The 55,590-nt window shown below is 60.9% G+C and carries 44 protein-coding genes (1 of these 44 cut by a window edge); 22 read left to right on the top strand and 22 right to left on the bottom strand.

The window, feature by feature from the left end; all coding sequences use genetic code 11:
- A protein-coding gene (locus RCH06_RS06885) for an IS5 family transposase (RefSeq protein WP_327080694.1) occupies nucleotides 1-492 on the bottom strand; the annotation gives its coding sequence in 2 pieces (ribosomal slippage) (nucleotides 1-251 and nucleotides 253-492; 960 coding nt in all); it reaches 469 nt to the left of the window's first position.
- 217 nt (nucleotides 493-709) lie between these two features.
- Here RCH06_RS06885 and icmF point away from each other — a divergent pair.
- Nucleotides 710-4,003: a fused isobutyryl-CoA mutase/GTPase IcmF gene (gene icmF / locus RCH06_RS06890; RefSeq protein ID WP_327080695.1), complete on the top strand. Its 3,294-nt coding sequence runs from the start codon at nucleotides 710-712 to the stop codon at nucleotides 4,001-4,003.
- A 122-nt stretch (nucleotides 4,004-4,125) separates the two neighbouring features.
- Here icmF and RCH06_RS06895 read toward each other — a convergent pair whose 3' ends face one another.
- The 3 genes from RCH06_RS06895 to RCH06_RS06905 all read right to left on the bottom strand — a co-directional run bounded on the left by RCH06_RS06895 (nucleotide 4,126) and on the right by RCH06_RS06905 (nucleotide 6,664).
- Complete coding sequence (locus tag RCH06_RS06895) at nucleotides 4,126-4,287, bottom strand: hypothetical protein (RefSeq protein ID WP_327080696.1); 162 nt, start codon at nucleotides 4,285-4,287, stop codon at nucleotides 4,126-4,128.
- Between the two features lie 127 nt (nucleotides 4,288-4,414).
- Nucleotides 4,415-5,386: a Bug family tripartite tricarboxylate transporter substrate binding protein gene (locus RCH06_RS06900; RefSeq protein WP_327080697.1), complete on the bottom strand. Its 972-nt coding sequence runs from the start codon at nucleotides 5,384-5,386 to the stop codon at nucleotides 4,415-4,417.
- A gap of 207 nt (nucleotides 5,387-5,593) precedes the next feature.
- Entirely contained in the window at nucleotides 5,594-6,664 is a 1,071-nt protein-coding gene (locus RCH06_RS06905) for a DUF6352 family protein (RefSeq protein ID WP_327080698.1), read from the bottom strand.
- Nucleotides 6,665-6,969: 305 nt separating this feature from the next.
- On the opposite strand from RCH06_RS06905, the gene RCH06_RS06910 reads away from it, so the two are divergent.
- From RCH06_RS06910 to RCH06_RS06935, 6 genes are all read left to right on the top strand, one after another.
- A complete protein-coding gene (locus RCH06_RS06910) occupies nucleotides 6,970-9,327 on the top strand; it encodes a DUF6600 domain-containing protein (RefSeq protein WP_327080699.1) in 2,358 nt (785 codons plus the stop codon).
- 328 nt (nucleotides 9,328-9,655) lie between these two features.
- Nucleotides 9,656-10,429, top strand: coding sequence for an ABC transporter ATP-binding protein (locus tag RCH06_RS06915; protein WP_327080700.1), 774 nt, complete (start codon nucleotides 9,656-9,658; stop codon nucleotides 10,427-10,429).
- Nucleotides 10,430-10,431: 2 nt separating this feature from the next.
- A complete protein-coding gene (locus RCH06_RS06920) occupies nucleotides 10,432-11,136 on the top strand; it encodes an ABC transporter ATP-binding protein (RefSeq protein ID WP_327080701.1) in 705 nt (234 codons plus the stop codon).
- Nucleotides 11,137-11,202: 66 nt separating this feature from the next.
- Nucleotides 11,203-12,396 (top strand): ABC transporter substrate-binding protein, encoded by a 1,194-nt coding sequence (locus tag RCH06_RS06925; RefSeq protein ID WP_327080702.1) that lies wholly within the window; start codon nucleotides 11,203-11,205, stop codon nucleotides 12,394-12,396.
- 81 nt (nucleotides 12,397-12,477) lie between these two features.
- Nucleotides 12,478-13,359: a branched-chain amino acid ABC transporter permease gene (locus RCH06_RS06930; protein WP_327080703.1), complete on the top strand. Its 882-nt coding sequence runs from the start codon at nucleotides 12,478-12,480 to the stop codon at nucleotides 13,357-13,359.
- Nucleotides 13,360-13,615: 256 nt separating this feature from the next.
- A complete protein-coding gene (locus RCH06_RS06935; RefSeq protein ID WP_327080704.1) occupies nucleotides 13,616-14,584 on the top strand; it encodes a branched-chain amino acid ABC transporter permease in 969 nt (322 codons plus the stop codon).
- Nucleotides 14,585-15,127: 543 nt separating this feature from the next.
- On the opposite strand, the gene RCH06_RS06940 is transcribed toward RCH06_RS06935, so the two are convergent.
- From RCH06_RS06940 to dbpA, 6 genes are all read right to left on the bottom strand, one after another.
- Complete coding sequence (locus tag RCH06_RS06940) at nucleotides 15,128-17,230, bottom strand: D-(-)-3-hydroxybutyrate oligomer hydrolase (protein ID WP_327080705.1); 2,103 nt, start codon at nucleotides 17,228-17,230, stop codon at nucleotides 15,128-15,130.
- A 403-nt stretch (nucleotides 17,231-17,633) separates the two neighbouring features.
- Nucleotides 17,634-18,371: an anti-sigma factor gene (locus RCH06_RS06945; RefSeq protein WP_327080706.1), complete on the bottom strand. Its 738-nt coding sequence runs from the start codon at nucleotides 18,369-18,371 to the stop codon at nucleotides 17,634-17,636.
- On the bottom strand, nucleotides 18,368-18,940 hold the full coding sequence (locus RCH06_RS06950; protein WP_327080707.1) for a sigma-70 family RNA polymerase sigma factor: 573 nt from the start codon (nucleotides 18,938-18,940) through the stop codon (nucleotides 18,368-18,370). Before RCH06_RS06950 ends, RCH06_RS06945 begins: the two co-directional genes overlap by 4 nt.
- Before the next feature lie 177 nt (nucleotides 18,941-19,117).
- Nucleotides 19,118-19,678, bottom strand: coding sequence for a DUF3455 domain-containing protein (locus RCH06_RS06955; protein WP_327080708.1), 561 nt, complete (start codon nucleotides 19,676-19,678; stop codon nucleotides 19,118-19,120).
- Nucleotides 19,679-19,994: 316 nt separating this feature from the next.
- The gene (locus tag RCH06_RS06960; RefSeq protein WP_327080709.1) at nucleotides 19,995-20,765 is read right to left on the bottom strand and encodes an SDR family NAD(P)-dependent oxidoreductase; all 771 of its coding nucleotides are present in this window, start codon (nucleotides 20,763-20,765) and stop codon (nucleotides 19,995-19,997) included.
- An 81-nt stretch (nucleotides 20,766-20,846) separates the two neighbouring features.
- Complete coding sequence (gene dbpA, locus RCH06_RS06965) at nucleotides 20,847-22,268, bottom strand: ATP-dependent RNA helicase DbpA (RefSeq protein ID WP_327080710.1); 1,422 nt, start codon at nucleotides 22,266-22,268, stop codon at nucleotides 20,847-20,849.
- A 323-nt stretch (nucleotides 22,269-22,591) separates the two neighbouring features.
- On the opposite strand from dbpA, the gene RCH06_RS06970 reads away from it, so the two are divergent.
- The 3 genes from RCH06_RS06970 to RCH06_RS06980 all read left to right on the top strand — a co-directional run bounded on the left by RCH06_RS06970 (nucleotide 22,592) and on the right by RCH06_RS06980 (nucleotide 26,402).
- Nucleotides 22,592-24,052, top strand: a complete 1,461-nt coding sequence (locus RCH06_RS06970; RefSeq protein ID WP_327080711.1) for an extracellular catalytic domain type 2 short-chain-length polyhydroxyalkanoate depolymerase — start codon at nucleotides 22,592-22,594, stop codon at nucleotides 24,050-24,052.
- A 281-nt stretch (nucleotides 24,053-24,333) separates the two neighbouring features.
- On the top strand, nucleotides 24,334-25,473 hold the full coding sequence (locus RCH06_RS06975; RefSeq protein ID WP_327080712.1) for an ABC transporter substrate-binding protein: 1,140 nt from the start codon (nucleotides 24,334-24,336) through the stop codon (nucleotides 25,471-25,473).
- Between the two features lie 104 nt (nucleotides 25,474-25,577).
- The gene (locus RCH06_RS06980) at nucleotides 25,578-26,402 is read left to right on the top strand and encodes a phosphatase PAP2 family protein (RefSeq protein ID WP_327080713.1); all 825 of its coding nucleotides are present in this window, start codon (nucleotides 25,578-25,580) and stop codon (nucleotides 26,400-26,402) included.
- Between the two features lie 196 nt (nucleotides 26,403-26,598).
- Here the strand turns inward: RCH06_RS06980 and RCH06_RS06985 are convergent, their stop codons facing one another.
- From RCH06_RS06985 to RCH06_RS06995, 3 genes are read right to left on the bottom strand one after another with little or no spacing between them, the layout of a single operon-like run.
- Entirely contained in the window at nucleotides 26,599-27,735 is a 1,137-nt protein-coding gene (locus RCH06_RS06985; RefSeq protein WP_327080714.1) for an ankyrin repeat domain-containing protein, read from the bottom strand.
- On the bottom strand, nucleotides 27,732-28,313 hold the full coding sequence (locus RCH06_RS06990) for a sigma-70 family RNA polymerase sigma factor (RefSeq protein WP_327080715.1): 582 nt from the start codon (nucleotides 28,311-28,313) through the stop codon (nucleotides 27,732-27,734). The genes RCH06_RS06985 and RCH06_RS06990 overlap by 4 nt, the downstream gene beginning before the upstream one ends.
- Before the next feature lie 56 nt (nucleotides 28,314-28,369).
- Nucleotides 28,370-29,290 carry a hypothetical protein gene (locus tag RCH06_RS06995; RefSeq protein WP_327080716.1) on the bottom strand — a complete coding sequence of 307 codons (921 nt, stop codon included), beginning with the start codon at nucleotides 29,288-29,290 and terminating at the stop codon, nucleotides 28,370-28,372.
- 223 nt (nucleotides 29,291-29,513) lie between these two features.
- Here RCH06_RS06995 and gorA point away from each other — a divergent pair, with 223 nt between their 5' ends.
- Nucleotides 29,514-30,881, top strand: a complete 1,368-nt coding sequence (gorA, locus tag RCH06_RS07000) for a glutathione-disulfide reductase (RefSeq protein WP_327080717.1) — start codon at nucleotides 29,514-29,516, stop codon at nucleotides 30,879-30,881.
- Between the two features lie 97 nt (nucleotides 30,882-30,978).
- Here the strand turns inward: gorA and RCH06_RS07005 are convergent, their stop codons facing one another.
- Entirely contained in the window at nucleotides 30,979-32,730 is a 1,752-nt protein-coding gene (locus RCH06_RS07005) for an RNA-binding domain-containing protein (RefSeq protein ID WP_327080718.1), read from the bottom strand.
- A 268-nt stretch (nucleotides 32,731-32,998) separates the two neighbouring features.
- Here RCH06_RS07005 and RCH06_RS07010 point away from each other — a divergent pair, with 268 nt between their 5' ends.
- Nucleotides 32,999-34,498: an AMP nucleosidase gene (locus RCH06_RS07010; protein ID WP_327080719.1), complete on the top strand. Its 1,500-nt coding sequence runs from the start codon at nucleotides 32,999-33,001 to the stop codon at nucleotides 34,496-34,498.
- A 225-nt stretch (nucleotides 34,499-34,723) separates the two neighbouring features.
- Here RCH06_RS07010 and RCH06_RS07015 read toward each other — a convergent pair whose 3' ends face one another.
- Together RCH06_RS07015 and RCH06_RS07020 are read right to left on the bottom strand one after the other, a co-directional pair.
- A complete protein-coding gene (locus RCH06_RS07015) occupies nucleotides 34,724-35,269 on the bottom strand; it encodes a hypothetical protein (protein ID WP_327080720.1) in 546 nt (181 codons plus the stop codon).
- Between the two features lie 54 nt (nucleotides 35,270-35,323).
- A complete protein-coding gene (locus RCH06_RS07020; protein ID WP_327080721.1) occupies nucleotides 35,324-37,714 on the bottom strand; it encodes a beta strand repeat-containing protein in 2,391 nt (796 codons plus the stop codon).
- A 583-nt stretch (nucleotides 37,715-38,297) separates the two neighbouring features.
- Between RCH06_RS07020 and RCH06_RS07025 the strand changes: the two genes are divergently transcribed.
- From RCH06_RS07025 to RCH06_RS07045, 5 genes are all read left to right on the top strand, one after another.
- Complete coding sequence (locus RCH06_RS07025; RefSeq protein ID WP_327080722.1) at nucleotides 38,298-38,642, top strand: hypothetical protein; 345 nt, start codon at nucleotides 38,298-38,300, stop codon at nucleotides 38,640-38,642.
- Nucleotides 38,643-38,951: 309 nt separating this feature from the next.
- Nucleotides 38,952-40,700 carry a PHA/PHB synthase family protein gene (locus tag RCH06_RS07030; RefSeq protein WP_327080723.1) on the top strand — a complete coding sequence of 583 codons (1,749 nt, stop codon included), beginning with the start codon at nucleotides 38,952-38,954 and terminating at the stop codon, nucleotides 40,698-40,700.
- Nucleotides 40,701-40,727: 27 nt separating this feature from the next.
- On the top strand, nucleotides 40,728-41,540 hold the full coding sequence (fabI, locus tag RCH06_RS07035; RefSeq protein WP_327080724.1) for an enoyl-ACP reductase FabI: 813 nt from the start codon (nucleotides 40,728-40,730) through the stop codon (nucleotides 41,538-41,540).
- Between the two features lie 11 nt (nucleotides 41,541-41,551).
- Nucleotides 41,552-42,979, top strand: coding sequence for a bifunctional enoyl-CoA hydratase/phosphate acetyltransferase (locus RCH06_RS07040; protein WP_327080725.1), 1,428 nt, complete (start codon nucleotides 41,552-41,554; stop codon nucleotides 42,977-42,979).
- Nucleotides 42,976-44,202 (top strand): acetate/propionate family kinase, encoded by a 1,227-nt coding sequence (locus RCH06_RS07045; protein ID WP_327080726.1) that lies wholly within the window; start codon nucleotides 42,976-42,978, stop codon nucleotides 44,200-44,202. The genes RCH06_RS07040 and RCH06_RS07045 overlap by 4 nt, the downstream gene beginning before the upstream one ends.
- 141 nt (nucleotides 44,203-44,343) lie before the next feature.
- Here RCH06_RS07045 and purT read toward each other — a convergent pair whose 3' ends face one another.
- The 6 genes from purT to RCH06_RS07075 form a co-directional block, all read right to left on the bottom strand.
- The gene (purT, locus tag RCH06_RS07050; protein WP_327080727.1) at nucleotides 44,344-45,558 is read right to left on the bottom strand and encodes a formate-dependent phosphoribosylglycinamide formyltransferase; all 1,215 of its coding nucleotides are present in this window, start codon (nucleotides 45,556-45,558) and stop codon (nucleotides 44,344-44,346) included.
- A 287-nt stretch (nucleotides 45,559-45,845) separates the two neighbouring features.
- Complete coding sequence (locus RCH06_RS07055; RefSeq protein ID WP_327080728.1) at nucleotides 45,846-46,796, bottom strand: VOC family protein; 951 nt, start codon at nucleotides 46,794-46,796, stop codon at nucleotides 45,846-45,848.
- The gene (locus RCH06_RS07060; RefSeq protein WP_327080729.1) at nucleotides 46,793-47,722 is read right to left on the bottom strand and encodes an SMP-30/gluconolactonase/LRE family protein; all 930 of its coding nucleotides are present in this window, start codon (nucleotides 47,720-47,722) and stop codon (nucleotides 46,793-46,795) included. Before RCH06_RS07060 ends, RCH06_RS07055 begins: the two co-directional genes overlap by 4 nt.
- 20 nt (nucleotides 47,723-47,742) lie before the next feature.
- A complete protein-coding gene (locus RCH06_RS07065; RefSeq protein ID WP_327080730.1) occupies nucleotides 47,743-48,192 on the bottom strand; it encodes a cupin domain-containing protein in 450 nt (149 codons plus the stop codon).
- Nucleotides 48,193-48,202: 10 nt separating this feature from the next.
- Complete coding sequence (locus tag RCH06_RS07070; protein WP_327080731.1) at nucleotides 48,203-49,768, bottom strand: GMC family oxidoreductase; 1,566 nt, start codon at nucleotides 49,766-49,768, stop codon at nucleotides 48,203-48,205.
- Nucleotides 49,765-50,244, bottom strand: a complete 480-nt coding sequence (locus RCH06_RS07075) for a DoxX family membrane protein (RefSeq protein ID WP_327080732.1) — start codon at nucleotides 50,242-50,244, stop codon at nucleotides 49,765-49,767. The genes RCH06_RS07070 and RCH06_RS07075 overlap by 4 nt, the downstream gene beginning before the upstream one ends.
- A gap of 120 nt (nucleotides 50,245-50,364) precedes the next feature.
- Here RCH06_RS07075 and RCH06_RS07080 point away from each other — a divergent pair, with 120 nt between their 5' ends.
- The 5 genes from RCH06_RS07080 (at nucleotide 50,365) to RCH06_RS07105 (ending at nucleotide 55,134) form a co-directional block, all read left to right on the top strand.
- A complete protein-coding gene (locus RCH06_RS07080) occupies nucleotides 50,365-50,538 on the top strand; it encodes a DUF1328 domain-containing protein (RefSeq protein ID WP_327080733.1) in 174 nt (57 codons plus the stop codon).
- A gap of 107 nt (nucleotides 50,539-50,645) precedes the next feature.
- A complete protein-coding gene (locus RCH06_RS07085; RefSeq protein WP_327080734.1) occupies nucleotides 50,646-51,473 on the top strand; it encodes a siderophore-interacting protein in 828 nt (275 codons plus the stop codon).
- 820 nt (nucleotides 51,474-52,293) lie between these two features.
- Nucleotides 52,294-52,749 (top strand): c-type cytochrome, encoded by a 456-nt coding sequence (locus RCH06_RS07095; RefSeq protein WP_327080735.1) that lies wholly within the window; start codon nucleotides 52,294-52,296, stop codon nucleotides 52,747-52,749.
- 130 nt (nucleotides 52,750-52,879) lie between these two features.
- The gene (locus tag RCH06_RS07100; RefSeq protein ID WP_327080736.1) at nucleotides 52,880-54,685 is read left to right on the top strand and encodes a sensor histidine kinase; all 1,806 of its coding nucleotides are present in this window, start codon (nucleotides 52,880-52,882) and stop codon (nucleotides 54,683-54,685) included.
- Complete coding sequence (locus RCH06_RS07105; RefSeq protein WP_327080737.1) at nucleotides 54,682-55,134, top strand: response regulator; 453 nt, start codon at nucleotides 54,682-54,684, stop codon at nucleotides 55,132-55,134. Before RCH06_RS07100 ends, RCH06_RS07105 begins: the two co-directional genes overlap by 4 nt.
- The last annotated feature ends 456 nt before the right edge of the window (nucleotides 55,135-55,590 follow it).

Below are 55,590 nucleotides of genomic sequence, written 5' to 3' on the forward strand. Positions count from 1 at the left end.
TTGCTCGAGTGCATCTCCGGGTCGCGTGCCCTGCTTTTGTTCTTGGTAGAAGTCGGTGCTGCAATTAGCGTAGCGTCCACGACCGTGCCCGCTTTGAGCAGCAAGCCGCGCTGGGTCAGTATTTCGTTGACTGTCGCCAGGATTTGGCTAGCGAGCTGGTGCTTTTCCAGCCGGTGGCGAAAGCGCAGGATGGTGCTCTCATCAGGCAGGCGGCCAAACTCCTCGAGCTGGGCGAACTCGCGCAACAAAGGGGGTGTCGAAGAATGCCTCTTCCATCCCCGGGTCCGACAGCGTGAACCACTGCTGAAGGAAGTGAACGCGCAGCATGGTCTGCAGAGAAAAAGGGGGCCTGCCATTCTTGCCCTCTGGATAGTGCGGGGCTATTGAAGCCACCAGCGCGCTCCACGGCACGACGCGCTCCATCTGCTCCAGGAACTCGCGCTTGCGGGTTTTCTTCAGGCTCAGCTTGAGGTCCAGGGCGGCTTGTTTCATGGGCCGTATTTTCTCAAGCCAGACTTACACCAAGCACACAAACGCGGGAGTTATGCAGAGTTTCCTTAACCCTAAGTTCACGCCATCAGCAACAAAGTAGCCTGAATTGAGCGTAAAAAACGGGGCGTTGTAAGTTGACGTTTACGTAAACGTAAACGTAATATCATCATGTCTTGGCACCCTCAGGGTGCTTTTTGCCACCCCAGGAGACAACCCCATGACCGACCTGTCCACCGACTACAAAGCCCTTGCCAGTTACCGCCCGACCAACAAGGTGCGCTTCATCACCGCCGCCAGCCTGTTTGATGGGCACGATGCTGCCATCAACATCATGCGGCGCATCCTGCAGGGCATGGGCGCCGAGGTGGTTCACCTGGGCCACAACCGCAGCGTTGACGAGGTCGTGACCGCCGCACTGCAGGAAGACGCGCAAGGCATTGCCATCAGCTCCTACCAAGGCGGGCATGTGGAGTATTTCAAGTACATGGTCGATCTGCTGAAAAGCCGGGGCGGCGAGCACATCCAGGTGTTCGGCGGCGGCGGCGGCGTGATCGTCGGGCCGGAAATCCGCGAACTGCAGGCTTACGGCGTGGCGCGCATCTTCAGCCCCGAGGACGGCCAGCGCATGGGCCTGGCCGGCATGATTGGCGAGATGGTGATGCGCTGCGATAAAGACATCAGCGGCTATGCACCCAGCCGCGTTGAAGCCATTGAAGGCCACGACGAGATGGCCTGGCGCGCGCTGGCCCAGCTCATCACCGCGCTTGAAGAAAATAAGGCAGATGAAGCCATTGTGCAGGCCGTGCGGGCACAGGCTGCTACTAAAAAGATACCGGTTCTGGGCATTACCGGCACCGGCGGTGCGGGCAAGTCCAGCCTGACCGACGAGCTGATCCGCCGCCTGCGACTCGATCAGGGCGACCAGTTGCGCGTGGCGCTGATCAGCATTGACCCGTCGCGGCGCAAGAGCGGCGGCGCGCTGCTGGGCGACCGCATCCGCATGAACGCCATCAACCCGTGGAGCCAGGGTCAGCGCGTGTTCATGCGCTCGCTGGCCACGCGCGACTTTGGCTCCGAAATCAGCAAGGCGCTGCCTGACGTGATTGCCGCCTGCAAGGCCGCCGGCTTTGATTTGATCATTGTCGAAACCTCCGGCATCGGCCAGGGCGACGCGGCCATCGTGCCGCATGTCGATGTGCCGATGTATGTGATGACGCCCGAGTTTGGCGCGGCCAGCCAGCTGGAAAAAATCGACATGCTCGACTTCGCCGAGTTCGTCGCCATCAACAAGTTTGACCGCAAGGGCGCACTTGACGCCCTGCGCGACGTGTCCAAGCAGGTGCAGCGCAACAAAGAAGCCTGGACCACGCCCGCCGACCAGATGCCGGTGTTCGGCACGATGGCCGCGCGCTTCAACGACGACGGCGTGACCGCGCTCTACCAGGCGCTCAAAACCCGACTGGGCGCGCTGGGCTTGAGCCTGACCGACGGCACGCTGCCGCTTGTCAACGTGCGCCACAGCACCAACCAGACGCCGGTCGTGCCCGCCGCCCGCACCCGCTACCTGGCCGAAATCAGCGACACCGTGCGCAGCTACAAAAAGCGCGGCAAGGAACAAGCCGCGCTGGCCCGGCAAATCCAGCAACTGCGCGCCACCTCCGGCATGCTCAGCGCCAGCAAATCCGACCCGTCGAACGCCGTGGAAGCGGTCATTGGCCTGGCCGTGGAACGCGAACAGATTCAAGACCCCGCCGCCAAAAAGCTGCTGGCCCAATGGCCTGAAATGCAGAAGGCCTACGCCGGCGACGAATACGTCGTCAAAATCCGCGACAAGGAAATCCGCACCCAACTGACCAGCAAATCGTTGAGCGGCACCACCATCCGCAAGGTTTGCCTGCCCACCTACGAAGACCACGGCGAGATTTTGAAATGGCTGATTCTGGACAACGTGCCGGGCAGCTACCCCTACACCGCCGGCACCTTTGCCTTCAAGCGGGAAGGCGAAGACCCAACCCGCATGTTCGCCGGAGAAGGCGATTCATTCCGCACCAACACGCGCTTCAAGCTGTTGAGCGACGGCATGGCCGCCAAGCGCCTGTCCACCGCCTTTGACTCGGTGACGCTGTACGGCAACGACCCGGACCCGCGTCCTGACATCTACGGCAAGGTCGGCAATTCGGGCGTGTCCATCGCCACGCTCGACGACATGAAGGTGCTGTACGGCGGGTTTGATTTGTGCAGTCCGACGACCAGCGTGTCGATGACCATCAACGGCCCGGCGCCCAGCATTTTGGCGATGTTCATGAACACCGCCATCGACCAGAACCTGGAAAAGTTCAAAGCGGACAACGGCCGCGAGCCGACCGACACCGAGACCCTGAAAATCCGCGAATGGGTGCAGGCCAACGTGCGCGGCACGGTGCAGGCCGATATCTTGAAAGAAGACCAGGGCCAGAACACCTGCATTTTCAGCACCGAGTTCAGCCTGAAAGTCATGGGCGACATTGCCGAATACTTCGTGCACCACAACGTGCGCAACTTCTACAGCGTGTCGATCAGCGGCTACCACATCGCCGAAGCCGGTGCGAACCCGATCAGCCAGCTGGCATTCACGCTGTCAAACGGGTTCACCTTTGTCGAAGCCTATCTGGCGCGCGGCATGCACATCGACGACTTCGCGCCCAACCTGAGCTTTTTCTTCAGCAACGGCATGGACCCGGAATACACCGTGATGGGCCGCGTCGCCCGGCGCATCTGGGCCGTGGCGATGAAGGAAAAATACGGCGCGAACGAGCGCAGCCAGAAGCTGAAATACCACATTCAGACCAGCGGCCGCAGCTTGCACGCACAGGAAATCCAGTTCAACGATATCCGCACCACGCTGCAGGCGCTGATTGCGATTTACGACAACTGCAACTCGCTGCACACCAACGCCTTCGACGAAGCCATCACCACGCCGACCGAAGACTCGGTGCGCCGCGCCATGGCAATCCAGCTCATCATCAACCGCGAATGGGGCTTGGCCAAGAACGAGAACCCGTCGCAGGGTGCGTTCATCATTGAAGAGCTGACCGAATTGCTCGAAGAAGCCGTGCTGGCCGAGTTCCAGAACATTGCCGACCGGGGCGGCGTGCTCGGTGCCATGGAAACCGGCTACCAGCGCGGCCGCATCCAGGACGAGTCGATGCACTACGAGATGCTCAAGCACACCGGCGAGTTGCCGATTATTGGCGTCAACACCTTCCGCAACCCGCATGGCGATGCGGTGCATGACAAGCTCGAGCTGGCACGCTCGACCGACGAGGAAAAGCAGAGCCAGCTCAAGCGCCTGGAGGACTTCCACACGCGCCACGCCAACGAAGCGCCGACGCAGCTCAAGCGGCTGCAGCAGGCGGTGATCGAGAACAAGAACGTGTTCGACGTGCTGATGGACGCGGTGCGCGTGTGTTCACTCGGTCAAATCACGAATGCACTGTTTGAAGTCGGTGGGCAGTACCGCCGGAATATGTAATTTCAGCCTGGTCCGGATTTGTGGGCCCAAAAAAGAAACCCGAACTCCCCAGGCGGATTGCGCCTCGGGGGTTCGGGTTTCTTTTTGGACGGAGCCTTGAGGGCTCCAGCCCTGTTGGCGGCTTAACCCTGCTGTGGGCGCTTGCCGGGGTTCTTTTTGCTGCGGGTGTGGGCGCCGCGCTCAAGGCTGCGCTTTTGGCCGTTGCCGGTGGTGATGGTGTAGCCGTTAGGCGGAACAGGCTTGGCGGCGCAGATGTCGGCTTCGACTCTGATTTTTTTGGACATGGAAGACTCCGGTTAGAAAAAGGGCTGAACGGCTGATTTTAAGCCACAGCGTGCCCATCACGGCGCTTCTGTGGCTTATCGGCTGCAAGGAGGCGCACAGGACCGCTTGCACCGGGGGTGCGCCGCCTTATTCGATGGTCGCGCCGGACGCCTGCACGATGCCCTTCCATTTCTGATAATCCGTTTTCAGCAGCGCTGAAAACTGCTCGGGCGTCATGGTGAGCAGCTCAGCGCCTTGCGCATGGATGGCCGCTTTCATGTCGGGCGTGGCCAGCAGCTTGTTGACTTCGGCGTTGACGGTGTTGACGATTTCCTTCGGCGTGCCTGCCGGCATGAACAAGCCGTACCAGGTGCTGACATCAAAGTCCTTGTAGCCCAGTTCGGCCACGGTCGGCGCGTCGGGCAGCGAAGTGCTGCGCTTGGCCGAGGTGACAGCCAGAACCCGCAGTTTGCCGGCCTTGATCTGGCCGATGGCCGAGGGCAGCGACGACACCATCAAATCGACATTGCCGGCCAGCACATCCATCATGGCCGGGTTGGAGCCCTTGTAGGGAATGTGGCGCAGCTTGATTTTGGCCGCCGTATTGAAGATTTCACCGGCCAGGTGAATGGTGGTGCCGTTGCCCGGCGAGCCATAGGTAATCTGGTCGGGCGTTGCCTTGGCGGCCGTCACCACGTCGGCCAGCGTCTTGAAGCGCGAATTGACGCCGGTCACGATAACCACCGGCGTGTACGCCACATGCGCTACGGCAACCAGGTCTTTGATCGGGTCGTAGCTCAGGTTTTTATACAGCCAGGGCGCGACCACCATGTTGTCTTTTTGCCCCATGACCATCTCGTAGCCCGTGGGCGCTGCCCGGGCGGCTTCAGCGATGCCGATGGTGCCGCCGGCGCCGCCCCGGTTGTCAGGAATCACCGTCCATTTGCTGACTTCAGTCAGCTTGTTGGCCACCAGGCGCGACAGGATGTCGGTGCCGCCGCCGGGCGGAAACGGCACGATCATGCGAATCGGCTTGGCCGGATAGGCGGCCTGGGGCTGCGCATGGGCTGCCGTCAGGGCGCAGGCCATCAACAGGAAAGGGAATAGCTTTCTAAACATTCAGTATCTCCTTGGGGGTAAACGGGCATGGCTAGCAGGCCGGAAATGCACGGGCTGGCTACGCCATCTGCGGGCATTCTAGGGGACGCATTGTTGCTTCAGACCGTGGGAAATCCCTTGGTTTGCGGGTCTTGGCAGGCGGCCAGCCGTCTTGTTCGGCGATGGCGGCCAAACCGGCCAGCGCGCAGGCAATCCGCCAGTCAGGCACTACATCAACGCACGCAGCGGCAAATTCACCAGCAGATTCTGGGCTTTTAGCCGCAGCACGCCCTCGGCATTCATCATCAGCCCCAGATAGACCGGTTTGCCCGCCACGTCGGCGCGCATTTCCTGCGCATCGGCAAAGTCCAGCCGGAACAGGCTGACCAGCCGCTGCAGTCGTGCCGCTGCAACGTCACGGCCTTCATACAGGTCATTGAGCAGCGCGGTTGCTTCGACATCCAGCCCCACATGCCAGCGCCAGGCGTCGTCGTCAATTTTTTGCAGTGGCCGGATGGTGACGCTGACGCCCAGAAAATGACGCACCCATTTTTGCAACACACCGGCCAGCGCCTTGAGCCCGGAACGGGCGCGCGTCATGGTGAGCACCAGCCCGTGGCTCAGGTCGTTGCTGACTTCATGCGTCAGGTCGAGCAAAAACCGGTACCGATCGGCCTGCTGCCAATAGTCAGGCACGTTGTCGTCAGTCAGCACCTGCAAATGCACGGTGTGCAGCGGGGCCTTGGCTTCGGCCAGAAAACGCCCGAAGTCGCCCAGGCCGCCGGTTTCGTTGAGCAGGTCAATCACGACCTGGTCGCCACTGAGCACCTGGCCGTCTTGCGTGCTGATGCGCTGGGGGCGAAACAGCATTTCGCCGGCGCGCACTTCATACGCATCAGCCGAATCCGCCAGCAGGTTGTGCGTGATGGCCTGGGTCAGCAAGTCAATAAACAGCGGGGCAATCGTGACGCGCCCCGTGCCGTCGCGCGGAAACAGGCTCAGGTAATACGCTTCAAGCGTGCCGGCGGCCAGCAAGCCGTCGCGAAAGTGCAGGAAAAGCTGGTAGCTTTCACGCGCATCAGCGTCTTGCAGCGCCTGCAAGCCGGCTGGCGTAACAGGCAGGCTGGGCGACTGCACCAGCGCTGCATGCAGGGCCAACTCGGTCGGGCACGACTCGGGCACCGGCGCCAGTTCGGGCCGGGCCAGAAAAAGCCGCAAATAGTCATCGGTCGGCAGCAGCCAGCCGCGTTCGTTGCGCTGTAAAGCAGAAAAACCACTGGTGGGCCAAAAATTTTGCATGGCTGCAATCGTCGCACAGTGAATGGCTGCTGGCTTTTTATCGACAATTCACTATGGTTTTAATAGCTGCTTGCGCACGTGTGCATTGCGCAACAGCCCTGTTTTGCTTGAATTTTCAATCCAGAGCACCTTGCAGCTTGTTGCAACCGATTATCAAAAAGAGCATTCTTTACCCGCGCCTGGCCATCGGCTTCAGGGCTTGGCGCGTTGTGGTTGTCAGACTGTCCACGTTAATGCCAGGTCGCGCGTAACCGCACTGGGCATCAACCCATCAGCTTTCGTCGCGACAGGAAAAGGTACGCACAATGAACTCGGTTTTCATTCTTTCGACCCAGCTTGAGTCCCAAGCACGCCTGCATGACCGCAAGCTGTTTTCATTCGTGTCACTGTTTGTGCTGCTGGCCGCGCTTCAAGCCACCAGCTGGGCGCAACCGTCTTCTGCGCAAAACGCGTTGCCAGACCCACCCGGCCGCGTGGCCCGCCTGAATCTGGCGGAAGGCGCAGTGAGCTTTGCGCCCGCCGAGGCTACCGGCTACAGCGATGGCAATGCATGGACGCCCGCCAAGCAGAACCGGCCCCTGACCCGAGGCGACCGGCTCTGGACCGGGCAGCGAGCGCGCTCGGAACTGCATATCGGCTCAAGCGCACTGCGTATGAATGAGGAAACCAGCCTGGGTTTTCTGGCGCTGGACGACAGCATCACCCAGCTGCGCCTGGCGCAAGGCACGCTGCAGCTGCGGGTGCGCGCCCTGTTTGAAGATCAACGACTGGAGATCGACACACCCAACCTGGCCTTTGTGATTTCCCGGCCCGGCAATTACCGGCTGGACGTCAACCCCGCCAGCGACACGACGCGAATCGTGGCGCAGTCAGGTAGCGGCATGATTTACGGTGACAACGGCGTGTCCCTTCCACTGGGTAACCAGCAGCAGGCCACATTCAGCGGCACGCGACTGGCACCCGCAGCGCCCGGTGCCGCTATCGCCGACAGCTTTGACTTGTGGGCAGCGGACAGGGACAGGCGCGAAGACCAGTCGGTTTCAGCGCGCTATGTTCCGCGCGAAACCATCGGCTACCAGCAACTCGACAGTTATGGCGACTGGCAGCAAGACCCGGCCTACGGGGCGGTATGGCTGCCGCGCGCCGTGCCCGTGAACTGGGCACCCTACCGCGCCGGCCGCTGGGACTGGATTTCACCTTGGGGCTGGACTTGGGTGGACGATGCGCCGTGGGGATTTGCGCCGTTTCATTACGGACGCTGGGCACAGATCGGCCCGCGCTGGGCCTGGGTGCCGGGGCAACTGCCGCCGCGCCCGGTATACGCGCCGGCGTTGGTGGCGTTTGTGGGCGGCAGCCACTGGAATCTGGCGGTTGGCACAGACAGCGCACCGCGGCCAGCCCTGGGCTGGTTCCCGCTGGCACCCGGCGAAGTCTTTCGGCCTGCGTACCGGGTCAGTCCGCGCTATGTCAGCCTCGTGAACAACACCACCAACATCAACATCAGCAACACGGTGAATGTCACCAATATCTACCGCTACCAGCACCAGCCCGCCGCCGTGACGACAGCCAGCCGGGAGGACTTTGCGCACAGCCGCAGGATGCCCGGCAGCGCGCACGCCTTGAGCGCCGCCGACTTGAGCCGTGCCCAAGTGTTGGCAACGCAAAGCGCATTGCCCCAGCGCCAGGAACAGACCGAATTGCGAGAGCGCCCCCATCCATCACCAGCCGCCCTGCCGCCTGCCGGCTTGGCAGCGCAAAGTGTCGTGCGCAGCCAGGGCGAGCGCGGCAATGACAGACAGCCCCTTTTGAGTTCTCCAAATCGTGAAAATGAGCCGCCAAATGGCCCGCGCCCAAGTCGCTTTGAGCGTAGTCCCCCCAGCCCGCCACGCCTGCTTGCCGCACCCATTGCGACGGCTCCGGCGGTACCCCTCGTTCAGCCACCCGCTGTACGCCTTTTGCCGGCTCCCGCACTCGATCACAGCACGTCAGCGGTCGACAAAAGGGTCAAGCGCGAGCAGCTGCACCAGCAATCAGAGACGCCGCGCCAGCCAGATCAGCAGCGTGTGCAAGGCGAAGCCGTCTTGGGGCAGCAACGCGCGCTGCGTGAGCAAGGACAAAGGCCGCAAGAACTGGTGCGCCAACAGGCACAGCAACTCCAGCATGATCAGCAGCGTCGGCAAGCACAAGGAACCTTGGACCCACAACGCATGCTGCGCGAGCAGGCTCAACACCCACAGGCACAAGCGCAACAACAACCACAACGCCGCCAGAATGAACTGCAACGCGATCAGCAGCCAGGAAATGGCGGCATGCCAATCGCAGCGACCGAAGCACGGGCTGCGAATGAACGCAATGCAGCGGAGCAGGCACAACGGGCGCAGCAGCAGTTGCAACGCCAGCAAGCAGAACTGAACCGTCAGCAAGACCAGATGCACCGCCAAGACGAAGACGCCATGCGCCAGCAGCAGCGTGCCATGCATGAGCAAGCGCAACAGCAACGCGCCAGCCAGCAATTACAACGCCAAGCGCAGGCGCTTCAAAAGCCGCTGCCCGATCAACGCAGGCCGTCTGCGCAGGCGCATCAGCCGACGCGTCCAGCAGAAACGGGACATCTGCGACCAGCCCGACCCGAAGGCGATTTTCCGCGCAAACAAGAACCGTAAAGCCAGCACCTTCACATCAAAATTCTGCGCACGATTGACGGGTGTGACGCCAACTGTTTACTGCAAAATTTGAAGATTTCCCGGGAGTAAAAAAGCGGGCCGAATAGCCCGCTTTTTTATGCGTCTTTCAGTCCGGTTTGTCAGCCAGGCAGCATTCTTTCAGTCCTGCACGGGTTTAAGTTTTCAAGTACGAAACACTACCTAAGGGTCTTACCCGGTAGCGCACACGCCTGCCTGTGAATAGGATTGCGGCCTGTGCATCACGAGGCGATGGGGCATCCTACGCAAGCCGATTCGTGAACCCGATACAACCTGCCGGAGAGCTAATTTGCCAGTGGAATTTATTCTTGAAACGCGAGGATTGACCAAGGAATTCAAAGGATTCGTTGCCGTCAACAACGTGGACCTGAAAGTCCAGCGCGGGCATATCCATGCGCTGATCGGGCCGAATGGCGCCGGCAAGACCACCTTCTTCAACCTGCTGACCAAGTTCCTCACGCCGACGCGCGGCAGCATCACTTTCAACGGCAACGACATCACGTTTGAAAAGCCGGCGCAAACCGCCCGGCGCGGCATTGTCCGCTCGTTCCAGATTTCAGCCGTGTTTCCGCACATGACCGTGCTGGAAAACGTGCGCGCCGCCTTGCAGCGCAACCTGGGCACGTCGTTTCATTTCTGGAAGGGCGAGGACACGCTGTATCCGCTGCATGAGCGGGCCCGCGCGCTGCTTGACGAAGTAGACCTGGGCCAGTTTGCCGATACGCTGACGGTCAACCTGCCCTACGGCCGCAAGCGCGCGCTGGAACTGGCGACCACGCTGGCGCTGGAGCCGGAGCTGATGCTGCTCGACGAACCCACGCAGGGCATGGGCCACGAAGACGTGGACCGCGTCACGCAGCTGATCAAGAAAGTATCCGTCGGCCGCACCATCCTGATGGTCGAGCACAACATGAACGTGGTGTCGTCCATCGCTGACCGCATCACGGTGCTGCAGCGCGGCGCCATCATCGCCGACGGCCCGTACGCCGAAGTGTCTAAAAACCCGCTGGTTATCGAGGCCTACATGGGCAACGCCGACGCCGCCTTGCAAGGAGCGCACTGACCATGAGCAAAGAATTTCTGCGTATCGAAGACCTGCACGCCTGGTATGGCGAATCGCACATCCTGCATGGCGTGAACCTGACGGTGAACGAGGGCGAAGTGGTCACGCTGCTGGGCCGCAACGGCGCTGGCCGCACCACCACGCTGCGCGCCATCGTCGGCCTGACGGGGGCGCGCAAAGGCTCCATCAAGATCAACGGCGAGGAAGCCCTGAAGCTGGCGCCGCACAAGGTGGCCCGGCTGGGCGTGGGCTATTGCCCCGAAGAACGCGGCATCTTCGCCAGCCTCAGCACTGAGGAAAACCTGATGCTGCCGCCAACGATTGCACCGGGCGGCATGAGCATCGACGAGATCTACACCATGTTCCCCAACCTCAAAGAGCGCGCCAACAGCCCCGGCACGCGCCTGTCGGGCGGCGAGCAGCAAATGCTGGCGGTGGCGCGCATTTTGCGCACCGGCGCGCGGCTCTTGCTGCTCGATGAAATCTCCGAAGGGCTCGCGCCCGTCATCGTGCAAAAGCTGGCCGAAATGATCCTGGCGCTCAAGGCCAAGGGCTACACCATCGTGCTGGTCGAGCAGAACTTTCGCTTTGCCGCGCCGCTGGCCGACCGGTTTTACGTGATGGAGCACGGCCAGATCGTCAAGCAGTTTGCACAGTCCGAGCTGACCCAGAACATGGGCATGCTGCAGGAATACCTCGGCGTATGAGCCGCGCGACCCCCAATTTTTCTCATCCATTTCGACTGTTTTAACCACGTAATCAGGAGCCAAAAAATGAAACTCAAACTACTCGCCCTGTCAATAACACTCGGATTTGCCGCTGCCGCCTCTGCGCAGGACACCGGCCCGGTCAAAATCGGTTTCATCACCGACATGTCCAGCCTGTACGCCGACATCGACGGCCCGGCCGGCGGTGAAATGGTCAAGTGGGCGGTGCAAGATTTTGGCGGCAAGGTCTTGAACCGTCCGGTTGAAGTGCTGACCGCTGACCACCAGAACAAGGCCGACGTGGCGAGCTCCAAAGCTAGAGAGTGGATCGACAAGGACAATCTGTCCATGCTGATCGGCGGCACCAACTCCGGCACCGCACTGGCCATGGCCAAGATTGCTGAAGAAAAGAAGCGCCCGTTCATGGCCATCGGCCCCGGCTCGGCCCGCCTGACCAATGAAGCCTGTTCGCCGTACACCGTGCATTACGCCTACGACACCGTGGCGCTGGCCAAGGTGGCCGGCACTGCGCTGGTCAAGAGCGGCGCCAAGAACTGGTTTTTCCTGACGGCCGACTATGCCTTTGGCCATTCGCTCGAAAGCGATGTCTCCAATGTGGTCAAGGCCAACGGCGGCACGGTGGCCGGCGCGGTACGGCATCCGCTCAATGCGTCGGATTTCTCTTCCTTCCTGCTGCAGGCCCAGTCGTCCAAGGCGCAGGTGCTGGCGCTGGCCAATGCCGGCGGCGACTTCACCAACGCCATGAAGGCAGCCCGGGAATTCGGCATCAACAAGACCATGAAAATTGCCGGCCTGCTGGTGTTCATCAATGACGTACACAGCCTGGGCCTGGCCAACACCGAAGGCCTGCAGCTGGCCGACAGCTGGTACTGGAACCAGGATGACGCCTCGCGCAAATTTGCCAAGCGCTTTTTCGACAAATACAAGCGCATGCCTTCGAGCCTGCAAGCCGCCGACTACTCGGTCACCACCAACTACCTGAAGGCCGTTCAGGCAGCCGGCTCGACAGACGGCGACAAGGTCATGAGCGCCATGAAGTCCATGAAGATCGACGACTTCTACAACAAGGGCCAGATCCGCGCCGACGGCCGCATGATTCATGACATGTACCTGTTCCAGGTCAAGTCAGCCAAGGAATCGACTGCACCGTGGGACTACTACAAGATGGTGTCCAAGATCCCCGGCGACCAGGCGTTCACCACGGCAGCCGAATCCAAGTGCGCACTGATGAAAAAATAAGCTGAAGCTTCGGGGCGGCCGGTCGCAACCAGTGACTGGCCGCTTTTTTTTAACCTGGCAAGGCATGAACTGACGTCACCCATGGAAATTTTCGGTATCCCCCATCAAGCCTTCCTGGGCCAGCTGCTGCTGGGCCTGGTCAACGGCGCGTTTTACGCCATGCTCAGCCTGGGGCTGGCAGTCATCTTCGGCCTGCTGGGCGTGGTCAATTTTGCGCACGGCGCACTTTACATGCTGGGCGCGTTTGTCGCCTGGATCATGCTCGACAAATTCGGCATCAACTACTGGTTTGCGCTGGTACTGGCGCCGCTGGTCGTAGGTGCATTCGGCGTGGTGATTGAACGTCTTTTCCTGAAACACCTGTACAAGCTCGACCCGCTGTATGGCCTGCTGCTGACCTTTGGTCTGGCGCTGATCATCGAAGGCGTTTTTCGCGAGCTGTATGGCGCGTCGGGCCAGTCGTATCCGGTGCCTGAACTGCTTTCGGGTGCTACCAACCTGGGCTTCATGATTCTGCCGAACTACCGCGCCTGGGTGGTGCTGGTGTCGCTGGTGGTCTGCCTGGGCACCTGGTTCATCATTGAGCGCACCCGTCTGGGCGCTTACTTGCGCGCCGGTACAGAAAACGCCGCGCTGGTGCAGACCTTCGGCATCAACGTGCCGATGATGGTCATGCTGACCTATGGCGCGGGTGCTGCGCTTGCGGCGCTGGCCGGTGTGCTGGCCGCGCCCATCATCCAGGTCAACCCGCTGATGGGCTCGAACCTCATCATCGTGGTGTTTGCCGTGGTGGTGATTGGCGGCATGGGCTCGATCCTGGGCTCGGTCATCACCGGCTTGGCGCTCGGTCTGGTCGAAGGCATGACGCGCGTTTTCTACCCCGAGGCATCCAATATTGTGGTGTTCGTTGTGATGGTGCTGGTGCTGATGGTTCGCCCGGCCGGCCTGTTTGGCAAAGAATGATGGCCCCCACGCTCCCCACTTCGTGTGGTTCGCTGCCCCCCGAGGGGGCCGTCCCGCCTGCGGCCTGGCAAAGCCAGTTCCGCGGCCGGTGCTTGAAAAAGAAAAACCCTACTCTTCCCGCTTCGCGTACTGCGCTGCCCCCCGAGGGGGCCGCCCCGCCTGCGGCCCGGAAAAGCCGGTCCTGCGGCCGGAACTTGGGAAGACTTGAATCCCCTGCCTTGAGCTCGTTGCGCACCATGCCTTTCGGAACTATCCAATGAACAATTCGAAAAAAATCACCCGCATCACCTACATCGCCCTGCTGGCGCTGCTGCTGGCCGCGCCGTTTATCGGGCTGTACCCGGTGTTTGTGATGAAGCTGCTGTGCTTTGCGCTGTTTGCGTGCGCGTTCAACCTGCTGCTGGGCTTTACCGGCCTGCTGTCGTTCGGCCATGCGGCATTTTTCGGCTCGGCGGCCTACATCACGGGCTGGTTCGTCAAGTCGCAAAACTGGACGCCTGAAACCGCGATTCTGGCCGGCACCGTGGGCGCCGGGCTGATTGGCCTGGTGGTCGGCATGGTGGCGATTCGCCGGCAAGGCATTTACTTTGCCATGATCACGCTGGCGATTGCCCAGATGGTGTACTTTGTCTGCCTGCAAGCACCGTTCACCGGTGGTGAAGATGGCCTGCAAGGCGTGCCGCGCGGCGACTTGTTTGGTGTGCTGTCGCTGCAGTCCGACAACGCCATGTACTACTTCGTGGTGGCAGTTTTTGTGCTGTGCTTTTTGTTCATCACGCGCATCGTCAACTCGCCGTTTGGCCAGGTGCTCAAGATGATCCGCGAAAACGAGCCACGCGCCATCTCGCTGGGTTACCAGGTCGACCGCTACAAACTGCTGGCTTTCGTGTTGTCATCGGCGCTGGCCGGACTGGCCGGCTCGCTCAAGACGCTGGTCATGGGTTTTGCCACGCTGTCGGACGTGCACTGGTCGATGTCGGGTGAGGTGATCTTGATGTCGCTGCTGGGCGGCGTGGGCACGTTCTTTGGCCCGGTGATGGGCGCCGGCATCGTGATTTCGCTGCAGAACATGCTGGCCGACAAAGTGGGCTCGTGGGTCACCGTCATCATCGGCGTGATCTTTGTGCTGTGCGTGCTGGCTTTTCGCAAGGGCGTGGTCGGCGAACTGCAAGCCTTCCGCGAACGCCGCCGCCTGGCCGCGCAGGCCGCTTCGACGCAAGCCTGAAGCACGTGCATCCCCTGGCGGGCTGCCAAAGGGTTTCGACCTTTTGGCAGCCCGCCTTTTTTTAGGGGTTTGACTTTTTTTTGATAGCGCTCTGTGCTTTTTCAGCCTGCACAAACGGCACTTTACGCATCCAAATCAAAGCGTAAAGTGCATTCGCTTCAGGCAGCGCTGTTCAACCTTGTGCCGCCCTACTTTTGACGTTTTCCACGAAACGCCAAACGGTGCGTCCAGGTGGAGGTTGAATAGCGCTGCCGCTGGACTCCGTGCTGGATGACGCCAGCGAAAAATCAGGCACGATCGGCACGGCCAGCCATCACTCTGTCTGCGCGACGCACCTTAATTTTGCTATTTAATCAATAGCTGCCAGCGCTTATCCAGTGTGCGTAATCGGCCTATCTGATGCAAAAAATCAATATTAGCCCGTGCCCATGCGCTCCAGCCAGTCGGCTGCCCATCCAATCCACCGCCAGCGTTAACCTCCCCATAAAAAAAGCCCGTAGCGCACAGGCGGCGCCACGGGCTTTGCAATGCCGGAAAAACGAATCAGTCGGCGATGGTCAGCACGTTGTTGGCAAACGTGATCTGGTCAGCCGTCGCCGGCTTCGTCTGGATGGGCGGCACGTTGGCCGCTGTAATCGGATTGACAGCTGCGCCGCTCAAGCCGCGCGGCACGGTGCGCACCACCTGGCTGGCTGGCAGGGCCGCGCCGGATTTCAGGTTGGCATACATCATGTCCATGGCCTGGATAAAGTAGCGATGCAGCGGCACCATGCGCTCGGCATAACCGGGAAAGCCCAGGAAAGCATCGAAATGCTGCGCGTTGGTCACCTCGATGTACGACAGTTTGCTGGCCGCGCCTTCAACAATCTTATTCATGCCGTAGTAAGGCCGGCCCGTGAAGGCGACCGGCAGCAGCGTGTCAGCCCGACCTTGAACGATCAGCGCTGGCTTGCCGCGCAAATTGGCAGTGCGCGCGACTTCCTTGATGCCCTGCTGCACGCGCACCGCGTTGGCGCTGGTGCCGGTGAACAGCTCGCGCATGCACAGCGCGCCGGCCATGTTGTAGTCCTGCACATTGCCCGCCGACAGCGACACCGCATCGAGCAGCGGCCCGCCCAGGCTGTTGTTGTTGACGATGTTGATGCCGATGGTTGGCGGCACGCCGTTGGACGTGCCAAACGAGGTTGCCAGCGCAGCAGGATTGGCTGCCGTAGGGACACCGGTGGCCCCCGTGGCGGCAAAACTGTAGCCGCACAGGTTGTCCTTGGCGCTGAAGCGGCCATAGGTGTTGGCATACGTCAGCCCGACCGACAAAGTGGCAAACGAATAATGCGACGCCTGCAGCACATTGCTTTCAGGCTGCCAGCCGGCCTGGATCAAGGCATTCATGGCGCTGGTGGCCTGCTCGGCGGTCGTGGTGCCGGTGATCAGGCCGTTGTTTTTCAGCGCGGTGCAGCGGTTGGTGGCAATCGTTGCGTTGACGGTATTGAACGCGTTGGTGGTCGGCGACACCAGCGCAGCGCAGGGCTGCAGCAAATTGGCCAGCGTGAAATAGTCGTACAAGGGCTTGCCGGTGCCGACCAGCGTGGTCATGCCGCGCTTGACGCTCAGGCGGCTGTCGGGCGCGAGCTGGACTTCGGGCTCGGCGACGGCCACGCCGCTGATCAGGCCTTGCGTGTCCTGCTCGGCGGCGGCCAGTGCGGAGCCGGCACCGTTGGACACGCTGGAGGCAATCACGATGGTGTTGGCCGGCACGAGCTTTTTCAGGTGCGTCACGCCATCCCTGGCCAAGCCGCCGTATTTTTCATTCAGCACGAAATAGGCAAATTCGACCGACTGAAGCGTCCACTTGCCCCAGTCTTTTTCGGGGTTTTGCTGAGAATGCGCATGCTTGACGGCAAAACGGTTCGGCGTGGCGGCGTTGAAGGTGGCCAGTTCGGCGGCGCTCATTCCGGCGGTGAAGATCGAGTTTTTGCCCGCCGTGGCGGCGTCAGTGCGCGTGCCGTTTTGCACATTGACGGTGTTGTTTTGCAAATCATGGATGCCGGTGCCCGTGCCCTTGTCGGTGTAAGCGACGGCGCAACCGTTTTTCAGGCCCCACTCGCCGGACGAGCCGATGGCGCCATACACGCCGCGCGAGCCGCTGGAAGTGCCGGTCACGATACAGGCCTTCGCCGGATCGAAAGTGGCCGGCACCTGCACCATCATGGTGATGTTTTGCTTGCCGGTGCCGTCATCCGAATAGGCAATGTATTCGGTGCCGGCAATCTTGCCTTCGCTGGTCGTGATGGTGCCCTTGGCATCGACGTTCGGGCCGTACAGCGTGCCGTAGCCGCCCGCTGGCGTGATGTCGAGGATGGCGCGGTAGTTGTTGAAAATCGCCAGCTTGCGCAGTTCGGCAGCCGTGGGTTTCAAGGGGTCTGCCACCGTCGGCGCAACGCCGCCCAGCCCGGTCTTGCCCAAGCCAGCGGTCAGCAGGTCGTCGGTGCTGCCGTCGTAGCGGGTGCTGGAAACAGCCCCCAGATAGCCGGGCTTGATATTGGTGTTCTCGACCGGATCGCTGCTGCCGCCACAGGCGCTCAGCGCCAGTACGGCAGCGGCCAGCGTGGTCAGTTTCAAACGGGTGTTCTTGCGTGGAATCGTCATGTCTCGCCTTCTTGTAGTGATTTGTGGGTTTATCGACTTTTCACGCACACCTGTTGCCAGCCACCCGATGTTTGGCGTCTGTTTGTCCCGCAGGGATGCGAAGCCCCCGGCAGCCCGAGCTGGCCTCGGAATGACTGCTGAAGTCAGCTGGATGATGGTCGGTAACACCGGGCGCTTCAATTCCGTATGACTACTTACCGGGGTATTCGAGCTTGACGATTCCGAAAAAAATAAGCTGCTTAAATTCCGGAAAATTGCCACTCTCGGCGGTGCATCGGCACGCATCAAGGCCGACAAAAATTGCGCGTGATCAAGCGGGCGCGCAGCGCGAAGAACTCGGCGATCTGACGGGTTTTCCCCGTACACGTGGGTGCTGCGCAGCGCTCTGGCCCGCCTGCGCTTGCTAAGTCACCTTAACCGCGCGCCCGATGAACTGGATCGGCCCGGTGGGCCGGCTGGTCGGTGAGCCATTGACCGGCTCCAGCGTCAGCTCAAACAGCTGGTTGGGTTGCAGCGGCGGCAGCTTGTCCAGCGGGATGCGCACCGTCTGTCCGGGCTTGACCAGCCCCAGCGACACCGGGCCGTTCCAGTTGTCGCCCTTGGTCCAGAACTGCAGCGACTTTTCAGCCGGCACGTCGTCCTGCCCGAGCGGAATCAAGCTCAACTGCTTCGTGCTGCTGGCCTGCACCACCCAGCCGGGCGACTTGTCCTGCGGCGCGACCAGCACCACCATGTATTGCGGCCCGGCGGGCAACGCGCCAAGCTGCGTGACCAGCACGGCCGCCATCACCGCCGCCGCCGCAAAGCCGCCTCCGGCCAGACCGCGCCAGAGTTTGACGCTGTGCCACCAGCCGGCCGACGACGACGGCCCGGCGCTGCGGTGCGGCAAAGCGGCCGGCGCGGCCTGCGGCGCTGCAACGGCGCCAAGGCTGGTTTCAATCCGCCGCCACAGCTGCGCCGTCGGCTCGACCGGCTCGGCCAGCGCCGCCAGCGGCAGCAATTGCTCCTGCCAGCGCTGCACGGCAGCGCGCAAGTCCGCATCAAAGGGCAGGCGCCGCTCGACTTCCCGGCGGCGCGCGGCCGACAAGGTGCCCAGCACATAGTCGCCGGCCAGTTCATCTGTTTCAGGTTGCAAATTCATGCCATGCACCCCCGCAGACTGCCCATGCTGCGCTTGATCCAGGCCTTGACCGTGCCCAGCGGTGTTTGCGTGCGCTCGGCAATCTCGCCGTGCGAACAGCCATCGACATAGGCATACAAGATACAGTTGCGCCGCGCCGGTTCCAGCCGCGACAGGCACTCATTGAGCTTGCCCATGCTGGCACGCAGCTCGAAGGCATCGGTGGCCTGGTGGTTTTGCAAGGAAAGCTGCGCATCCAGCGCTTCGGCAGTTTCTTCATCAACCGACACTTCGCGCGCCCCGTTGCGCACGCTGTTCAGGGCTAGGTTGCGGGTCACGCTGTAAATCCAGCCCCGGCCCGAACCCAGCGCCGCGTCAAAACTCGCCGCCCGGGTCCAGATGGCCATAAAGGCGTCGTGCAGCACGTCCTCGGCCTGCTGGCGCTGGCGCACGATGCGCAGCGCCACGCCCAGCAAATAGCGGCTCTCGTGGCGATAGATGCTTTCCAGCGCCTGGCGGTCGCCCCGCGCGCAGGCCTGCAGGGCGGCTGCATGGTCAAAGGCATCAAGCGTATCGGGTGCAATCGTCACGGTGGGCCTTATGGACGGAATCGAAGGTTGAAACCCTCCCGCCAGCTTTGAAATCAACGTCCTGCGGGGTGAAATGTTCCGCCCGATGGTAGCCGACCGCAACGCCGCGCCCTGCTCGTTTGACTACTGCTGACGCCGACCCGTCAGCCGCCAGCAAGTCCACTCACCCCGCGAAAATCACATCGCTTTCCAGAAAATGTAGTCCGCTTGGTACTTCACGATTTCCTTGACGCCCTTGCTGGCCGGGCTGCACAGGCTGGCAGGCGCCACGCCGCCCTTGATGGCCACGCGCTGGATGTGCGTCACGCCGGTCATGGCACCCATACCCATCGCCGGATTCGCCCTGACCAACTGGTAGGGAATATTGCCAACGCCAGCGGGCGCAACCGCCAGTTGCGTGGCGGTCAGCTTCGAGCCGTCCATCGACTCCCACGTGGCGGGCGGGCCGTAGTACTTGCCGACCTGCTTGCCGTTGCGGTCATTCAGCGCGGCATTCGGGCCGACAAACACCCACTCGGTCATGCCGGGCGCGTTGGCCTTGTCGCGGCATTCGTAGGTGATCTCGCCCACGCCCGCGGTTTCCATCGCCACCTTGTTGCCCATCGGCACCTTCACCGCGTCCGGCAAGCCGTCCTGCGAAAACATCATCGGCTTCATGGGTGACATGGAGCCGCAAGCGGCCAGCAGCGCGGCGGCGGAAATGGTGGCGAGGCTCAGGGAAATGCGTTTTGTTGACATGGGGGTTCTCCAAAAAAATGAGGGCTGAAAAGAGCAGCTTTCGTGCGCTGCTACAGGTACTACCCGCCAGCACGGCTTTTGGATGCAGCAGGGCCGAAATAATTTTGGAAAAGATATCGAGTGAAGCGGGCAAGCCCGAAAGGCAAGCCCGAAAGGCAAGCCCGAAAGGCAAGCCCGAAAGGCAAGCCCTGCCGCATCATTCAGACAGGTGAACCCGGCCAGAAAGTACCGTTTTTTACTATCAATTCAATAGCTGCCAGCGCCCGTCCTTGTTGCGCTACAAGCCTGAAAAACTTGAAAAAGACGAAAACCAGGCTCAAAAAGGCAGCGTCGCGCCCTGGTAGTCGACCAGACAGCCGGTTTTCTCAAGCGTCAAGCCCTGCAGCACGGCCAGCAAGTCGCTGGCGGCCTCTTCAGGCGGGCGCACTTTCAGCCCGGTTTTGGCAAACGGTTGGCTGAGCGCGGTCGCCACCGTGCCCGGATGCAGCGCCACGCAAATGCTTTCCTTGTTGCGGCGCGTCAGTTCAATCGACGCCGTCTTGACCAGCTGGTTCAGCGCCGCTTTCGACGCCCGGTAGCCATACCAGCCGCCCAGCGCGTTGTCGCCAATGCTGCCTACCTTGGCCGACACAAAAGCCGCCACGCAGCGGCCTTGTTTGGGCAGCAGCGGCAGGAAATGCTTCATCACCAGCGCCGGGCCGATGGCGTTGACCTGAAACACATTGCGCAAATAGTCAGCGTCCAGATGCGCCAGGCTGCGCTCGGGCTGGCCTGGCGCGCCATGCAAAAACCCGGTGGCGACGATGATCAGCCTAAGTTCAAGCTGCCGTTCAGCGCACTGGGCAGCTACCCATCTGGCCGCCGCCTGCACGCTGGCTTCATGGTCGTAATCCAGCGCCGGCTCGGTACTGCGGCCCAAAGCCAATACGGTAGGAAATACACCGACAGCGCCTGGCGCGCCCGACAGTTGCGCCACCAAAGCCGCACCCAGCCCGCCGCCCGCGCCAATCACCAGCGCCGCGCCGGGCAGCGAAGCGCTTTTGCCAGCCGGATTTGCCGGGTTTTCAGAAACGGTTTCGGTAGGCATTTTGCTACTTTCTTAATAGCTGCCAGCGCACGCTGTGAATGCGCCAGCAGCCTGTTTTAAGATAAAACAATCTTTTCAGCCTCAAGCCTCGTCGTCCATCAACCGCACGCGCACGCTTTTGCCCTTGACTTTGCCCATCGCCAGCTTGTGCAGCGCGTCAGCGGCAATCTTGCGGTCTACGGCCACATAGGTCGAGAACTCGTTGACGTTGATCTTGCCGATCTGTTCGCGGGTAAACACGGTAAAGCCATCGGCCTCGCCGGTCAGCGCGCCGAGCACGTCGCCAGCGCGGATTTTTTCCTTGCGGCCACCGACGATTTGCAGCGTGGCCATCGGCGGGCGCAGCGGCTCTTTGGCTGTCGGTGTCAGCTCTTCAACCTTGTGCCAGTCGGACTCGGTTTTTTGCAGCAGTTCAATCTTGCCAACCGAGCCCATTTCGTCCATCGTCGCCAGGCTGATGGCCCAGCCTTCCTCGTCGGCGCGGCCGGTGCGGCCGATGCGGTGGATGTGGATTTCGCTGTCCGGCGTCACATCGACGTTGATCACCATTTCCAGCTGCGAGATGTCCAGCCCGCGCGCGGCCACGTCGGTGGCCACCAGCACCGAGCAGCTGCGGTTGGCAAACTGCACCAGCACCTGGTCGCGCTCGCGCTGCTCCAGTTCGCCGTACAGCGCCAGCGCGATAAAGCCCTTTTCCTTCAGCAGTTGCACCAGTGCCCGGCATTGCGACTTGGTGTTGCAAAACGCCAGCGTGCTGACGGGCCGGTAGTGGTTCAGCACCAGCGCCACCGCGTTGAGGCGCGCCTCGTCGTGGTCGGTGTCTTCGACCTGGTACCAGCGCTGGCGAATCTTGCTTTTTTCGTGTTGCGCCTGGACCGTGATGGTTTGCGGGTTCTTCATGAACTGCTGGCTGATCTTGGCGATGCCTTCCGGGTAGGTCGCCGAAAACAGCAGCGTCTGGCGCTCTTTCGGGCACTGCTTGGCCACGGTGGCAATGTCGTCGAAAAAGCCCATGTCGAGCATGCGGTCGGCTTCGTCCAGCACCAGCGTGTTCATGGCCTCTAAGTTCAGGTGGCCGCGCGCCAGGTGGTCCATGATGCGGCCGGGCGTGCCGACCACGATGTGCGCGCCGTGCTCCAGGCTGGCAATCTGGTTGCGCAAGGGAACGCCGCCGCACAGCGTCACGACCTTGATATTTTCCTCAGCGCGCGCCAGGCGGCGGATTTCGGTGGTCACCTGGTCGGCCAGCTCGCGCGTCGGGCACAGCACCATCGCCTGGATGGCAAAACGGCGCGCGTTCAGGTTGGCCAGCAGCGCGATGCCGAAGGCGGCGGTCTTGCCGCTGCCGGTCTTGGCCTGGGCAATCAGGTCCTTGCCCAGCAAGGCGACGGGCAATGCGGCGGCCTGGATCGGCGTCATTTGGCGATAGCCGAGCTGCGTCAGGTTGGCCAGCACATGGGCCGGCAGCGACAGGGCGCTGAAATCAGTGGGGGAAGTAGTCATGCCCTGATTATCGTGACTCGCGCCTCAGCGCCCTTGTCCTTGAATCCGCCGTCCGGAAAAGCGCCTGCAAATACCTGAAAAAAGACCACCTTACAACTGATTACGTAGTAGTACCGAGTATGCCCAGAATGCTCAGAAACCCTCTTGGCACAGCGTATCCGACCATCTAAGCTGCGCCCAGTTCTGCTTGATTGCGTTTTGTTGGGGTGATCTCAAAAAGATGACAAATCGATGTTGTGCAGGGCCTGAGCCGGCAGCCAAAACCTCTGGATACACAGAGGATTCATGTATTTTTATTTTAAAAATGACACGAGACAATCAACATGAAACCCACACTTCTTTGCACCTTCGCCGCTGCTGCGGCACTCTTCGGTGGAGCGGCTTCTGCAGCCGTCAACCTGCCACAACTCAACATTGATACCACGCAGACCACCGTATCCGGGCTTTCTTCGGGCGGCTTCATGGCGGCGCAATTGCACGTCGCTTATTCAGCCACCTTTAAAAAGGGCGCCGGCATTGTTGCAGGCGGCCCTTTTTATTGCGCCGAAGGCTCCATCACCAATGCCACCGGAAGATGCATGGCAAGCCCGGCCGGCATTCCCACCAGCACGCTGGTCAACACCACCAACAGCTGGGCCAGCCAGGGCATCATTGACCCTGTCATCAACCTGCAAAGCTCCAAGGTGTATCTGTTTTCAGGCTCCATCGACAGCACCGTCAAGACAGGCGTGATGGATGCGCTTAAAACCTACTACAACAGCTTTGTGCCAGCAGCCAACGTGGTGTACAAAAAAGACATTGCTGCAGAGCACGCGATGATCACGGACGACTTCGGCAGCGGCTGCTCGACCAAAAGCTCGCCTTACATCAACGACTGCAATTTCGACCTGGCCGGCACGATGCTGTCGCATTTCTACGGCACGCTGAATCCGCGCAATAACGCCACGCTACCCGCCGGAAATTTTGTTGAATTCAACCAGAGCCAGTTCATCACGGGGCATGGCATGGCGCCCACGGGCTGGGCTTACATTCCGCAAGCCTGCACCACAGGTGCGCAATGCAAGGTGCATGTGGTGCTGCACGGTTGCCAGCAAAACGTCACGCTGGTGCAACAAAAGTACGTGCGCAACACCGGCTACAACCGCTGGGCCGACACCAACAACATCGTGATGATTTACCCGCAAACCAGCACCCAGGCGACCAACAGCTGCTGGGACTGGTGGGGTTATGACAGCGCAAACTACGCCAAAAAATCCGGCCCGCAGATGGCGGCCATCAAGGCCATGGTGGACCAGGTTTCTGCCGGCGGAACAACCACCCCGCCTGTCACCGCCCTGCCCGCACCGACTGGCGTTTCTGCTGTTAATCCCACCGCCAGCAGCATGACCCTGAACTGGAATGCAGTCAGCGGCGCCGTCAGCTACAACGTCTACCGCAATGCCAACAAAACCAATGCGTTGCCGGTTACCGCAAGTACCTACAACGACACCGGTTTGGCAGCCGCCACCACGTACAGCTGGACTATCAAGGCAGTGGACAGCAGCAATGTGGAAAGCGCCGCATCCAGTGCAGCTGCGGGTACTACCACTGGTACCGCGCCACCTGCAGCGACCTGCTACACAGCTTCCAACTATGCCCATACCACAGCAGGACGCGCTTACCAGCAGGGCGGCTCTACGTTTGCCAACGGCTCGGCGCAGGCCATGGGCTTGTGGAACGTCTTTACGACCAAAACGCTGAAGATGACCGGTCCGAATTACTACGTTATCGGCACCTGCCCTTAAGGTCAGACCGCCTAGGTCAGTGGCGCAAAAACGGACTCGCTTTTGCGCGATTTTCAGTGTGGTGTTGATCCATTTATCCACGAAAAAGACGTGGATATAGAAGTCAAAAACTGCCGTTTCCGAAAACCTGGCAGCACTCATGGTGAATCAAGGCAGTACCCGTCCATTCCGAAGGCGTCACTACCTCGATCGGTCAGGCGATTTTTCCGATTTCACCAAGCTGTCAACGCAGCAGCGCATGCGCGCAGCCCCTAACCTCCCTTGTTTAAAAGTAGATTCCCATGAAAAAAATTAAAAATTGGGGCCGACAGACGCTCGCTGCCTTGGTGATGTGCAGCCTGGGCGGCCTTGCTTTCTCGGCTGATCTGGTCATCGGTCAGGTGGCACCGCTGTCGGGGGTACTGGCCAGTACCGGTCACCAGATGGTGGTTGGCGGGAAAATTTATTTCGATTCCATCAACGCAACAGGCGGCATCAATGGCGCGAAGATCCGTCAGGAAGTGGTGGACGATGGGTACAAGGTGGCCGATACGGTTCGGCTGACACGTGAATTGTTGGCGCGGCCTGACGTCATTGCGCTGTTTGGTTTTGCCGGTACTGCCAACGTAACCCAGCTGTTGACCGAGGGTGTGCTGCAAGCCGGTGGCGCTGCTTTGGTGGCGCCTTATACCGGTGGCGAATCCCTGCGCAACCCCTTCAACCCGTGGATTTTTCATGTCCGTGCAGGCTATGCGGCTGAAGCCGATCACATGGTGCAGCAGGTCACCACTCTGGGCATGAAGCGGGTTGCAGTGATGTACCAGGACGACGGTTTTGGCAAAGCCGGTTTGACAGGTGTTGAGAACGCATTGACCAAGCGAAACCTGAAACTGGCAGCGGCAGCAGGTTATGAACGTAACACCGACAAGGTCGAGGAAGCAGTCAAAATCATCAAGGCATCCGATGCTCAGGCCATCATCATGATTTCGATCAATAAGCCGTCGGCAGCATTTGCCAAGCAGTACCGCGAAAGCGGCGGCACGGCACGGCTGTACAACATTTCGGTGGTGGATCCGGCCGAACTTGTCAAACTGGCTGGCTTGAAAAACGTGCATGGCATGGGTATCAGCCAGGTAGTTCCCTATCCTTTTTCAACCAGCTTGCCAGTGGTGCGCCAGTACCAGGAACTCCTGAAAAAATACGCTCCCAATGAAGTTGTCAACTACACCAGTTTTGAGGAATTTGTAGGTGCCAAAGTGCTGGTCGAGGGGTTGCGACGCGCCGGGCCCAACCCGACGCGTGCCAAGGTGGTGAAAGCCCTGGAGTCCATGACCGATTTCGATACGGGTGGAATCACGGTCAGTTATTCACCCACCAATCGCATCGGATCGCGTTTTGTCGAGGTGACGGTGGTCGGCAGCACGGGTAAGCTGATGAAGTAAAAATCATTGGTCGACTTGAATGCGCAAGACAATCCCACCGGTCTTGCGCGCCAAGCACAAGGTTTACGCCGCATGACAACATCCACAGCAACAATGATCAAACCATGGAACTAGATTCACCGGCCGCACGCCATGCAGTTTATTGGCTCGCCACCCAGGCACTGCACGCTTTCGGTGTGGCCTTGCTGTTGGTTGTTTTGACCGTATGCGTTTCGTGGCGGCTGGTGCAGCGTTACGGCATTTACCGTGAAACCAGCCGCTTTGCGCCGCAGGCGTATCTGGTGGTTTATTTGGCGCTGGGCTTCGGGCTGATCATTGGCGCGGCGGCGTTGTTTGCTGAGATTGCTGAAAACCTGGGCGATGGCCGCAAGCTGGGCCAGCTCGACCTGCTGTTTTCAGACACCGTGCAAGCCACGTTGCCCAGCGCTGCAGTGCAGGTCTTTACCCTGCTGACGCACCTGGGCGACCCCGTCACGCTGGGCGTTTTGGGCGTGGCGGGCGCTTTGGCGTTGCTCTGGAAAAAGCGCTGCTGGCTGTGCGCGGGCTGGGCGCTGGCGATAGGCGGCAACGCGGTGCTGAATCCGATTTTGAAGAATATCTTCCAGCGCGCCCGCCCGCTGCATGAAGCGGGCCAGGCTTTTGCCGGTGGCTGGAGCTTTCCGAGCGGCCATGCGTCCAGCTCGGTGGTGGTGTACGGCATGCTGGCTTATGTGCTGGTGCGGTTGCTGCCAGCGCGTTACGCCGCCGCCCGCTTGCCGGTGTTGGTGCTGGCCGCTGCGCTGGCGTTTACCGTCGGCTGCAGCCGGGTTTTGATACGCGTGCATTTCCCCAGCGACGTGCTGGCAGGTTTTGCCAGCGGGACGGTCTGGCTGGCCGTGTGTATTGCGGCGATAGAGGCGGCAAGGTATCGCCACCTGCGACGCGGCTGAAATTAAAACAGCGCGATGGTCGGTAGTTGGCGGTTGGCGGTTGGCGGTTGGCGGTTGGCGGTTGGTAAGCATCGGGACAAGCAGCCAACCGCTCTCGAATCCACGTGGCATTGAGGAAATTTCACTATTCCGAAACAGCGCGGGAATCGACACAACACTTTCTGCACAACGCTAAAAAAAACGCTTGCCGTCAGGTTCATGAACCTGCGTCAATCAGGTCGGCAATGTGCGTATGGCCCCGGCGCTTCGCCTGCTGCGCGGCACTTTGGCCTTGCGCATCCACCAATGCCGTATTGGCTCCCAGCGCCAGCAACTTTTGCACCACGCGGGTGTGCCCGTTCATGGCGGCCAGCATCAAGGCGGTACGGCCTGCACTGTCGCGACTGTCCAGCGCGACGCCTTGGCGGGCAAGCTCTTCGACCTGCTCAGCGCGGCCTGCCAGTGCGGCTTCCCGCAAGGCGTGTTCCAGTGCGCTGGCGCTGCGTTTGTCGGCTTTGGGCAGTGGCACAGACAGCTTGCCATTTGCGGCGTTGAGGTCTGAGCCGCTGCGCTTGTCCGGTGCGGCCTGCGCGGAACGTGCGGCAGGAGCAGCGGGTGGCGTCATTGCTTCTGCGGCGACAGACGGATCAGTCTGCGCCATTGACGACGATGCTGCCTTGGCCGCGCGGTCTATCTGCACAGATGGGCGCTGAGCCACTTCAGCGGTGGGCGCGGGGGGCGGCGCTGCGCTGGGCACGGCGACCACGTCGGCGTTGGCAGATGGTGAGCCGGGAAAACCTGAAAGCGCCGCAGTGTCACTAGACGCCGAAGCCGACTTGCTTTCAGCTACCGACGGCGCCACCTTGGCCAGTGCTTTCGCACGGTTCAGCGCCGGCGTTGCCTGGGGCGCATCCATCCGGTCGGCAGCGTGCTCCTTCAAGATCGCAGCACCGCCGGGAGCGTCCCTATTTGCCGCAGAAGGAGGCGCAACCGATGCGGCAGACGGTTTTTCAGACCGCTCTTCGGCACCCGATACCTCGGCCCGAGGCGGGCCGTAAGCGATGTCCTGTTCTTCGGGTGTGCCGCGCTCGAATTGCAGCAGCAGCATGGCGCTCAAGCCCACCAGCACCACGCTGCCCAGTGCCGATATTTTCCAGCGCGAGGCATTGGCAGCCGTGCGGCTGGCGACAGGAACCGGCCCCGCAGCAGGCTTATCGCCAGCAGCCGCTTTTGAGGCGACCAGCATCTGCGCATGCGCCCGCACGGCAGCGCGCACCTGCGGGCCCGGGCGGGATGCGTCCTGTGCGCTGGCTTCGCGGTAGCGCCTGATCAGCTCGTCGTCCTGCGCGCTCATGCAAACTCCTGTAGCCACTGGCGAAGACTGGCCCGCGCATAACGCAGGCGGCTTTTGGCCGTTTCAAAATTGACGCCGGTGGCCTCGGCAATTTCCTGCACGCTGAGGTCGCCTTCGGCTTGCAGCAAAAAGGCCTGGCGCTGTTCTGCGGGCAATTGCTCCACCGCCACAATCAGCGCGCTGGCCTGTTCGCGTGACTGCAACTGCCGCAGCGGGCCAAAGCCCGAGTCGGCTGCCAGCGTATCGACCAGACTGCGCGCAGCGTCGTCGCTCGCATCCAGAGAAATGTGGTTTTTGGCGGTGCGCAAATAATCCACCAGCCGGTGGTGCGCCAGCGTAAACAGCCAGGTGCGGAACTTCGCCTTGACCTCGTAGGTACCCGCGTTACGCGCTACCGCAAACCACACGTCCTGCAGCAAGTCATCGGCCACCGCCTGCACTTTCACACTGCGAAAAACAAAGCGCCATACGGCGAGTTCGTGCCGGTTGTACAAGGTGTCAAAAGCCGCCATGTCGCCGCCAGCAAAACCCAGCATCAGGGCCTCGTCGGTGGCATCAGGAGGCTGGGTATTCGGCATCCATCAATTATGCGCAAAGAAAATCCGCTGCCGGCCCACAGTGGGCCGTGCGCCGCTCAATTGCCTGGCGGATCCGGCACATACGACGGTTCGTCTGACTGCGGAAAAGCGTTGGGCATTGGCTGGCGGACTGGTGCGCGGATGACGCCGGCGGCAATCAGGTTCTCGCGGCTGTCATACCGGATGCTGATGACTTCGTTGGGCTGTGCCTGCAGCCGCCGAAAAGTGGTTTTCGTAACGACCGAGGTTTCGCGCTGGCCGTGGGCCGTGCCGAGTTTGGCGCGAGGCGACGGGGCCTTGGCCATACTGCTGCTGGCGTCCGAGCGGTCTTGGGACTCGGCTTGGGCAGCACGTTCTTGGACAGGGGCCGCTGGCGCTGGCGGCGGTGCATCGCGCACGCTGCCGGCGGGCTCTTGCATGTCGCTGCTGCGGGCATCGGACTTGTTCATGCTGTTTCGCTGAGGTGCGGGGTATGCGTGCGGCGGCGGGGGCGGGGGCGGGGGCGGGGGCAAAACGTGTTTTTCGCGAAACAGCGCCACACCGATCACGCCGACATTGGCAGGACGCCCCGTGCGGCCCGCATATGAATTGCCGGCGCTGGAGAACTCGAAAGCGGCAATCTCGCTGTTGCTCTTGCGCCAGCCGGTGATCTGGTAGCGCTCGTAGGCAGAAAACACATACCCGTTTTGTTCCCAGGAAGCCGTTTCACCGCTGACCACGTTCACCCCGTCCACCGACGGCACCGCCAGCATCCGCTCGCCGGTGCGGTTTTTGACGTTGACGGCATAACGCGCACCTGGACGGCCCGCCACCCAGTATTCGCCCCGGGCGTAATGCACTGGCAACGTGGCGCCGGTGTCGCGGTCGACGATGCTGATGTCCGCCAGGCGGCCGATGGCTTGCGCCGGTAAGCTGGTCATCGAAAGCACTGCGGACAAGGCCGTCAGGGCAGAAAAAGTGAGTAAACCGGATTTCATGGCAGCTCCATTTGAGTTGTTGGTACCAGGTGAAACGAACGAGACGGCCAGACGGGGTTAAAACGCCTGAAAAAAGCTAAAGAAAATGAATCCGGCAGCATCGGATTGCGAGGCTGCCGCCCGTCTGGCTGTGTGTATTCACGCAATCCCATTTGCGAGCGGCCCCAAACAGGGAAAATAGGCAAGCGGCACCCTGCCGTTCACTATTTTGGGGAGCTTCTTGATGCAGACTTTTGACTTTGACCTGTTCGTGATGGGTGGCGGCAGCGGCGGCGTTCGTGCGGCGCGCATGGCGGCGCAGCGCGGCGCGCGTGTCGGCCTGGCCGAGGTGGCCGAGATGGGCGGCACCTGCGTCAACCTGGGCTGCATCCCGAAAAAGCTCTACAGCTACGCCGCCCATTTCGCCGAAATCTTCGAAGAATCGCACGGCTTCGGCTGGGTTGGCGAAGCACCGGTGCTGGACTGGGACGTGCTGAAAACGAACCGCGCCCGTGAGATTTCACGGCTCAATGGCATTTATGTGCAGCTGCTCAAAAGCGCAGGGGTTCACACGCTTAACGGCTGGGCCACGCTGATCGATGCGCACACGGTGGACGTCGGCGGCAAGCATTACCGTGCCAAAAACATCCTGATCGCCACCGGCGGCAAACCCAGCATTCCTGAATTTGAGGGCAGCGAACACGTCATCAGCTCCAACGAAATGTTCGACCTGTCGCCCTTTCCGCAGCGCCTGCTGGTGGTTGGCGGCGGCTACATCGCCTGCGAGTTTGCATCGATCTTCAACGGATTGGGCTCCGACGTCACGCAGCTCTACCGGGGCCATCAGGTACTGCGCGGCTTTGACGAGGAAGTGCGCACTTTCATTGCCGGTGAAATGGTCAAGACCGGCGTGAACCTGCGCCTCAACACCGATGTAGCCGCCATCAAGCGTAGCGACAATTGCCTGCAGGTGCAGCTGCTCGACGGCAGCCACATCACCGTTGATACGGTGCTGTATGCCACCGGCCGCGTGCCACTGGTCGAGGGCCTGGGCCTGGATGCGGCCGGCGTGCAGCAAGGCAAGGCCGGCGCAATCGAGGTGAACGCGCAGTACCAGACCTCGGTGCCTTCAATTTACGCGGTCGGTGACGTGACGGCGCGCGTGCAGCTCACGCCCGTGGCGCTGGCCGAGGCGATGGTTGTGGTCGACGCCTTGTTCGGCCCGGCAGCCGGCAAAAAACCACGCGGCATGAGCTACGACTTCATTCCGACTGCCGTTTTCACGCACCCCAACATCGGCACGGTCGGCTACACGGAATTAGAAGCGAGCGAGAAATTTGGCAAGATCAGCGTTTACAAGAGCGACTTCAAGGCGCTCAAGCACACGCTGAGCGGCAGCACCGAACGCACGCTGCTCAAGCTGATCGTCGAGGACGCCACCGACCGCGTGGTCGGCCTGCACATGGTCGGCCCCGACGCCGGCGAAGTCGTGCAGGGTTTTGCAGTGGCCATGAAAGCCGGCGCGACCAAGGCGATTTTTGACAGCACCATCGGCATCCACCCGACGATGGCCGAGGAGTTCGTGACGATGCGCGAGGCGGTGCGGCGCTAAGGCCACGCACAGTCGCTATTAACCCAGCGCCAACGCTTTGCCCATTCGCGTCGTCAAAGTAATCATATAAATCAGGGAGTTACGCGCCCTTCCTTTACTAGGCTTTGCTAGCTTCCTGCGTTTTAGCAAAGCTTTTTACCGGCCCAAGCAACCAGATAGGTGAACTCACCGGACCCGTGCGCTCAATCAGGGTGCTGCGCCGCATGGCTTGCAGTAGGTTGCGCACCTTGTTCTGTTTTTGATCCGCATCCAGCACCTCGGGTAACTTTGTCAAAATCAGGTCATCGAGTTCTTTGCGCGTGGCCTTGCCATACTTTTGCAAATAGCCCACTACCAGCGTCTGGTAATAAGCATCATCAAGCCCCCGGTTGCGAATGTAGCTGGCCTTCTGCCCGGCCCACTCCGCCACCTTGGCTGAAATAAAGTAGTTCGGTGCCCGCCCTTCAATCAGCTTGAGCGCCTTCAGCTCGCGCACGTTGTCACGCGACAATGCGCGGCGTTTTTGCACCCGGTCTAGCAGCAGCACCTGCTTTAAGTCCAGATCGGCACGCTTCATCAGCACTTGGGTGTACTTCGCATCCAGCACTTGCCGGGTAATGCTGACCTCCACACGGGGATAGCCCGTGTCAGCCGCGTCAATCACATAGTCAGGCAAAGGAAAAAACCGCGCCCGCTGCATCTCGAACATGCGCCGAATGCCGCTACCGACCTGCTCAATCATGCGCAGGCGGATCATGCAGTCAATCAGCCACTGGTTACGGTAATGCTCCGGAGGCGACTGGTGCTCCAGCATCCACTCCACGCTGGGCGGAATAAATTGCCCCAAATTGCTGAACACTAGCCGGTCCGGATGCTCCACCACATTGATTTTTCCGCCAAGCCCATAGTCCTGGTGGGCCATGCAGTTATGCAAGGCCTCTCGGATCACCCAGGCGTCATACCACCGGAGCGGCGTAGGAAACAAGGAGCCATCAGGCATGTGGTCTGTCATCTCATTGCGGATGCGGCCAAAGACTTTTTCAGTTGCCCCTAAAAACGGAATGCCAAAGTGCTGCGATGGCCCCGTGATGTTCTTGGCATCACGCAAAACCCAAGTGATCTTGGCATCGGCAGGTGCCAAAAAATGTGCCGCCTCATCTTTGCCCAGCAGCAAAATGGCCGCACGCGTGATGCGCCCCTGCTTGGTGATGCGCGCTTTGTTGAGCAAAGTGGCTAGATCCCACCGGCAGGCTTCATCCTCGATGTGCGCATGACGGCTTGAATCAGGCTCGCTTCTTGTCAAATACTGGACAAACTGTCTGCGTGCCATATTGAGCGCGTCAGGGTCCAGGTCGTTCAGCGTAGCGCCCGGCGCCAGCTCCCCCGACCAGTCTTCTTTTTGACCCAGCATGGCCCACAACCGGGCCTCTTTGTCCTGGTGCTCTGAAAGCAGTGTTTTATGGCTGTCAATGCGGATGTAGCGCCTGTTTTGAAATGCAATGGGTGCACTGCGCGCTGGGTAAATTTCCATCAGCACAACCCGCCCATCTGGGTGCGGGCACTCGTGAAAAGCAAAATCTGCACGCGGCGAGGTCATTTGCTGCAGCCACATGATGAACGCCTGATTGCCATTGACCTTGCGCGAAAAAGGATCAAAGCGAGTGCCCGTGATCTGGTGTGAGTCATCTTCGACACCCCACACCAGCCAAGCACGATTTTGACCTTCAAGTGCCGCAGAATTGGCCAATGCAGACAGGTACGCGCCAATTTCATCCGCCTGATCAAGATTGGACTTGAACTCCACCGTAGCCGCCTCATGCGCCAATCCGCACAAGCGCCCCAGTGTTTCCAGTAACGTATAGGCATCCATTTATAAACCCCGCATGAGCACGAAGCCGGGCAAAAACCGATTCGTCAGACGTGGCGCCACGGGGACTAAAGCAATGCGTTCTGACATGGGCTGGGTCTTTTTAATTTTGAAAAAATTGGGCGCTTCGTAAGGGCCAGCTGCCTCGGCGGCATATCCTGCCCGGCACAAGGTCTGCATTCAATGCTACTGCAAGCCACTCAAGACATTAGCCTAAACTGACTTCGTGGTGCCGCGCCACTTGTCAATTTTCCTTACCAAGACATACGCCATGCCCTATTTGCCTCCTTTCATCGCCCCCACCCGCTACCGCGACCCGGCGGCTGCGCTGGCACAGGTTCAAAAAATCTACGACCAGCAAATCGCCCACCTGCGCAGCGCCATGCAGCGCTACGTGGCCGGCGACACCCTGCCCGGCCACGTGCGCGCCTGCTACCCGTTCGTGCGCATTCACACCGACACGGTGGCGCGGGCTATTCTGGAAACGCCCGACATTGCCCAGCTCAGTTACGGCTTTGTCGCCGGGCCGGGCCGCTACGAAACCACGCTGACCCGGCCCGATTTGTACAGCGACTATTACCTGGAACAATTCCGGCTGCTGATACAAAACCATGCGGTAGAACTTGAAGTCGGCACCAGCACGCAGCCGATTCCGATTCATTTCTCATTTGCTGAAAACGACCACATTGAAGGCACGATGAGCCCGGCCCGGCGAATGCTGATGCGCGACGCGTTCGACCTGCCCGACCTGGCCGCCATGGACGACGGCATTGCGAACGGCACCTACGAGCCGCGCGTGGGCGAGCCGCTGCCGTTGTCGCTGTTCACGGCGGCTCGGGTGGACTATTCGCTGCAGCGCCTGCGCCACTACACCGGCACTTCGCCGCACTGGTTCCAGAACTTTGTGCTGTTTACCAATTACCAGTTCTACATCGACGAATTTGTGCGCCTGGGCCACGAGGAAATGGCCAAGCCGGACAGCGAATACATCGCCTTCGTGGAGCCGGGCAATGTGGTGACGCGGCGCACCGGCCTGGGCGCGCAGGACGGCGACGAACTGGGCATGCCGCCGCCACGCCTGCCGCAAATGCCGGCTTACCATTTGCTGCGTGCCGACCGCACCGGCACCACGATGGTCAACATCGGCGTCGGCCCGGCCAATGCCAAGAACATCACCGACCACGTGGCTGTGCTGCGCCCGCACGCCTGGATCATGCTCGGCCATTGCGCCGGCCTGCGCAACAGCCAGCAATTAGGCGACTATGTGCTGGCGCACGGCTATGTGCGCGAAGACCATGTGCTGGACGAGGAACTGCCGCTGTGGGTGCCGATTCCGGCGCTGGCCGAAATCCAGAAAGCGCTGGAGCAAGCGGTAGAAGACGTGACTGAGGCCGTCGGCCCCGATCTGAAACGCATCATGCGCACAGGCACGGTGGCGTCAACCGACAACCGCAACTGGGAACTGCTGCCGTCCAACCAGCCGCAGCGCCGCTTCAGCCAGAGCCGCGCCATTGCGCTCGACATGGAAAGCGCGACGATTGCGGCCAACGGTTTTCGTTTCCGGGTGCCTTACGGCACGCTGCTGTGCGTGAGCGACAAGCCGCTGCACGGAGAAATCAAGCTGCCGGGCATGGCAAACCAGTTCTACCGCGACCGGGTGGATCAGCATTTGCGCATTGGCATGCGGGCGGTGGAGTTGCTGCGGGCTGAGGGCATCAGCCAGCTGCACAGCCGCAAGCTGCGCAGTTTTTCCGAGGTGGCGTTTCAGTAGGCTTGCTATGGTTTAGATAGCTGCTAGCGCTTGCTGCTGTTGCGCTGGCGTGGTTTTTTGCTTGAAAATAGGTGGCTTTCGGGCTTTTGGCTGGCGTGAATGATGGATCAGCTTCTGGGGGTTAATGGCTGTGTCGACTTTGCCGAGGTTTGCTGGCCGGGGTTGCTCGGCGGCAAGTAACTTGTGGTTTGCTTTGCTGCATAGACAGGCACTTCTGAGCGACCGTCAATGGGGTTTCTTTTTTGCTTTCAGTCGGCATTGGCGTGCTTTTCGGGTATTTTCCTGCCCGCATGCCGCCAATTGTTGTGCTTCGTCACGCTTGACGGCAGAAGCCGGGCGCTTTGACGGAGCTGAGGTTACAGAAGCTTTGGTCTCGCTTTTCAAGGTCTTCTTGGGAGCTGCTTCCGGTTTGACTTCAGCCGGGCTTGAACTGACAGGGTCTGTCGTGCCGCTTTTCAGAGCCTGCGGCACAGCCGTTCCCGTCTTGACTTCAGCAGCCGGGGCAACCGCCAGCTGTTTCAAACAACTGATGGAGCCAATGGTGTTGGCGTCATAGATCCAGTTGGAATCAACCTGCTTGCGTGAGGCGAGCTCAGGCATCAGCACATAACAAAGAACATCGGCCTTATCGTCATAAAGCTTCAAGATGATGGTTTGGGGCTGGCCTGCATCGAACACTTCAACGAGCTTGAGGCCCTTGCGGGTTTGCGCCGTGGCAATGCCCGAGGTGAGCATCAGAATGGTGAATAAAGAAGCGATTAATTTTTTCATGGCGTTAAAAAGGCTGCCCTAAGGGCAGCCTTGAATTATGAGATCAGATTGGGTTTAGAAGCTGAAGCCAATACCGGCACTTACGGTCGAATTGCTGCCATTCAAGCCGACCGCAAGCTTGCCAGTCAAGTCTTCAGCGAAACGGACGTTGGCACCAATTGCCAATGCACTCTCGTTTTTGAAGCCACCCAGGCCAACACCCACGCTGAATTGCTTGCCAGAGTCAAGGCCAGGAATGCCGGCAACCGCAGCGATGGAGGCAATACCGCGACGCGCTTCAACCGTGCTTTCGGTGATCTGATTCTGCAGACCGCTACGAACAGAATTCAACTGGTTCACGTTGGCAGCATCGGTACCTGCAACACCGGCAGCTACGTTCTGCACACGGTTACCGCCCATGTTCACGATGGCGCCATTCCTGACGGTAACGCTGGTAGGCGTCACTGCCATGGTGGCAGTAGTTGCCGTTCCACCAAGGTAAGCGTTGCTGGTAGCAGAGAAATTGCCCTTCACCGTTGCGGCGCCCTCCACAGTCAGATCGCGGCCAACTTTTGCATCGCCGGCAGTCGTAAACGAGTTAGCTGTAAACGAGTCAGAGACAAATGTATCCGTCTTGAAGACACCGGTGTTGATGATGCCGTTAGTGGTAATCACGCCACCCACGCTAGCGTTACCCGCGGTGTTCAGCGTGGTCGTGGTGATGTTGCCCGCGTTGGTGATGCCAGCGGTGTTGGTCGTGCCGGTTACGTTCAGGTCGCCATTCAGGGTGCTGTTGCCGTTAACGGTGGTATTACCGTTCAGGTTACTGGCGCCGTTCTGGGTCAATACGCCGGTGTTGGTCACACCAGCGGTGGTGGTCGCGCCGGTTACGTTCAAGGGGCCGTTTACCGTCGTCGCACCATTCAGGTTGCTGGCGCCGTTCTGGGTCAGTACGCCAGTGTTGGTCACACCCGCAGTGGTCGTCGCACCGGTTACGTTCAAGTCGCCATTCAGGGCGGTGTTGCCGTTAACGGTGGTGTTGCCGTTCAGGTTGGTGGGGCCGTTCTGGGTCAATACGCCGGTGTTGGTTAATGCACCGGTGTTGGTGAGGCCACCAGTCGTGGCAGCGCCAGTCGTCAGCGAGCTAGAGGTCAATGCGCCCGTCGTGCTGAAGTTACCGTTGTTGGCGATACCGTTGGTGGTGATCACGCCCCCCACGGTAGCGTTGCCCGTGGTGTTCAGCGTGCCGGTGGTGATGTTGCCCGTGTTGGTCACGCCAGCAGTGGTGGTCGCACCCGTTACGTTGACGTCGCCATTCAGGGCGGTGTTGCCGTTCAGGTTGGTGGGGCCGTTCTGGGTCAATACGCCGGTGTTGGTGAGGCCACCGGTGTTGGTGAGGCCACCGGTCGTGGCAGAGCCAGTCGCCAGCGAGCTAGAAGTCAATGCGCCTGTCGTGCTGAAGTTACCGTTGTTGGCGATGCCGTTGGTGGTGATCACGCCGCCGACGGTAGCGTTGCCCGTGGTGGTCAGCGTGTCAGTGGCGATGTTGCCCGCGTTGGTGATGCCAGCAGTGGTGGTCGCACCCGTTACGTTGACGTCGCCATTCAGGGCGGTGGAGCCGTTCTGGGTCAATACGCCGGTGTTGGTGAGGCCACCGGTCGTGGCAGAGCCAGTCGCCAGCGAGCCTGAGTTCAATGCGCCTGTCGTGCTGATGCCCGCAGAGTCAGTGATGCCAGCGGTCGTCGCAGCGCCCGTCGTCAGCGAGCCAGAGGTCAGTGCGCCCGTCACGCCCAGCGTGGTCGTTGCAATGTTGCCTGCATTCGTGATGCCAGAGGTGGTGGCAGCGCCCGTCGTCAGCGAGCTAGAGCTCAATGCACCTGTGGTGCTGAAGTTACCGTTGTTGGCGATACCGTTGGTGGTGATCACGCCGCCGACGGTAGCGTTGCCCGTGGTGGTCAGCGTGTCAGTGGCGATGTTGCCCGCGTTGGTGATGCCAGCAGTGGTGGTCGCACCCGTTACGTTGACGTCGCCATTCAGGGCGGTGTTGCCGTTCAGGTTGGTGGGGCCGTTCTGGGTCAATACGCCGGTGTTAGTCAATGCACCGGTGTTGGTGAGGCCACCGGTCGTGGCAGAGCCAGTCGCCAGCGAACTAGAGCTCAATGCACCTGTCGTGCTGAAGTTACCGTTGTTGGCGATGCCGTTGGTGGTGATCACGCCCCCCACGGTAGCGTTGCCCGTGGTGTTCAGCGTGCCGGTGGTGATGTTGCCCGTGTTGCTGATGCCATTGGTGGTAGTGGCGCCTGTGACGGACAAGGTGCCAGGAACATTCAAATCGGGACCTGCAGGGCCAAAAGTAAATGGTGCAATGAGAGCAGCGACCGGCTTTCCACCACTGGTCAAGCCTTGAGCAAAAGCGCCACCAGAAACCAAGGCCACAACAGCCAACGCAATCAGATTTTTTTTCATTGAAAACTCCTTTAATAACAACAATACCCACCAATTCAGCAACGTAACTTGTCAATCGCATTTGTAATATAAGCCACTTCAAGAAACATTTGTTCAATTTTTAAATGGGTCGACATAATTTCGCCACGTGTCAAAAACACCCCTCACAGAGCGGATTTTTTAATGACTTGGCGGTCAGCGAATTGCACAGTGCGTGTGACAGGCGAGGATGCATAAATCAAGGGCAGCCGAACGCAGAATCCGGTGCGCGGAGGCCACCTAAAACATTACCGAGAACACGCTGAAAGTGTTGTAAATAGGCGTCTATAGATTGTATGCAACGCTATTTTTTTGTTGTTTTCTTGAAAAAATTAACTGCCCATCAGTGTGATTATTAAAAAAATATAGCTAATGAGTTGATTCATTCACCGCTATCTGGATAGTCTGCCCTTTTTTGGTTGCAAACTTGTACTGCCATTACTTGCACTGCCATTAATAGTCCCAATGAGCTGAATATATCGTCGAGACTCAAGCGCGGGATGACACACAGACGAGAATCAGTTTCGTCTTATCTACCCATCATGAGCAACCTTTCGGCAAAGTCTTGCAAAAGCAAATAAATGGTCTTTTTCTGGCAAACATGCAGCCAACCCGAGGTGTGGTCGTTGACCTGACGCAGGTCGGCGCAGACAAGCTGGTGCTGCCTATAAACACGCTGGTGAACACCATGACGATTATTTTGGTGAACACTATGACGATTATTTCGCAGCACTTCCACGCAGCGCACCAGGTGGCAAGGCAGCGCAGCCGCATGACGCTGCAGAACGTGATGATGAAGGCCGGGTTTGTGCGTGAATCCGGACCTTGTCAGGGGCGCAGTGCCCAGAGGTTTGCGCTTATGCATAACAGCAGCAACCGAATTGCGTGCGATGCCGCGCACATTTCATGACTTGCGTCACGTCGCGGGCCATCCGCTTGATGCAAACTTAAACGTTGAGGCTTCCCGTGTTACGTGGCTGCAGCTGGTGACGGGCCTGTAATGGACGGGCCTTGCCGGGCTGGCAGCGGCGACCGGGCTACTGGCGCTGTGCTCGCTCTGGCTGGAGCTGGAGCGGCTATTCAGTCGCCTGCGGCAAGCGAGCGGCCGTCATTCGGCTTGATTTACCGGTCAATGGCTACAAGTGTTACCAGTGACTTGCAGGCCTGCCGACCCTGCGCGCGCCGCCTTGCGTCATGCCATCCCCTACTGCGAGACCCGATGAACGACAACCCACAAGCCAACCCGGAACCGGCACTGCAACCCGGCCTTGACCGCGCAGTGAACGCGCAACAGGCTGGCCGCACGCAAGGCTTGGTGCCCGCATCGCTGGGCGACGCGTACACGGACTGGCTGACCCACCTGGCGGCATCGCCCGGCAAGCAACAAGAACTGATGCGCGAGGCGCTGGATAACTACCTGCATCTCAGTGCGCATGCCGTAAAACACACCACCGGCCAGTGCCAGCCCTGCATTGAGCCGCTGCCGCAAGACAAGCGCTTTGCCGCACCCGAGTGGCAGCAGTGGCCCTTCAATCTGATTTATCAGTCTTTCCTGCTCAACCAGCAGTGGTGGCACAACGCCACCACGGGCGTGCCTGGCGTCAGCGAGCACCATGAAAGCCTGGCAACTTTTGGCGCACGCCAGCTACTGGACATGTTCTCGCCGTCCAACTTTCTGCCCACCAACCCGGAGGTGCTGGCCGAAACCCTGAAAACCGGCGGTGCCAACCTGCTGAAGGGCGCACAAAACCTGAGTCGCGAGGCGCTGCGCCAGGCCAGCGACGCACCGTATGCAGGCACCGAAAATTTCCGGCCCGGCCAAGAGGTCGCCCTCACGCCCGGCAAGGTGGTGTTTCGCAACCACTTGATCGAGCTTATCCAGTACAGCCCGCAAACCAAAACCGTGTTTGCCGAGCCGATTCTCATCGTGCCGTCGTGGATCATGAAGTTCTACATCCTCGATTTGTCGCCCGATAACTCGCTGGTCGCCTATCTGGTGGGCAAGGGCCACACGGTGTTCATCATGTCGTGGAAAAACCCCGATGCCAGCGATCGCAACCTGGGCATGGACGACTACCTGAACGCCGGCGTGATGGCGGCCATCGACGCGGTCAGCGCCATTGTTCCGGAGCGCAAAATTCAGGCGCTCGGCTATTGCCTGGGCGGCACGCTGCTGAGCATTGCCGCAGCCAGCATGGCGCGCAGCCATGACGAGCGCCTGCAATCATTAACGCTGCTGGCCTCGGAGCTTGACTTCAGCGAGCCCGGCGAGCTGGGCCTGTTCATTGACAAGAGCCAGCTGACTTTTCTCGACAGCCTGATGGCTAAAAAGGGTTACCTCGACGGCAAGCAAATGGCTGGCGCGTTTACCCTGCTCAATTCGCGCGACATGCTGTGGTCGCGCATGGTGCATGACTATCTCATGGGCAGCAACAGGCCGGTGAATGACCTGGTCGCCTGGAACCTCGACGCCACCCGCATGCCCTACCGCCAGCACAGCGAGTACCTGCGCCAGCTTTACCTGAAAAACGACCTGGCCGAAGGCCGCTACCAGGTCGATGGCAAGCCGGTTGCTCTGTCTGATATTGACGTGCCGGTGTTTGCGCTGGGCACGCAGCGCGACACGGTGTCGCCGTGGCATTCAGTGTACAAAATCCACTCGTTGACGCAAACCGACCTGACGTTTTGCCTGACCACCGGCGGCCACAATGTGGGCATCGTGAATCCGCCCGGCCCGGGCGTCAAGCGCAGCTATCAACTGGCCACGCGCGCCACTGACGCGGGTTACATGGACCCCGACACCTGGGCCCACACCGCACCAGCGCACGAGGGTTCATGGTGGCCCGCCCTGGCGAACTGGCTGCAGCAGCACAGCAGCCAGCGCGTCGCACCGCCGCCAACCGGCAACCTGTCACGCGGCTATACGACACTTGAAGACGCACCCGGCCAATTTGTGCTGGTTTCCTGATTTTCAGATTTCCTTTAAATACATTTAATGAATCCCAACTCAAACACGCCTCCAGACGCAGACACACCCCTCACGCTACCGATCCTCGCCGGCAAAAAAGGCCTGATCGTCGGCATTGCCAACGACCAGAGCATTGCCTACGGCTGCGCCCAGGTCATGCACAAGCTGGGGGCCACGCTGGCGATCACCTATTTCAATGCCAAGGCCGAACCGCATGTCCGGCCGCTGGCCGAGCAGCTTGAAGCCGACCTCACCTTGCCGCTCGATGTGGAGCAACCCGGCCAGCTCGAAGCGGTGTTTGCACAGCTTGAGAAGCGCTGGGGAAAGCTGGACTTTGTGCTGCACGCCATTGCTTTTGCGCCGGCCGCCGACCTGCACGGTCGCATTGTGGACAGCAGCGCCGCAGGCTTTGCCCGCGCGATGGATGTGTCGTGCCATTCGTTCCTGCGCATGGCCAAACTGGCCGAGCCGCTGATGACCGGTGGCGGCACGCTGGTCACCATGAGCTACTACGGCGCGCAGAAAGTCATCGACAACTACGGCATCATGGGCCCGGTCAAGGCCGCGCTCGAATCGTCAGTGCGTTACCTGGCCGCCGAACTCGGCCCAGCCGGTATCCGCGTGCATGCGGTGTCGCCCGGCCCGATCAAGACGCGGGCGGCCTCGGGCATTGGCGACTTCGAGCAACTGCTGAACGACGCTGCCAGCCGCGCGCCCCAGCACCAGCTGGTGACGATTGCCGACGTCGGCGCTGTCACCGCCATGCTGTGCAGCGACGCGGCCCGCGCGCTGACCGGCAACGTCACCTTCGTCGATGCCGGCTACCACGTGATGGGCTAAAAGGAAACACCATGAATACACGCAGCACGCTCCCCGTCCCGTCGGGGGACTTTCTTGAAAACCACCCGATTGACGAAATCCAGGTCGGCGACGGCGCCACCCTGGTGCGCCAAGTCACCGAACGCGACATCCAGCTGTTTGCCGCCGTGTCCGGCGACGTGAACCCGGCGCATGTCGATGCGCTGTACGCCAAAACCAGCCACTTCCACGAAATCATTGCCCACGGCATGCTGGGTGGCTCGCTGATTTCCACCGTGCTCGGCACGCAGTTTCCGGGCCCCGGAACCATCTACCTGGGCCAGACGCTCAAGTTCCTCAAGCCCGTGCATATCGGCGACACCTTGACCGTCACGGTCAAGGTGACATCGATGGACAAAACCACCCGGCGCGTACGGCTGGCGACGACCTGCATCGACCAGGACGGCGACGTGGTGATTGACGGCGAGGCCGAAGTCATCGCCCCGACCGAGCGGCTGCGCATCTTGCGCACCGACCTGCCCGAGCCGCTGATGGCCGACAAGAACCTGCGCTACGACCAGTTGCTCAATGCCGCCAAAGCCCTGCCCCGCATCAAGATGGGCGTGGTGCACCCGTGCAGCCGCGAAGCGCTTGAAGGCGCGCTGGACGCCGACCGGCTGGGCCTGATCCAGGCGCTGCTGATCGGGCCTGAGCCGCGCATCCGCAGCCTGGCCGAAGAATGTCAGCTGGACCTGAGCGGCTTTTCCATCCTTGATGTGCCGCACAGCCATGCGGCGGCGGCCAAGGCGGTCGAGCTGGCCCGCGCCGGCGAAGTCGATGCGCTGATGAAAGGCAGCCTGCACAGCGACGAGCTGCTGAGCGCGGTGGTCAACGCCCAATCCGGCCTGCGCACCGAACGCCGCGTCAGCCATGTGTTTGTGCTCGACGTACCGCGCTACCCCAAGCCGCTGTTGATTACCGATGCCGCCATCAACGTCGCACCCGACTTTGACGCCAAGGTCGATATCGTGCAAAACGCCATCGACCTGGCGCATGCGCTGGGCATTGAGCGGCCCAAGGTGGCGATTTTGTCGGCGGTCGAAACCGTTACGCCCAAACTGCGCTCATCGATGGACGCCGCCGCGCTGTCCAAAATGGCCGACCGGGGCCAGATTACCGGTGGGCTGGTCGATGGCCCGCTGGCGTTTGACAACGCCGTGTCGCTGGCCGCCGCCAAGACCAAGGGCATCCAGTCCGAAGTCGCCGGCGACGCCGACATTCTGGTCGTGCCCGACCTGGAGTCGGGCAACATGCTGGCCAAGCAGCTCGAATACCTGGGCGGCGCGCAGGCCGCCGGCATCGTGATGGGCGCGAAGGTGCCGATTGTGCTGACCAGCCGCGCCGACTCGGCCCATTCGCGCATCGCCTCTTGCGCCATCGCCATCTTGCTGATTGCCCACGGGCTCAAGGCGCTGGCGTGAACACATCGCTGCTCGTCATCAACTCCGGCTCGTCCAGCGTCAAGTTTGCGGTTTATGACGCCGCCCTTGACGCCGGGTTGACGCGCATTGCCAACGGCATGATCGAAGGCATTGGTGCCCAGCCCCGGCTGCGGGTCTGGGGGCCAGACGGCGCTGCGCTCGAAGACCGCCGCATCCGGGTGTCCGCCAACCCGGTGCATGGCCCTGAAGAAGCCTTCGAGCAGTTGTTCGACTGGCTCGGGCAGCATGCCAATGGCCGCACGCTGGGGGCGGTGGGCCACCGCGTGGTGCATGGCGGCGAGGCGTTTACGCGTCCGGTGCGCGTCACGCCCGCGATTTTGGCGCAGCTGGAAGGGCTGAGCGCACTGGCCCCGCTGCACCAGCCGCACAACCTGTCGGCCATTCGCGCCATCGACGTGGTGCTGCCAGGTTTGCCGCAAGTCGCGTGTTTTGATACCGAATTTCACACCACGCAACCGTGGGTCGCGCAAGCCTTTGCCCTGCCGCGCCACATCACGCAGGCCGGCGTCAAGCGCTACGGTTTTCATGGCCTGTCGTATGAATACATCGCCAGCGCCCTGCCGCCGCACTTGGGCGCAGCGGCCAATGGCCGCGTGGTGGTGGCGCACCTGGGCAACGGCGCGAGTATGTGCGCCCTGCGGGAGCGCAAAAGCGTCGCCACGACCATGGGCTTCACGGCGCTCGACGGCCTGATGATGGGCAGCCGCTGCGGCAGCCTCGACCCCGGCGTCGTGCTGCACCTGATGAGCGGGCTGGGCATGACGGTGCAGGCAGTGGAAAAGCTGCTGTATGAACAGTCCGGCCTGCTCGGCGTCTCAAGGGTTTCGGGCGACATGCGCACCGTGCAAGCCAGCGACACGCCAGACGCACAGCAGGCGGTTGAGCTGTACGTCTACCGCATCGCGCAGGAACTGGGCAGCCTGGCGGCGTCGCTGGGTGGACTCGATGCGCTGGTGTTCACCGCCGGCATTGGCGAAAACAGCGCCATGATCCGCCAACGGGTCTGCCAGGACGCCGGCTGGCTGGGCGTGGTGCTGGACGAGGACGCGAACGAAGCGCCGGCCTCGGGCGCGCGCTGCATCAGCCAGCCTGGCAGCCGCGTGGCGGTGTGGGTGATGCCGACGAATGAAGAGCTGATGATTGCCCGGCACACGCAGGCGGTGCTGCAGGGGCAGGTCATGCACAACTGGCGCGAAGGCTGAATATCGCCCTCACCTTGAGTTTTAATGCTCTTTTATGCCGCTTACGCAATACCGGCGTGCGCTGACAGCTATTGAATCAGTAGCGTTAATTTTTCGATAGCCGGGAACAGCCCGGCGCGCAAAACCATCTCAGCCCGCCACTCAAGCCACGCGTGGCTTGACTTTCGAGGCCGCCAGCTTGGCGTTCGTGCGCGCCACTTCCACATCGGCATCAAACGCCAGCGCCACGCCCATGCGGCGCTTGACGAAACTGGCCGGTTTGCCAAACAGGCGGATGTCGGTGTTGGGCACCCGCAGCGCATCGGCGACGCCGTCAAACACGATGCCGTCTGCATCGACGCCGCCATAAATCACGGCGCTGGCACCGGGGCTTTTCAGCGCGGTGTTGACCGGCAGGCCCAAAATTGCGCGCGCATGCAGTTCAAACTCGTTTTGCCACTGGGTACACATCGTCACCATGCCGGTGTCGTGCGGGCGCGGGCTGACTTCGCTGAACCAGACATCGTCGCCCTTCACGAACAGCTCGACGCCAAACACGCCCTGGCCACCGAGGTTGTCGGTCACGGCGCGGGCAATGTCGCGGCTTTTTTGCAGCGCCAGCGCCTGCATCGGATGCGGTTGCCAGCTTTCAACATAGTCGCCGCCGACCTGGAAATGGCCAATCGGTTCGCAAAAATGGGTTTCTACAGCGCCTTCAGCGCTCTCCTTGGACGACACAGCCCGCACCGTCAGCAGCGTGATTTCGTAGTCAAAGTCAATAAAGCCTTCCACGATGACCCGGCCATGCTGCACGCGCCCGCCGGCCAGGGCGTAATCCCAAGCGGCTTGCACATCGCCCGCGCCGGCAATCCGGCTCTGGCCCTTGCCCGACGAACTCATCACCGGCTTGACGATGCACGGATAGCCTATTTTTTCGTCAATCGCCGCCTGCAGCTCTTCGAGCGAATCGCAAAAGACATAGGGGCTGGTCGGCAGGCCCAGCGCTTCAGCGGCCAGCCGGCGAATGCCTTCGCGGTCCATCGTCAGGCGCGCGGCGCGGGCGGTGGGAATCACGCGCACGCTGCCAGCAGCTTCAAGTTCTTCCAGCACGCCGGTGGCAATGGCCTCGATTTCGGGCACCACCAGGTCGGGTTTTTCGCGCTCGATCAGCGCTTTGAGCTGCGCCGGATCGCTCATCGTGACGGTGCGCGCGTGGTGGGCGACCTGCTGGCCGGGCGCGTTGTCGTAGCGGTCTACGGCAATGGTTTCGACGCCCAGGCGCTGCAGCGCAATCAGCACCTCCTTGCCCAGCTCGCCGGAGCCGAGCAGCATGACTTTGGTGGCGTGGGCAGACAGGGGCGTTCCGAAAATGGTCATAGGGGGCAGCCTCATGAAAGTTGAAAAAATGGGCGCGTCTGGCGCGCCGGTCACTGTACTGTAGGGCAAGGCGTTTATGGGCACGGAACCCGTTTGACAGGCCAACCCGTCATGCAAAAATCCGGCATTTTGCTACTGTATTAATAGCTGCTAGCGCAGGTACAGCATGCGCAATCGGCCTTTTTAATGCCGAATCAGTGATTTCAGGCTCAAAACGCATGTGCCTTGAAGCCAGAAAAACGGTCGCCTTGGAATAGTGACCGAATGAGTGGCGATGACGGATTCCGTCAAGCAGCCGCCTCCCGCAGCACCATGAGATGCCCGTCCGGGTCGCGCAGCAGCCACTCGCCTGCGCCAAGTTGCATAAACGCAGGCCCGCCGCCAGCGTCCAGCCGGGGCATCGACGCCAGCCGCGCCACGATGGCGTCAACGTCTTGCGCGCGCCACACCAGCCGGTCTGACGGGTCTTTCTCAATCGCCACGTGCCGGGTGCGCGGTTGCGGTGCCGGCTGGCGATAGCCGAGCAGTTCCAGATGCGGCGTCTCCACACCAGCAGGCGTCAGACCCAGCACATCAACCACGACGCCGCTCACGCCATCAAGCCGGTCTTGCCCGACGCCTGAATTGACCTGCCTTGATGTCAGCGCAAAGCCCAGCCCTGCCGTGTAAAAAGCCAGAGTGCGCTCGACGTTGCCCACGCTGATGGCCGAATGGTCGATGCCCAATGTGGGCTGGTTCGACTGAACGCGCTGCCATTTCGGGTTGCCCGTGCCAGCGGGAAACGAGATCAACTCCAGCGGATGACCGTCAGGGTCGCGGAACTTGTAGGCCGTAACACCCCCGGCGCTTGCTGGCAGGCGCACGGCATCACCGCTGGAAATCGGCGTCGGCGCAAGGCGGCTCAGCCTGGACAGGGCCGCGTCCATGTCCGAAGCGACGATGGCCACATGCTGAAAACCGGCGCTGGCCACGCTGGTGTCCTGCCTGACCACATCCAGCGCTTCAGCCCCGGCCCACTCGCACAGCTCAATCGACTCTTCGCCCAGACGCAGACGTGCGCAGCGGGGCGCGCCGCCGTCAGTGCAGATGAGAGATTCGCACGCAAAGCCAAGCGCTTCAACGTAGAAATCAATGGCGCGGGCCAAGTCGGCCACGCTGCGCCGAAAGCCGGCAAAGGCCAGCACCCGGCCACCCGTGGTCGGCATTTCTTCAAGCGGCGCCTCGTCGGCAGAGTTCATGGCCGCTGACAGCCGCGCCGGTTGACGCTCAAGGCATACAAAGTCGCGCCTGCGCATAAATACAGCCGGCTGTATTGCGGGCCGCCAAAGCACAGGTTGGACACCGCAGTCGGCACAAAAATCTTGCCCAGCAGCGCACCCGACGGGTCGATGCAATGCACGCCATCGGCCGCGCCGCTCCACAGGTTGCCTTCGGTGTCGCAGCGAAAGCCGTCGGCGTAGCCGGGCGCAACGGTGTAAAAAATGCGGCCATTGCGCAGCTGCGCCGGCCCCGAGGGCGGCGTGGCCACGTCGAACACCCGGATATGCCGGCGCGGTTCGGGCGAAAACTGGGTGCCGCTTTCGGCCACGTAAAGGCGCGACTCGTCGGGCGAAAACGCCAGGCCGTTGGGGCCGTCAAAATCGTCGGCCACCAGCGTCAGCGTCGCGTCGCGCGGGTCGAAGCAATAGACCGAGGGCGGCAACTCGGGCGCGCGCTTGACGCCTTCGTAGTCGGTCTCAATGCCGTAGTGCGGGTCGGTGAACCAGATCGTGCCGTCGCGCTTGACCACCACGTCATTCGGCGAATTGAGCCGCTTGCCCCGGTAGTGAGTCACCAGTATTTCCACCGTGCCGTCCAGTTGCGTTCGCGTGATGCTGCCGTGCAGATGCGAGCAGCCAATCAACCGGCCTTGGTTGTCGCGCGTGTGGCCGTTAGCAAAGCCCGACGGGGCGCGAAACACCGACACCTCGGCGCGCTCGGTGACGCGCAGGATGCGGTTATTGGGCACGTCGCTGACCAGTAACAGCTGCTGGTCAGCAAACCAGACCGGCCCTTCGAGCCAGCGGCAGCCTTCGAGGAGCGGCTCCAGCGCAGCATTGCCCGGCACGAACGAGGCAAAACGCGCATCAATAATTTCATGCTTGGGAATCACGGCGGCGTTCATGGCGCGAGCCTCTCTTTATGTCAGCGCAAGTGGCAAGGCGCGCCGACCGGCTCGACATGCAGCTGCACGATCATCAGGCGCGCCGGCTCGTCGCCCACGGTGCCCGAGCGGTGGCCGATGCGGCCCTGGTCGTCCTTGCGGCAGTTCAGGTCTTCGCCCAACGACACTTCGCCGGGGCCCATTTCCACGCGCTGGCCGTCCATCGACTCGACCCACCAGCGGCCCGACAGCGGCACGATCCACTGCGGCTTCGGGTTCGGATGCCAGTCGCCGACCCAGCCGACCGGCAGTACGGCAAAAATCACCGTGGCGTCGCCGCGCGCCTGCACGTCATTCCACTGCGGCGCGGCACCGCTCATGCTTTGCTGCTCAAAGTGGCTCAGTTCGCAGCGGTTTTGGTGGCTGACGCCCTGCTCGTCTGCCCAGAGATGCCAGTAAGCGGTGCGGGGCTTGTGCATGTCGGTGCTCATGGAATGCCTTTCACAGCTTGCTGGCGATGCGGTCGGCCACGCGCAGCGCGTTGGCAATGATGGTCAGCGTCGGGTTGACCGCGCCAATCGACGGGAAAAAGCTGGCATCAACCACGTAAAGGTTGTCCAGCTCGTGCGCCTTGCAGTCGAGGTCAAGCACGCTGGTGGCCGGGTTGACGCCAAAGCGCGCGGTGCCGGCCTGATGCGCCGTGCCGCCAATCGGAATGTCCTGGCCAAAAAACAGCTTGCGCTCCATCAGGTGCGGATGCGCGCCGGCGTCTTTGAGCAGGCTTTCGAGCTTGGCGCGCAAACGCCGGTGCGCTTCCAGGTTGTTTTCAGTCAGCGCCAGCACGACGCGTCCGTCTTGCCCCAGGCTGATGCGGTTGTCGGCGCGCGGCAGGTCTTCGGACGACAGCCAAAAATCCATCGCGTGACGCGACATCACCTCAAACGGCATGTCGGGCAGCCACTCCAGCCAGGCTGGCAGCGCCTCGGCGCGAATCTGGTCGGGATGCGACTTGGCGGTCATCTGGATCAGGCCGAGCGGAAACTTCCAGTCGTCAGCGCCAAAGTAATAGTCGCTGACGGCCAGCGTTTTTTGAAACACCGTGTCATTCGGCTCGCGCGACAGCGCCATCAGTACCGACTGGTTATGGCGCATGTAGTTGCGCCCGAGCTGGCCCGAACCATTGGCCAGCCCGTTCGGATGCTGCGTCGATGCCGAACGCAGCAGCAGCAGCGCCGAGCTGAGCGCGCCGCAGGACACGACCACGGTATCAGCCGAATAACTTTCCTGCACGCCCCGGCGCTCGACCACGACCTCGCTGACGCGCCGGCCTGTTGCGTCGGTGTTGAGCCGCGTCACCAGCGCGCCGGTCAGCAGCGTCACGTTCGGATGCGCTGCCAGCATCGGATCAACGCACATCACTTGCGCGTCGGCCTTGGCGTTAAGCGGGCACGGAAAACCGTCAAAGGCGTCGCAGCGAATGCAGCGGCTGGCGCGTGTTGGCTGGCCGTCCTTTTGATCCAGCAAAATGCCCAGCGGCAAATGAAAGGGGCGCAAGCCCTGGCGGCGCAAGCTGGCATCAAGCGCGGCAATGCGCGGCTCGTGGCTGACGGCTTCGTAGGGAAACGGGCCGCTGCAGGGCGGCTCGGTGGGGTCTTCGCCACGCGCGCCATGCACATGAAACAGCCGTTCGGCGTGGGCGTAATACGGCTCGAAGTCCGCATATTTCAGCGGCCACTCGGGCGAGATGCCGTCGCTGTGCTCAAGCGCCTCAAAGTCGCGCTCGCGCAGCCTGAGCAGCGCTGCGCCATAAACCTTGGAATTGCCGCCAACGAAGTAGTGCAGGCCCGGATGAAAGCTCTCGCCGTTTTGGCCGTACCAAAGTTCATCGGCCTGGTAGCGGCCTTCTACAAAAACAGACTTCGAGCTCCAGTTGTCGGTTTCGCGCGGCAGGTAGTCGCCCCGCTCCAGCATCAGGATGCGCTTGCCCGTGCCGGCCAGGCGTTGCGCCAGCGCAGCGCCGCCCGGCCCGGAGCCGATGACGATAAGGTCGTAATGCGAGTCGGTCATGGCAAAGCGCTTTCAACAGGCGTGGCGTAGGGTCGGGACGAGGCCAAAGGCGCATTGAAAAAATTCGTGACCGACGCGGCATTCGGGCCGAAGGTAATTATCAGGAAACCGCCGGCCAGCGCAAAGTTCTTCAAGAAATCCCAGAACATCTCGCGGCCCTGGCTTTTGCCGCGCAGTTTGAAATCGGGCTGGTGCCAAAAGGGTTTCCACAACACGGCCGTCACAGCGCAATACCCGGCCAGCACAAATGCCGCAAGCCGATCTGCCACGCCAGTTAGAACGCCCAGTGACATGAACACCTCGACCGCCAAGCCGGTCAGGATCAACGCCTTGGCCAAACTTTCCGACGCCACCACAGCGCGCGCCTGCTGGCGGGCAAGGTCAAAGTTCAGCAGCTTGTCGAGCGCGCTGAACGGCAAAAACAGCAACACCAGTGACAATCTCGCCAAAAAGGTGATGATCACACCAAAGGTCATGACAATGACTGTAGACCGGTTGCCGGCATCTGGCAACGCAGCGACCGCGCAAGAAAAGGCCTGGCTTGCGTAGGCAAAAATCCCTTTAGCGCTTTCATCCCTTCAACTCAAGGAGTTCACATGCTCAAGCTGGCCATTACTTTTTTCATCATTTCGCTGATTGCGGGCGTTTTTGGCTTTACCGGCGTGGCCTCGGGCGCGCGCGGCATCGCTAAAGTGCTGTTTTTCATCGCCATCACGATTTTCCTGATCGTGCTGATCTTTGGCGTGTTCCTGGGCGTGCTGGTGATTTGACACCGGCTGAAAGCGGCCAACACGCCTCAATATGCCTGGGCTGACAATCGTTCTCAATACCCACCCGCAGCGGCCTTGAAGCCCTGCGCTTTTTTCAGAAAGCCGCCATGACTGAGCCTTCACGTTCCGATACGCCTGACTTGCAAACCAACCCGCCCGCTGCCCCGCGCAAGCGCCGCCCGCCGCGCCGCGTCGAGGTCAGCCGCGTGCAAATACTCAGCCCGGCGATGCGCCGCATTACCCTCACAGGCGCCGAGCTGCAGGGTTTTGAGGTCAGCGACCCGGCAAGCTACATGAAGCTGATTTTTCCGGAACCCGGCCAGCTAGAGCCCGAGCGGCCACTGCCCGACGGCCCGCGCGCCAAGTCCATGCGCACCTACACGCCGCTGGCGGTGCGCCCCGTCGTATGCGAGATCGATGTCGATTTCGTGCTGCACGGCGAAGGCCCGGCCTCCAGCTGGGCGGCGCAGGCACAAGTCGGCCAGGTGCTGTTTTTGATGGGGCCGGGGCCGGGTTACAAGCTGCCGGCCGACGCGCCCGCGTACCTTTTGATTGGCGACGACAGCGCGCTGCCGGCGTTTGAAACCATCTTGGCCAGCCTGAGCGACACTGCAACCGTGCAAGTCATCATGGAAGTGACTGGCTCCGCCGAAGAACGCGCCCTGCCCGACGCACCGCACAGCGCGGTGCAGTGGGTGGTTCGCGGCCTGGACAACACCCAGGCCGGGCAGGCGCTGGAAGCCGCCTTGCGACAATCCCCGCCGCCGGCTGCAGACACCCGCATCTACGTGGCGTGCGAAGCCAGCGCCATGCGCCGCATCCGCCAGTTGCTGACCGGCGAGCTGGGCGTAGACCCCAGCCAGATCACGGGCCGGGGTTACTGGAAACTGGGCAATGTGAACCATCCGGACCACGACTACGGCGACGATTCCTGAAGGCGCGCGGCCAAATAGCCGCATGACCGAGTCCTTGGGGAAATTGTCGAGTTGAGCAAGCGCTGCGGCGACAACACGGTTGTCAACCGGCTGTCGTTTTCGATGGCACCGGGCATATACCTGGGCGTAATTTTTCGCAATGGCGCGGGCAAAAACACTGCCATCCGCATGTGTCCGGGGCTTAACCAGCATCCAAAGCGACTGGTGCCGGCCAAGGGCTACGACTTTTTCACCAGGTAGCGCTCGCTGGCGTTGACACGCAAGCGTTTTTTAAGCCAAACAAGGCTCTTGCGCAATACAGACGTGCGCAAGCAGCTATTTATTTAGTAGCAAAATCAGCGCTGCAGCAGCTCACGTATGGCGGTGGGCTTGTCTTGGACTGGGTGCATGAAAAACCCGTTCTCATCGCTACGGAACAATGTCATCAGAGGTGCCCAAGCTAGCGGTGCAAAACCGCTTTTTGATTTTTTCGGGGGCAAGCCTGCCGTCATCGTCAGCAGTGCCGGCGCTTGCGGCAGATGCCAACGACGCGGCGTAGCAATGCCGCTGGCCGACAGCACAACAGGAAAATAGCGCGAGCCAGCACGGTATCGGGTGCTCGCTCTTGCCGTTTTTGCCATGAGGTCAATGCAGCGAATTGCCTGCTTCAGGGGCAACGCTGAATGCCTGAAGGTGCAGTCTGCAAGAGAGGAATTCGTCTGCCATCCAGAAAGTGGCTTTCGTTCATCGTCCCTTAAGCCAACGCAAATTTCGCTGTGCTGCCGTGCGCGGTTAAGGGTGATACGCCACTCTTTTTTCTTTTGCCATCCGTCTGAATACTATGAAAAAAAATGCATTTTTTGCGGTTTTCCTGGCCGCTGCGGTGGTTTTCCCTGCGGCGGCGCAGTTTGCCAAGCCTGAGGATGCCATCCACTACCGACGCTCATCCATGACGGTGTTGTCGATCCACTTTTACCGCATCGCCAACATGGTGAACGGACGTGTGCCCTTCGATCCGAAAGTGGCGGCAGACAATACGGCCATCGTTCTGGCTCTGTCCAAACTCCCCTGGCCGGCATTCAGCGCCGGAACGGACAAAGGGGTCACGCGTGCCAGTCCGGCCATCTGGACGCAGCCCGCCAAGTTCAAGGATTCGTCAGAAAAACTGATGGCAGAAGCCGTCAAACTCAACGCTGCTGCCAAAACCGGCAATCTGGACAATGTGAAAGAAGCATTCAGGGCCACGGCCCGCACGTGCCAGTCGTGTCACGACGTGTTCAAGACCCGAGGCGAATAGGGCGAGTCATCCATTGCGCCCCCGACAGTGGCGGCCAAATGGACTGCTTTGCACAAGCTGCGGGCGCTATGGCTTGAGCCGGTCAAAGAAGTTATTACCCATCAGATGGCGCGCCTTTGGTAACCCCTGTTTGCCGGCGCGTCTGGTTAAATTAGCATTGGCGACAACACTCAGGCACAGGCCTGGCGGCAAGACCCCTTTAAGCACTGATACGACCATGAAGCACATGCTCCGTCCAAAATCTGATCAACCGCAGATTGTTCTGGTCGCCGGAATCATTCTTGTGATCGTTGCTTTGCTGGTGGGTATCAGCGTTTTTATAGTCATGCAGCGTCATGCCGAGCAGCTTCTCGACAATAACCTCCAGTCCGCCCTGCAAAACAGGATGCAACTCACGCAGACTGAAGTGAGCGCAGGTTTTGGCAAAACGACGGTCGCCGTCACCCGTCCCCGGCTGATTGATCTGGTGCAGCGGCTCAATACCGACGCGCAGGACGAAACCGCCCGCACCCTACTCAACGAAGTCGCTTTGTCTTTTCTTCCGACAGGGCTGACGGCCATTGCGGTGTTCGGCAAAGACGGACGCGAGTTGGCGCGTGCGGGTCACTTCGTGCAGCAATCCGCGCTGACCGTCCCGCTCAATCTTCCGGGGCGTGTGCAACTCATGTGGGATGGGCAGTTGTTGCTGCATGCAGCGGTTGAAATGCAGCAGGCAGGACAGACAGTTGGCAAGTTAATCACCGAGACGGTGTTGCCAGCCACCACGAACGCACTCAAGGATGCCGCCCATCTGGGTAAAACGGGAGAAATGGTGCTGTGCGCGCCCTTCGAGGCGACGATGCAGTGCTTTCCAACCACGCTCAATCCGAACGTAGTGACCGCACCGCGCGTTGCCGCTGATGGCAACCTGCTGCCGATGGCGCATGCCCTGGCCGGTAAAACCGGCTTCATCAGCGCACAGGACTATCGCCGCAACGAGGTGGAGGCGGCGTACGCGCCAGTGGGCGATCTCGCGCTGGGGATGGTTCTAAAAGTCGACTCTGCCGATCTGTATGCGCCCGTATGGTGGCAACTGCGCATTGTGATTCCGCTCCTGCTGGGCGTGCTGTTGATTGCCCTGCTGTCGCTGCGCTGGTTGCTTGCCCCGCTGGTGCTCCGGCTGGTGCGCTCTGAAGCGAGGATTGCCGACTTGAACACCGAGCTGGAGATGCGGGTGGAGCGGCGTACCGCTCAGCTCCAGGCGTCCAACCATGACCTGCAGCAATTCGCATTTGTGGCCTCGCATGACCTCAAGACGCCGCTTCGCTCCATCAGCGGATTTGTGCAACTGCTGGAGAAAAAATACGCTGGCCAGCTCGATGAAAGCGGCTTGTCGCTGATTCACCGAACCGCCAAGGCAGCGCGCCGGCTTGAGCAGCTCACCGATGACCTTCTGTCCTATGCACGGGTCAGCGGCGAGGCCCGGCCTCTGACCGAAGTCAACTGCAACGAAATTGCCACCGAAGTGAGCGGCCTGCTGGACGCCAGCCTCACGCAGTCAGGGGCCGAGCTGACCTTTGGCGAGCTTCCGCACGTGATGGGTGACCGCACGCAACTGGTCCAGCTTTTCCTGAATCTGGCCGGCAATGGCCTCAAGTATTGCGAGGGCCGTGCGCCTGTCGTGAAGGTTTCGGCCATAAAAAAAGAGAACCAGTGGGTATTTTCGGTCGCCGACAACGGCATTGGCATTGACAGGGAGCACTTTGAGAAAATTTTCGAGGTATTCAAACGCCTTCATACCCACGCAGAGTACGCCGGCACCGGCATCGGGCTGGCGGTTTGTCGCCGGGTAGTGCAACGCCACGGCGGCTCCATCTGGCTAGAATCTGTCGTCGGTCAGGGCAGCACCTTCTACTTCACCCTGCCAGCCACTCCCTCTGAAAGTGCCGCGTCATGATGCTCAAACCCATCGGCAACAGCCGAATCGCCGAAATTCTTCTGGTTGACGACAACGAAGATGACCTTTTCCTCACACGGGAAGCGTTTGAAGCTGCCAGCCTCAAGGTGAATCTGCACCATGTCGAAAATGGTCTGAAGTGCATGAAATTCCTGCGCAAGGAAGCGCCTTATGAGAATGCGGTCACGCCTGACCTTATTTTGCTGGACATGCATATGCCGTTGACGAGCGGGCATGAAGTGCTGACGGAAATCGTCAAAGACGAGAAACTCAGGCACATGCCGGTGGTGGTGCTGACGACCTCGCATGAAGCCGAGGACATCAGCAAGATGTACGGCCTGCGCTGCAACTCCTACATCACCAAGCCAGTGGATTTTCACAGCTTCACCAAAGCCATCAGCCAGTTGGCAGGCTACTGGCTTACCGTCGTGGTCGTGCCGAGCTCTTGATCACTGTTGGCTGCGTACCGCTAAAAACCGGGCGTGACAGCGTTCAGGGCAGCCAATCCATGCACCTCAATGTGCCAAGGCTTCGCACTTGCCGGTCTCATTTCGCCTGAGCCCTGTAGCGTCTAACACAAGCCACAAAAGCGACGCCTTCAAAATCCCACACCTGGAGATCGAAACCGGCTTGAGCGGGTGGCCCTGACGGGTAAAGTTGCGCTGACAAGAGACATGGCAGACGTGCTTCATTGCCTAAAATCTGCAGTCGCTTATTCAGCGCATCAAGGCGTTGAAGGCTGTCCAGACTGTCAAGAACCTGTTTCGCCAATCATGTGCCAGGCAGCAGTGACACGGGCACCGAAATAGCGTAACCGTCCGACGAACACCATTCTTGCGCCGGGTTGATGAGCCGGGCAGTATCCGGGGAGTTGCCCACCACGATGGTGTGCACTTAACCCGGAC

The organism is Polaromonas sp. CG_9.5, assembly GCF_035984465.1.
In the GTDB taxonomy this organism is placed as follows: Bacteria; Pseudomonadota; Gammaproteobacteria; order Burkholderiales; family Burkholderiaceae_C; genus Polaromonas.

Coding starts and splice junctions, on each gene's coding strand:
- RCH06_RS06920 (WP_327080701.1), top strand. CDS start 10,432: ATGAGCAAAGAATTTCTGCGTATCGAAGACCTGCACGCCTGGTATGGC.
- gorA (WP_327080717.1), top strand. CDS start 29,514: ATGCAGACTTTTGACTTTGACCTGTTCGTGATGGGTGGCGGCAGCGGC.
- RCH06_RS07030 (WP_327080723.1), top strand. CDS start 38,952: ATGAACGACAACCCACAAGCCAACCCGGAACCGGCACTGCAACCCGGC.
- RCH06_RS06945 (WP_327080706.1), bottom strand. CDS start 18,371: ATGAATTTGCAACCTGAAACAGATGAACTGGCCGGCGACTATGTGCTG.
- RCH06_RS07015 (WP_327080720.1), bottom strand. CDS start 35,269: ATGAAAAAATTAATCGCTTCTTTATTCACCATTCTGATGCTCACCTCG.
- RCH06_RS07020 (WP_327080721.1), bottom strand. CDS start 37,714: ATGAAAAAAAATCTGATTGCGTTGGCTGTTGTGGCCTTGGTTTCTGGT.
- RCH06_RS07105 (WP_327080737.1), top strand. CDS start 54,682: ATGATGCTCAAACCCATCGGCAACAGCCGAATCGCCGAAATTCTTCTG.
- RCH06_RS07095 (WP_327080735.1), top strand. CDS start 52,294: ATGAAAAAAAATGCATTTTTTGCGGTTTTCCTGGCCGCTGCGGTGGTT.
- RCH06_RS07065 (WP_327080730.1), bottom strand. CDS start 48,192: ATGAGCACCGACATGCACAAGCCCCGCACCGCTTACTGGCATCTCTGG.
- RCH06_RS06930 (WP_327080703.1), top strand. CDS start 12,478: ATGGAAATTTTCGGTATCCCCCATCAAGCCTTCCTGGGCCAGCTGCTG.
- RCH06_RS06980 (WP_327080713.1), top strand. CDS start 25,578: ATGGAACTAGATTCACCGGCCGCACGCCATGCAGTTTATTGGCTCGCC.
- RCH06_RS06970 (WP_327080711.1), top strand. CDS start 22,592: ATGAAACCCACACTTCTTTGCACCTTCGCCGCTGCTGCGGCACTCTTC.
- RCH06_RS07075 (WP_327080732.1), bottom strand. CDS start 50,244: ATGACCTTTGGTGTGATCATCACCTTTTTGGCGAGATTGTCACTGGTG.
- fabI (WP_327080724.1), top strand. CDS start 40,728: ATGAATCCCAACTCAAACACGCCTCCAGACGCAGACACACCCCTCACG.
- RCH06_RS07055 (WP_327080728.1), bottom strand. CDS start 46,796: ATGAACTCTGCCGACGAGGCGCCGCTTGAAGAAATGCCGACCACGGGT.
- RCH06_RS07085 (WP_327080734.1), top strand. CDS start 50,646: ATGACTGAGCCTTCACGTTCCGATACGCCTGACTTGCAAACCAACCCG.
- RCH06_RS07060 (WP_327080729.1), bottom strand. CDS start 47,722: ATGAACGCCGCCGTGATTCCCAAGCATGAAATTATTGATGCGCGTTTT.
- RCH06_RS07010 (WP_327080719.1), top strand. CDS start 32,999: ATGCCCTATTTGCCTCCTTTCATCGCCCCCACCCGCTACCGCGACCCG.
- RCH06_RS06925 (WP_327080702.1), top strand. CDS start 11,203: ATGAAACTCAAACTACTCGCCCTGTCAATAACACTCGGATTTGCCGCT.
- RCH06_RS06895 (WP_327080696.1), bottom strand. CDS start 4,287: ATGTCCAAAAAAATCAGAGTCGAAGCCGACATCTGCGCCGCCAAGCCT.
- RCH06_RS06985 (WP_327080714.1), bottom strand. CDS start 27,735: ATGAGCGCGCAGGACGACGAGCTGATCAGGCGCTACCGCGAAGCCAGC.
- RCH06_RS06955 (WP_327080708.1), bottom strand. CDS start 19,678: ATGTCAACAAAACGCATTTCCCTGAGCCTCGCCACCATTTCCGCCGCC.
- RCH06_RS06960 (WP_327080709.1), bottom strand. CDS start 20,765: ATGCCTACCGAAACCGTTTCTGAAAACCCGGCAAATCCGGCTGGCAAA.
- RCH06_RS06975 (WP_327080712.1), top strand. CDS start 24,334: ATGAAAAAAATTAAAAATTGGGGCCGACAGACGCTCGCTGCCTTGGTG.
- RCH06_RS07080 (WP_327080733.1), top strand. CDS start 50,365: ATGCTCAAGCTGGCCATTACTTTTTTCATCATTTCGCTGATTGCGGGC.
- RCH06_RS06940 (WP_327080705.1), bottom strand. CDS start 17,230: ATGACGATTCCACGCAAGAACACCCGTTTGAAACTGACCACGCTGGCC.
- RCH06_RS06995 (WP_327080716.1), bottom strand. CDS start 29,290: ATGAAATCCGGTTTACTCACTTTTTCTGCCCTGACGGCCTTGTCCGCA.
- dbpA (WP_327080710.1), bottom strand. CDS start 22,268: ATGACTACTTCCCCCACTGATTTCAGCGCCCTGTCGCTGCCGGCCCAT.
- RCH06_RS07005 (WP_327080718.1), bottom strand. CDS start 32,730: ATGGATGCCTATACGTTACTGGAAACACTGGGGCGCTTGTGCGGATTG.
- RCH06_RS06910 (WP_327080699.1), top strand. CDS start 6,970: ATGAACTCGGTTTTCATTCTTTCGACCCAGCTTGAGTCCCAAGCACGC.
- RCH06_RS06990 (WP_327080715.1), bottom strand. CDS start 28,313: ATGCCGAATACCCAGCCTCCTGATGCCACCGACGAGGCCCTGATGCTG.
- RCH06_RS07040 (WP_327080725.1), top strand. CDS start 41,552: ATGAATACACGCAGCACGCTCCCCGTCCCGTCGGGGGACTTTCTTGAA.
- RCH06_RS06905 (WP_327080698.1), bottom strand. CDS start 6,664: ATGCAAAATTTTTGGCCCACCAGTGGTTTTTCTGCTTTACAGCGCAAC.
- purT (WP_327080727.1), bottom strand. CDS start 45,558: ATGACCATTTTCGGAACGCCCCTGTCTGCCCACGCCACCAAAGTCATG.
- RCH06_RS06935 (WP_327080704.1), top strand. CDS start 13,616: ATGAACAATTCGAAAAAAATCACCCGCATCACCTACATCGCCCTGCTG.
- RCH06_RS07070 (WP_327080731.1), bottom strand. CDS start 49,768: ATGACCGACTCGCATTACGACCTTATCGTCATCGGCTCCGGGCCGGGC.
- icmF (WP_327080695.1), top strand. CDS start 710: ATGACCGACCTGTCCACCGACTACAAAGCCCTTGCCAGTTACCGCCCG.
- RCH06_RS06900 (WP_327080697.1), bottom strand. CDS start 5,386: ATGTTTAGAAAGCTATTCCCTTTCCTGTTGATGGCCTGCGCCCTGACG.